A 50,195-nucleotide genomic window follows, 5' to 3' on the forward strand; every position below is an offset into this window, starting at 1 on the left:
TAACCATGGAACCGAACGATGCTCAGGCTCGGTTTTTTAACAATGGGAATATTGGCGCCAAATTAGCAGGAAGGTCTTGTTGCGCAATTTGAAACCTCCTGGGTCCGGGATCTCGGTTAAAGAGCCAATTTTCCTGGTTGAAACCTATGCCTTCAGCTAAATCACTGTGGGGCGAAGAAACCGCCATGGCCTGGGCATCTTATCATTTAGCCCCACCTTACGATCGCGTGATCAAATGCTCATGGCTCGTGCGTCTCCGTCTATGCTGCCTCACCATGTGGCTTGTGAGCCTGTTACGCCAGGGAGAGGGACCGATACAGCGCGGGTCTCCGATCATGAAGATAAGGATCGCCGTGCTCCGCCCCAGGCACCTTACTGCCGATGTCAGCGGTGAGCAGGGCTTCACCCTTCCCCGCGCGTGCCAGATCAGCTCCGTCTGAACCCACGATGCATGAACCCCCTTGATAGTCGAGACCATTCTCAGACCCGCAGAGACCTGCATAGATGACCATGACATGGTTTTCCAATGCTCGTGCAGGGATCATGAGGCGGGAGACGCGGTCGTTCGTGATGACTTTCGGCAACGCGGTTGGCACGATAAAGAGCTGTGCGCCCGTCAAGGCCAATGCCCTCGCCCACTCTGGAAATTCAACATCATAGCAAACCAGCATGCCCGCCTTCACCCCATCGATCTCGAATGTAGGCGATAGAGCTTCGCCCGCACGGAAACCGCGGATTTCATCGGGGCCGAACAGATGGCACTTCCGGTAGAAATGAAGTTGGCCGGACGGCAGCGCGCAAACCGCAGTATTGTAGATATCCTGGCCCGCGCGTTCCGGCATACCAGCGACGATAGCGATATTCAGCGCTCGTGCCATGGCAGTCAGGGATTGCGTCATAAAGCCATCGCGCGGCTCCGCCATCTGGCTGAGTTGGTCCCAGATTGCGTAGCCTGTTATGCTCATTTCCGGCGCAACAAGCAACCCGCTTCCAACCTGGCGTGCGGCCGCTGCCGCCTGCTTGATACGTTCGATATTCGCTTGCTTGTCACATGAAGCGGGCTGCATTTGCAGCGCGGAAAAACGCATCATCTCTATCCTAAATCAGAAACACCCCGCAGCCCGACTGACGAAACGGGCTGCGGGTATACGCCCTAGTATTCTTCGTCAGCGACGTAGCTACCAATACGCTGGACAAGATCAGGTTTCCGCCGTGCCAGGATAATACCGTATAGAATGGCGAGAAGCAGACCGATGGCCACCGCTGTCGGATAGATATTGAACGGCGCCGGCTGGCCCGGCTGTACAAGGCCCCACAACGGGAAGAGCGTCAGTAATACGCCGAATGCCGGAATAATCGCGTGTCGGATAATACTGAAATCTTCGCGATGAAATCGGATGATGTAAACCGGCAAGGCAAGAGTGGTGACAAGATACACCACGATGATCGGAATTGTACCCAAGGTTCCCGTATCACCGAAGATAGTGACAGGGTCGAGGTTCCAACAAAGTAGCGTAATCAATAGCGCAGTTGCTATGTAGGCCCACATGGCGACATGCGGTGTTTTGTGCTGCGGATGGATCTTGCCAAAGAAGCGCGGCAGCAGACCTTCGCGCCCTGCGCTGAACAGAATGCGCGCCTGCGAATTGGTGAGACCCAGGAGACAGGAGAAAATGCTCGTTACGCCCGCGAGGTAGGCAATGAACAGAAGCGCAGGCGCCGAATGCTTTATCGCGTCGATATAGGGCAACGCTGAATTGCCGATCGCTTTCGCATCATTATGGAACGCAATTTCAGTTGAATAACCCAGGAAGATGTAGACCAAACCGATGGCGATTGTCCCTGCCACTAGCGCTTTCGGGATATTTCTGCGTGGATCTGCAGTTTCCTCCGCCAAGGTCGCTGAATTCTCCCAACCTACAAAGGAATAGACTGCCAATGGAAAGCCAAGTCCAATGCCCGCCAGGCCGCCGGATAGATGGGAGGGCATGAAGGGTGCCAGGCTGAGCGAGCCCCAATTGACGATCAACATTGCAACCGCCCCAATCAGCAGAAGCGCCAATTCGAAATAGAAGAAAATCGCGGCCCAGGTGGTGGAGATCTTGACACCGCGGCTTACCAGAAATGCACAAATCCCGGTGGCGAGAATGCTCAGCACCTGCCAGGGGATATTAATGCCCAGAAACAGCTTGATCGTGTCATGCGCCCAGCCGCCCGAGATCGCGACAATCGCGGCCGCAGCAACTGCATAGCCAATAACGGTAAAGATGGAAGCGGCGGCACCAGCCGTTGGCCCCAAACCCATGCCGATAAAGGTGACGAACGAGCCTGTGCTCGGACGGTATTTTGAGAACTCGGCGAGCGTGTTGCCCAAAAACAGTATGGCAATCATCGCGACGATGATCGTGAGGGGGGCTGCCACACCCGCTCCTCCAACAATCAGGCCAAAGCCGAAATAGAAACTGACGGCCGGAGCGATATTTGCAAGCGTGCTTGCCACGATCTGCGGTAGCCCAAGCTGATTCCGACTCAGCCGGTCAGCGTTTCTGGGTAAACCTGTCAAGATAAGTTCCTCTCTGATCGCTGCTGGTCCGCGTGTTTCTTAGGCAGACCAAAAGACTAATGGCGCAACATTTTCTTATTATTGGTGTGCTAGCTTTGACCTCGAACGGTCATAAAAGCATATTCTACGGATCAAATTCGGCTCAAAGCAGGTGTGGTTAGAATAGTTTCCAAGACTAGTATGTTGGTGGTGTCACGGCACTTAAAATTTCAGCCGGCTCGTCACCTATATTGGTAAAGCGATGGGGTTGGCTGCTGTCGAAATAATAGCCATCACCTGCACGAAGAACGCTCGTTTGCCCCCCGACCGAGATTTCAAGACTGCCCTCGAGGATCATGCCAGCCTCTTGCGCAGAATGGTGAAAGGCGTTCCCCGTATGCGCACCCGGCGCATATGTTTCGTGCAACATCAATATCTGCCGATTGGGATGGTCAATCCCAATCATGCGATATGAGATCGAGTTGACGTTGCCAATCTCGACAAACTCTTCAGCTCTATAGAACGATTTGGATGGCATTTTTGACTGAAGATCGGAAAAAAACCCTGTCAATGTTGTACCCAGTGCATCCAGAATGGCACCCAATGTCTCTATCGACGGACTCATGCGATTGCGTTCGATCAGCGAAATCGAAGAGTGAGAAACGCCAGAGCGCGCGGCAAGCTCCCGCATACCGAGGTTCCGGCGGCCGCGCAGTTCCCTGAGCTTTTCTCCGATTTGAGGCATGGCATTTGATGGGCTTCCGTGAAGCCCCCTCCCGTCCTGATGGTGAGAATACTAGACTAGCGTCTTTTTCTGGATTGTGAAGCGCCCCGGCTTGGCTGATGACAGTGAGCGTCCTGCCCAAAGGGAGTTCTCAAATGACAAATCGTGTTGTGCAGCTGCCGCATGGTGTCCGCTATATCAAATCGCCCATCCGCAATACGATGGCGGACAATCAGGCCATCGAAGCCAAGGTTAAGGACATCATTGTATCTGTCCGCGCTGAAAAGGATGAAGCCATCCGGCGCCTCTCCCTGCAATTTGACGGATTGTCGCTGCAAGACACCGAAGTGAGCCTGGGCGAGCGGGAAGCGGCGGTCGCCAATCTCGATCCGCAAACGCGGCGGGATACGGAATTCGCCATTGGCAATGTCCGCCGCTTCGCGGAGGCGCAGTTGGGCACGATGACCGGTCTTGAGGTGGAAATCCTGCCGGGCGTTCATCTCGGCCATCGCGTCATTCCCATTCAAAGGGTCGGTGCCTATGTCCCAGGCGGCCGCTACCCTCTTCTCTCCGCGCCGGTGATGACGATTGTGCCTGCAAAGGTTGCGGGTTGCCGCGAAGTGATTGTGTGCCTGCCACCTACGGCCAACCCGGCGGTCATCGCGGCCTGCCACCTGGCCGGTGCCACGCGCATTTTTCGCGTGGGTGGGGCGCAGGCGATTGCCGCCCTTGCCTACGGAACCGAAACCGTTCCGGCGGTCGATAAAATAGTAGGCCCCGGCAATGCCTATGTGAATGAGGCAAAACGACAGGTCTTCGGCCCCGTCGGTATCGATCAATTGGCCGGCCCATCAGAGATTTTTGTGGTGGCAGACGCTACCGGCGATGCACGCATGATTGCCACAGACATGCTGGCGCAGGCTGAACATGACGTGCGGACAAGGGTGGGCCTGATCACCACGGATCACGCACTGGCTAAAGCCGTTGAGCAGGAAGTCACGGCGCAACTAGCGACACTTTCTACGGCAGACGTCGCGGGTCAGGCTTGGCAAGACTATGGCGAAATTACCCTATGCGATTCCGAAGAAGCCATGATCGGATATTCGGATAGTGTCGCCGCTGAACATCTGCAAGTCCACACGGCTGATCCCCACGCAACCGCCCAGAAGCTACAGAACTATGGTTCGCTTTTCGTCGGGCCGTTGGCGAGCGTGGTATATTCCGACAAATGCAGTGGCACGAACCACACGCTGCCCACCATGGGCGCAGGCCGATACACGGGCGGCCTGTGGGTTGGTTCCTTCGTCAAGACCTGCACGCATCAGTGGATGGAGGAAAAGGGCGTTGCGACCGTAGCGCCACCCGCGATGCGGCAGAGCGCATCTGAAGGGCTTGAAGGGCACCGGCGCGCCGCCGCAATTAGATTGTCATTGGAGCCACTAAGCTGATCGACTAGCGGCGGTCATTCAGCACCTCCGCGGGTTTTCCTTAATCTGTAGGCAGATGCAGTGGCAACATACGAGCCCGCAGGAAATCTGTGTTGGCGCGCCCATACAAAGAGCGCTTCACCGTCTTCAGTCGATTGATCTGGCCTTCGACTTGGCGATTGCACCATCTCTCAGAAATGGCGTTGCGAGCTGCGGCCATGTCATTGCGCAAAGTCAAAACGGAGTGGCGTATGGCCAAAAAATTCCCCGAATGATTTTGATTCATAAATGGCTTTTCATCAAAAGTGAGGAAGTCCTCATTTTCCTTGCATGTGAGAATGCGCTGAGGTCCGTTTTCACGTTGCGGGCAGCGAAATTTGAGAATGGCGAGGATTCTGAAAGTTCGTCCAACGCAACAGAGATGCCGCAGCTCGTGTCTGGCACTATATGACTAACATCCCTTTTATATCGGTGATTCGGCAACTATCTACTTTCTATGTCGAAAGCCAAGCAGCTTTAGACAACCTGACAACGCCGACCTGAGCCTTAGCTTGCAGCTTTCTAGGCTTACTTCTTAACAAAACTAAAGGAAAATTGCCCATCTCGGATATAGCGTTCAGCGGGCACGGCCAGGGTTGGCGCTGTAAGGTTTTATTTCAGTTATCTGAGGCATCTGTCCCGGCTTCTGCGCCGCCGCCTGAGCAAGAGATGACCGGTCAGGACGATGGTCCATAGGATGAGGGCGATTTCGGCTATTGGTAGAGTGAAAATCATCAACCAGAGGCCCATTCCCAGCGTGTAGAGGGTTGCCCCATAGTCATGCCCGTGAATCAAGCAGCTTCGGGGCTCGGCTTCATTCAGTGTGCAACCTACGCCGTTCGCTATGACGCTTCCAAGGATCACGGAGGCAAAAGGCGCAACCGCGAAAAGGATGATCAATACCAACGCGGTAATATAATATCGCTTCACCGGCCGTCACTGCGCCAAACCATGAAAAGGACATACCCCGACAGCGGAGACCCGAGCCGCAGGGACCACGTACCGGATCGGCTTGCGTGTATCACTTCGAAGATTCTGAATGTGGAAAATGCGGGTCCATGAGGCATGCTTTCAGCCAAGAAGGCTGATCATCGCTCATGGAATCCATCGCCTCAGCATCCAACTGAGGTAGCGACTGCGGGAAGGCTGTCCCGCTCGTAGCTTCGGGATGGAGGTTCCAGTTGGCCCCGGCACCGGTATCGTCGTCTCCGCAGTCATCGTCCGCGCAGGTCGCGACAAGCTTCGGCTTTCCCTCGATGACGTCGGCAACACTGCCGGAGGAATATGTGCGATACGTCGCCCAATCCAACCCCTGACTACAGACGCGATTATCATTCTGAACATGATGCGTGGCGTAGCATTGATACTCGCGACTATTGCCGGAACTGTCATCTGGGAAAAACTCACAGGACGTGTCATAGCCGGCAAAAGGACCGCCCGTGAACTGCGCGACAAACCGCTGTTGTCTCAACGCCATCTGGATCAGGACGGGTTGCATCGACGCATCTTTCGACTTTTGGGTGAGGACGCCAGTACGATCCTTGATCGCATCCATTATGAGCTTAGCCTGCACGACTTTTGAAAGGACTTCACCGGTTTGCCCATCAGTGGCTTTGTCCAAGTCGCCAAAAGTTTTATCTCGCGCGCTGATCCAGCGTTTCTGGCTGGCGACCAGCATGGCGTGGATCTCCGGGTCCGGCGCTGCCTTCAGGATCGCGATATAGGCCCGGTTCATCGCCGTATCGGCATGCAGGATCGCCTGGCTGCCACAGATCGTGTGTTCGATTGGGCTCGTGGCGTGAGCACAATTGATCGCGTGCGCGGCGGATGGGAGCGTCGCCACTGCCATCATGGTAACTGCAATCAAATGGCCTCTCATGGCATAATCTCCCTTGCGAATTGACCTGACACATCTACCCCATTCCCGCACGACGAGCCGACCCTCGCTTTAGTGATGTTCGTGCGCCCTTGCGCGAGGGTGATGGCGGTTATGAGACCGGGCGCCCCCGCTTGCCGCCACGATGCCGGGCATCCCATCATCGCGCACGATCTGGCCAGTGAAACGATCGCCAGTCCCTTAGCGGGCAAAGCAACTGACCATCACGGCCGAATTACTAAAGGGTCGCCCGGGGGAATTTGTTCGATACCCTGAAGATCGTAGCCGTCTTGTTGTGATCCGCTGAAGACTGGCCCCTGACATTTGAGGGTGAAGCGCTGCCAGTCGTAGCTTGTTACTATCTGATGAAACTGGGTGTCGATAGCGCGGTTTACATGTCCAATTTCAGCCTCGTAGACAGCCTGTTGGCCCGGTCCACGGTCAACGCCTTTTGTCGAAAGGATGGTTTGATGGGTGTCTCCCTGCCGAGTCACTATAGGTTTGGGCATAGCCATTGCCGCCTGTTCTTTATATGTCGCATCAAGATAGCCTAAACAGCCGGCGAAGTTTGGGAACGGCCCTGCTGTGAGCGGCATGGGCGGTAACGATCCGCTAGCGAACGCTACGCAGGCCGGGTGGAGCTCCAAAACCACGGCTAATAGCAACAGCAAAATCTTCAATCTACCTGCACGAGCGGCAGCACGTAAGGCATACACGTCACGTAAGGTGAGACAGTACCACCAGCATTGGTAATGCCTATGTTCTATCACAATGAGAGTTTCCCTTAGACTTAAACTGAAGATTTTGCGAAGTCTGCGACGGCTATAAACTTAGCTGTGGCGAGTGAGAAAATAAAAGCTAAGCCGTCATTTGTCCACTATTGTTGCTCTTGCTGATCCTGTTCCTGCTCTTGCTGCTGCTCTTCTTCCTGTTGCTGCTGTTCTTGTTGCTCTTGCTGCTGTTGGTAATACTCTTGTTGCTGTTGTTGTTCCTCTTGCTGTTGCTGCCGTTGCTCGTCTTCTTGCTGCCTTTGTTGCTGTTGTTGTTGCCATTGCTGCTGTTGCAGCTCTTCCTGCTGCTGCTGAGTTGCATCATCTTGCTGGTCTTGATCGGTTGACGGGGCCTGGACTTCCGCAGGACCGGTCAACGGAACCGAGGCAGCTGGCGTTGTCATTTTTTGCAGATTTTGCTCGGCATTCTGGTCGCCCTGTGCTGCTGAACTTTGGAAAAGCGCTGCTGCCTTGCTACTATTCTGGCGCACGCCTTGACCATTGAGATACAACACACCCAGGTTATTTTCAGATTGAGCATCCCCTTTTGCGACACCGCGTGCGAACAGAGCGGCTGCTTCGGCGTAGTTTTGTGGAACACCTCGGCCATCTTGATAGGCGATGCCCAGATTATAGGCAGCATCGATATCTCCGCCCTTCACTGCTTTGCGCCACCAAGACGTCGCGGCCGCATCATCCTGCGGGACACCCTGACCAGTCCAGTACGCTGTTCCGAGACTGAGTTGCGCCTTCGGATCACCAGCTTGCGCAGCAGCGGTCATGTGAGCGATCGTCTGGGCATCTGGCGGTGCCACGGGTGCAGGCATGGGAATTGCCGGGGCGCCAGCCATATTAATCGAAGGAGGGAGCGCGCATCCAACTAGTCCCATCAGTGAACTAGTCACGACTGCAGTCGATAGACAACGCAAGAACATTTAACACTCCATTATTGTTGTTATTCGAAATTTGTTATGTGAGAGAACGAACATATCAGCCTTACGAAGGCGTAGCGGATTATTGAATATTTGGGAATAGGGCGATCGTTCTACTTTTTCTGATGCGTGCCGCTATCAGTTCGATAGCGATTATTTGATCGGTAAACCTATCGATGATACGCCATAAAACCTTCTTCGGATTTCTTCTATAGCGGCTGAAATTGGGTTAGCCATCTTAAGCGACGAGTTCTCATGGCTGAGGGAAATTCCAACGACTTGGAAAGGTGTTGAAATCAGTTGCAACCCAGATGACATTGCCCTTGAGAGCAAAGACCGCATAATGCGGCAGGTCCGGCCAACCCCACCAATCACGCTCTCGGATAACCCATAATAGATCATCGTTTTTAGAAACCCATGCTGTTTGATCACCGAAGCGGCCTATAAGCGGGTGATTGTCAAAAAGGCGGCTTTCGTTGTCAGATGGTTTTACCCAGATGATGGACCGACGCCGATATCGACTGAAGCGGATCAGGAAACGGAGGTCCTGCCAAAGACTTTGACCAAGTCCGTCTTGATCAGACGAGGGTGATCGGCCGGAAGCGAATCTAAGGATAGTGGCGAGGGTTGCCCGCATCAGTTCTCTGCCTGCCAGTTTGAACGGCTTTTAGCTGGCCAGACGCGCTGGCTTTGTAATCAAAGCAAGGTTCATCCGCCACAGCACGAGCGCACAGCCAAGTAAAACCAAGCCGCCGATCAGCAGGCTGCCAGGTGTAGCGCCGACACACTCAAACCATTGCGTGTAAAAGTGGATGCCGCCGAACACCGCCACCAGATTTAAGACCCATCGGCGATTGGCGCGGCCTGCCCAAATGCCCATGCCAATCAACAGAATGGCCCAGACGACGGCAAACGCATGGGCAGACATGGCGACATGCGTGTTTCGCCCCAACCAGTCCAGGTCGTCCCCCCATAGCGACCCGACCCAAAAACCAAGATTGGCCAGGAACAAAGCCGTACGGGCAACGAAAACGGCCAATCGCTCCCATGGGGAGGCGAGGCTACGCGATAGGATGTGGGCAACCAATGCCAGTGCTCCGAACAAAACCACCGTCGCCAATGGTTCCGTCACCTGAAACCCGTAGGTGGCAGCGTCATAGTAGCTGCTTCCGCCAAGTGCGGCGAACAGCACTAGCACCGACAGACTTGCCAGCAAGCCGCTGCGCGCGAGCGCGGCACATCCCCCAAACAAGCCTGCCACCAGCACGAAGGCGATGCCTAGCGGCATCAGGCTATGAAGCTCGCTGCTATCGCCAAAGCTAGCCATTCCCTGGCTTAGCAGGACAAGGCCGGTGCCAAGCAGAAGGGCGGCGATGAGGATGCAGATGCTGGACAAAACCGACCAGCGGGATGGGCCGGCGATACTCAATATTAAACCGGCTAACATCAGCACCGCGCCGATCGCAGCGCCGACAAATGCGGAGGGCAGCAAGGCAAGCATGCCGATGCTGACCGCAATCACGCCAAAGCCGACCAATACGTTGACCAGAACGAGACTGGTATCCTGATAGCCAAGGCGCATCAGGCGTTCGTGTTCCGCAGCGGTTATGGCGCCTTCCTGCAGCAGCCGCGTCAAGTCGAGAGTAACCTTCATCTTTTTTATCCCCTGATCGATCTAAGCCCGCGTTGCATCAATTGAAAAGACCTTATATGAACGATGTTCATGATTATGGATAAACCAATTATGAACATCGTTCAAGATAAATATGAACAACGTTCGCAACGGCCGGCGACGCTGGCGCGCAAGACAGAACTGGCCGCCCGCCTAATCGATCTTGCTGACGCAGCGATAGATGCGGCTGGGGTGCAGGAATTGCGGGCGCGTGCTTTGGCTGAAGCGGCCGGATGTTCAGTCGGCGCGATCTACAGCGTGTTCCCTGATCTTGATGAGCTCATTCTGACTGTTAATGGCCGCACCCTCGATAGGATCGATGCTGCACTGGCAGCTGCGGTATTGGGCTGTACGACACCTATGCAGCAGATGGAGCGGCTTGCGTCAGCCTATCTGAATTATGCGGTTGATCATCGCGGCCATTGGAGCGCGCTGTTTCAACACCGTATGATCGGAGAGCGGCCCCTACCGGGTTGGTATGCCACCCGACTGGATCTAGCGTTCAGGCACATCGAAGGGCCACTGCAGGTGCTGCGACCTGATTTGGATGAGGCGTCTCGTGTGCAGCTGGCCCGGACGGTCTTCTCGGCAGTTCACGGCGTTGTTGAGCTAGGATTAAGCGGCAAGGCCTTGTCAGGCACTCCGGAGACGATCGGAGACCAGGTGCAAATTTTGGTGTCAGCAATTGCGCATGGTCTCGCATGGAAAAATAGGGAATTAAAATAGAAATATTTTCCTGAAGCCACATGACCACCCTAACTGTCGTATCATTACAGTTTGATTGAACAAGACACTTAAACAGTTCCTGTCTCAGGTCGCACTCGGGAAAACAGGCGCCCACAAGGAAAACAAGCGTTAATGTTGTACTGTAAAATTTAGTTAAAATAAAAATTCCAGAAATTTTTATGTGATAGCTATACAAACTACTTTGCCTGTGTATTTATCGACGCATTGGATCAAGGTCATCTACTTTCCTTTCGGGGATATTTTGGGTCGTAACCATCATCCTACGGTCGCCACCGTGGAACACGATCGCTTCCCTGGGTAAAGAGCTGGCTGTCCGGTCGATAGGTTAAGTCGATATGACAAGCATCACCCAGGCGCCTGACGCTGATTTCCGTATAACTCCGATCATCGGATCGCTCGCAGCTGAAGTTCGGGGGGTTGATAGCCGGGGCAGCGTGAGGCCAGCACAGATTTTAGCCGTAAAGGCCGCGCTCAAAGAACATCTTGTTCTTGTCTTCAAGGATCAACAGCCTGAGGATGATGACTTCCTGCGCTTTACGTCTTATTTCGGCGCTGTGTTCACCCCGCCACGGAACAGCCCGGTTTTGGGCGGCAATGCCTCTGGACAAGTGCCTGATATCGTCCTGGTCTCAAATGTCGACGAAGGGGTACTCGGAAATCGTGAGCTGACCGCGCATTCCGATCATCACTGGACGCCCGTGCCGTCATCCGGATCCCTGCTCTACGCGATCGAGGTGTCAAAAAACGGCGGCGATACCACCTTCCACAATCTCGCCGCTGCCTATGATGCGCTGGATGATGGAACAAAGCGCGAGATCGACCAGCTTCAGCTCATTACCTATAACCCTTTCCTCCGCGCCACGAAGAAGCTGCCAGGCAGCTCCGCGCTTTACCGCACGCCGGATATCGAGCAATTGACGCCGTTCGAAGTTCACCCCCTGGTCAGAACGCACCCTGAATCAGGACGGCGACTGATCTATCTCGGCGAGGCTACCGAGGTTGAGATTGTCAATTATGATCCCGCTGCCGGTGCCGCCCTCATTGCACGCCTGCGCGCCCATATTCTGGAGCCGCGCTTCCGCTACGCCCATCGCTGGACGCGAGGTGACATCGTCTATTGGGACAATCAGATCACACTGCACGGGCGCTCGGCCTTCGACCCGAACGAGCGTCGCGTCATGAAACGTATCAGCCTCGCCGGCAGTCGCCCGTTCTGATATCGCTATGTCGCGACGTCTTATTTTTCTCAGTGCGTTTGAGATGAATACCGTGGGCCATCTGGCCCACGGCCTGTGGCGGCATCCGCGGGACCAATCATCTCGCTACACGGATATCGACTACTGGATGGACCTCGCGCGTCTGCTGGAGCGCGGGCTATTTGACGCCGTTTTTCTGGCGGATGTAACCGGTACCTATGATGTCTATGGTGGCGGCCCGCACGCCGCCATCCGCCATGCGGTGCAGGTGCCGATCAACGACCCTATGCTTTTGGTTCCTGCCATGGCGAGCGTTACGCAGCATCTGGGTTTTGGCGTAACGGTCGGGACCGGAGGAGAAGCACCCTATTTGTTCGCGCGCCGTATGTCGACGCTCGATCACCTCACCCGTGGGCGCATCGGTTGGAACATCGTCACCGGTTTCCTGGACCGCGCGGCGCGGGGCCGAGGCGAAAGCGGCCAGCCTGACCATGATGAGCGTTATGATGCGGCCGACGAATTCATGAACGTTGTCTACGGCCTTTGGGAAAGCAGCTGGGCGGATGACGCCGTGGTGCGGGATCGTGCGAGCGGCCTTTATGCCCAGCCCGAGAAGGTTCGGCCCGTGCGTCACGCCGGGCCGCGTTTCCCGCTGAATGCTATTCATCTCTCTGAACCATCGCCGCAGCGCAGCCCACTACTGTTTCAGGCCGGAGCCTCCGCGCGCGGCCGGGTTTTCGCCGTCCGCCATGGCGAATGCATCTTCGTCCCCAATCTGGGCCCATCCCGGACCGCCGCCATCGTCCGGGATATCCGCGCGCAGGCCGTGCAGGCGGGGCGCAGCCCGGACAGCCTGCGCCTTTTGACGGGTCTGCAAGTCATCGTCGCCCGCACGGAACGCGAAGCGCAGGACAAATACGCCGAATACCGCCGCTATGCCCTGCCGGAGGCCGGTCTCACGCAATTGGCCAGCGCCACCGGCATCGATTTCTCACGCTTCGAAGCCGATGAGGTCATTCCCGATTTCCGCAGCAATTCCATCCAATCCTCGGCCGAGGCCCTCGCGGCCGACGGGCAATGGACGGTGCGCAAACTGCTGGCGGACATGCCGCTCGGTGGCCGCTATGCGCCAATTGTCGGGTCACCGGGCCAGATCGCGGATGCCATGGCGTCTTGGGTTGAGGAGACCGGCATTGACGGCTTCAACCTCGCGCGCAGCGTCTCTCCCGAAAGCTTCGCCGATTTTATCGACCTCGTGGTCCCGGAACTGCAGACGCGCGGTCTCTTCAAACACTCGTACGCACCCGGCACGCTGCGCGAAAAAATCTTCGGCTCTCCCAGACTGCCGCCGACCCATCCAGGTGCGGGGGATGCTCTCGCCAAGATGCCCTGGCCGACATGACACGGATCAACGCATTGTCTGAAGCCCCTCCTGAGCCGCGCGTCGACGTCATTCGCACCGATGCGGAGGCGCTCATTGCCGCCCGTGCTCTCGCAGCTGAATTCGCGGCTGGCGCTGCAGTGCGTGACCGCCAGCGCCTGCTACCCATCGCGGAGATCGACCGCTTTTCCCAAAGTGGCCTTTGGGGCGCGATCGTGCCCCGGGCCTGGGGCGGAGCTGGCATTGCCATCGAAACCCTGGCCGAGGTCACCGCCATCATCGCGGAAGCAGACCCCTCGCTGGGGCAGATTCCGCAAAATCACTGGTGTCTCGTGGATGCCCTGCGTCTGGCCGGGACCGAGGAGCAGAAGCGCATCTTTTTCGCCGAGGTTCTGGCTGGGCGCCGCTTCGGCAATGCCGTCTCCGAATTCGGCACGCGCACCTTTCGCGATATCGGATCGCGCCTGACTCAGGATGGCGGCCTGCGGCTCAACGCGCGCAAAGCCTATGCCACGGGCGCATTCTACGCGCATTGGATCCCAATCGCAGCGAAGGATGACCAGGGGCAGGCGGTCATGGTCTATGTGCCGAACGATGCGCCGGGGCTCACGATAGTGGATGATTGGGACGGTTTCGGCCAGCGCACGACGGCCAGCGGCACGGTCCTTGCCGAGAATATCGCCGTGGAGCCCTGGCAGGTTCTGGCGCGGCACCGGCTGTTCCAGCCGCAGACGATTCACGCCGCCTATGCCCAGCTTCTGCATGCGGCGATCGATCTCGGGATCGCGCGTGCGGCCTTGGCCGATCTGGAAATCTGGCTCACCCATCATGTGCGGACCGTGCCGGAGGCAGCACATCTCGAAGCGGGCGAGGACCCTTTGACCCTCCACCGTGCCGGTTCCCTCGTTCTGCGCCTGCACGCTGCCGAAGCGCTCCTAACCCGCGCGGCACGCGCCCTGGAACAGGCGGACGGGACCGGCGAAGCGTCGGACCATGCGCAGGCAACCGTCGCGGTGGCGGAAGCCAAGATCGCGACCACGGAACTGTCGCTTGATGCTAGCTCAACCCTGATCGAACTGGGTGGCACACAATCCACCCGCCTGATCTACGGGCTTGACCGGCATTGGCGCAATGCGCGCACCCATACGGTGCATGACCCCGTGCGCTGGAAATTTCATACGATCGGCCATTTCTGGCTGCATGACCGCCTGCCCGCCCCACAATCCGCGCAACCTGCGCCAGCCGCCGCGCGGCCTCAGGAGTAACTTATGCAACGACGCGATGTCCTGCTCGGCTCGGCGGCCGGAGCTGCCTCTGCTTTCCTGCCCCGCCTGCAAACCCGTGCGGAAGCGGCCTCACTCGATACCCTACGCGAACTGGCCGAGGCCGGCCCCAACAGCCGCGATCCGCATGGGGCGGGCGTTGCCTCGCCCTCGCTCGGCACCTTCACCAATATCTACGACCGGCTGATCAATTTCGGGCATACCGAGATCGCGCCCGGCATCTTCAAATACGACTATACGAAGTTCACCGGCGAACTTGCCGAAAGCTTCGAGGTGCTGGATGATGGCAAGCGCCTGCGCTTCCATCTGCGGCAGAGTGCGACGTTCCATGACGGCTCCCCAGTGACCGCCGCCGACGTCAAATGGTCCTTTGACCGTGGCGTCAGCCTGCCGGGCTCGAAATACCAACTCGCCACTGGATCGCTGACCGATCCGGCGCAGTTCGTCGTGGTCGACCCCGCGACATTCGAAATCCACCTGCCCAGGGGGGACCGGTATACGCTGCCGAACCTGGCGCTGACTTTCGCCTCGATCCTCAATTCCAAGCTGATCCAAAGCCACGCGACCGCCAGCGACCCCTGGGGCGCGGACTGGCTGCGGGACAATGAGGCGGGCGGCGGCGCCTATCGCATCACCAACTGGCAGGCGGGCCAGCGCGTCACCTATACGCGTTTCGACGACTGGAAGAGCGGCCCGGCCCCGGCGCTGCGCCAGATCTCCTTCGAAGTCGTGCCCACGGCAGAAAGCCGGGTGGCGGCGCTGGAGAAGGGCGATGCCGATATTGCGCTGCAACTTCCGCCACAGGACATCGCCCATATCGCGGCCGACCCGCATGTGCATGTGGTCTCAATACCTGTGACCAATACGTTCCGCTTCATCGCCTTTGATACCCAGACGGCCCCTTTCACGGATGCGCGGGTGCGTCAGGCCATCGCCTATGCCTTGCCCTTCGAGGATATCCTCCAGGCCGCCGTCTATGGCCACGGCACGCCGCTCTTCGGGGCGAAATCCGCCCAGCCGAAAAATGCGGCCTTCCCGCAACCCTACCCCTACAATACCGAAATTGCCCGCGCTCGGTCCCTTCTCGCGGCGGCAGGCCATGGCCGGGGCTTCTCAACCACGCTCAGCTATAATGTCGCCGACAACGACACCGCCGAGCCGATCGCCATTCTGGTGCAGCAGGCGCTTGCCCCGCTTAACATCAATGTCCAGATCGAGAAGATCTCGGCGGCTGACTGGGCCACGCGCCTGACCGCCAAGACCGTGCCGTTCTTCATCGAATCCTCTTCCGCCTGGTTCAACGACCCGGACTATTTCTTCCGGATCTTTTTCCAGGGAAACTGGCGCTGGAATTTCGGCTCCTTCAACAACCCCGATCTCGCCAAGCTGCTCACCGCCGCGCGGTGGGAAACCGACCCCGCGAAGTATGACGCGCTGATGGAGAAGGCCGTTGGCATTGTCTTCCAGCAACTCCCCATTCTGCCGCTGTGGCAACCGACCTTCGAAGCAGGCTTCAAGCCTGGGCTCACGAACTTCATCTACTACATTCATGGTCAGGTCGATTATCGACCCTTACGATGGGCATGAATGCATCCTTGATTTCATTCGTTCTCCGACGAGTTCTGACCGTTTTGCCGGTGCTGGTCGGCGCAACGGTCTTCACCTTCGTCGTCATGCGGCTATTGCCCGCCGACCCTGCGGCCTTTCTGGCCTCGGGGCCCGGGATGGGCGCCGCCGATATCGCGGCGCTGCGCGCCAAGCTTGGGCTGGACCGCAGCCTGCCGGTGCAGTTCGGCCTGTATGCCTGGCAGTTGCTGCACGGCGATTTCGGGCATTCTTTCGTCACCGGCAATCCGGTGGCGCTGGACCTGCTGCAAAGGCTACCCGCGTCGCTGGAGCTTGCCTGCGGCGGCCTGCTGATCGCGGCGGTGATCGGCATGCCGCTAGGCATTGCGGCGGCACTTCGGCCCGGTAGTCTGTTCGATACAGCCTGCCGCGCCCTCGCGGTACTGGGCGGCGCGCTGCCCGGCTTCGTCATCGGCGTTTTCCTTATCTATCTCTGCTATTTCAAGCTGAGCTGGGCGCCGGAACCCACCGGGCAGATTGATGCCGCCTTGTCCGCCCCGCGCATTGTCACCGGCTTCCTGGTGATCGACAGCCTGCTCGCTGGCAACATGACGGCCTTCGCCTCGGCTCTCGGCCGGATGGTCCTGCCCAGCCTGACCATGGCGCTGTTCGCGCTTGCCCCCGTAATGCGAATGACCCGCGCCGCCATGGTAACGGCCTTGGCGAGCGATTATATCCGCTCGTCTCGTGCGCTCGGCCTGCCAAACCGGCTTGTACTGCGCTACGCGCTCGAAAACGCGGGCGCGCCGCTGATCACGATGTTCGGGCTCATCTTCTCCTACATGCTGGGCGCCAATGTCGTGGTAGAGAAAGTTTTCGCCTGGCCCGGAATCGGCGCCTATGCGCTGGATGGATTGCAGGCCGCAGACTACTCCGCCGTCCAAGGCTTCATCCTGGTCGTGGCCGCCGTCTTCGCGGCCGTCAATTTGCTCGTCGATCTGCTCTGCGGATGGGCTGACCCGCGCATCCCCCGTGCCGCATGAAATACGGATCTTCCGCGCTTCTGCTGGCGCTCTTCCTCGCGCTGGCAATCGCTGGCCCCGCGGTCGCCCCCTATAATCCCCTTGCTTATGCGCTAGCGGACCGTTTGCAGCCGCCGTCCCTGCATCACTGGTTCGGCACCGATGCGCTCGGCCGAGACGTGTTCAGTCGCACGCTTGCCGCCGCACGAACCGATCTTCCGGCGGCGGCGGCCGCCGTCATCCTCTCGTCGCTGATTGGCGTTTCGGTGGGCGCCGCCTGCGGCTATCTCGGCGGCGCGATCGACCGTTGGGTCGGCCGCGTGGTGGATGTCATGATGGCCTTCCCGCTCTTCGTGGTGGCGGTGGCACTCGTCGCCGCCCTGGGCAATAGCCTTACGAATGTGGTCCTGGCCACGGCGGTGATCAATCTGCCCTTCTATATCCGGCTGGTGCGCGCCGAGATCGCGGCACGGCGACAGCTGGGCTATGTGATGGCGGCGCGGCTGGCCGGGTGCGGGCATGGTTATATCATCGGCCGGGTACTGATCCCCAATATCGCCCCCATTATCGCCGTGCAGATTTCGCTCAACCTAGGCTGGGCGGTGCTGAATACCTCGGGGCTTTCCTTCATCGGCCTGGGCGTGCGGCCGCCGACGCCAGAATGGGGGGCGCTTGTTTCCGACGGCGCACAATATCTGCTGACCGGCCAATGGTGGGTCGCCCTCGGCCCCAGCCTCGTCCTCGTCCTCGCGGTTTTCGCCTTCACCCTGATCGGCGATACCGCGCATGACCTTTTCAGCCCGCGATCGGCCCGCTGATGCCTGTCCTTGCCCCGCTGCTGACCGTCCGGCGGCTGTCGCTCGCCTTCGCCCTGCCGCAGGGCGGACGCGCCTCCGTGCTGGACGGGCTGTCCCTGGATATCGCGCCGCAGGAGGCACTCGCCCTCGTTGGTGAATCCGGCTCCGGTAAATCCGTTTTCGCGCTTGCGCTGCTGCGCCTGCTCGACCGCCATGCGGAGATCACGGATGGCGAAATCCGGATCGAGGGCGAGGATCTGCTGCATGCGAGCGACAAGCGCATGCAGGATCTGCGCGGAAAGACGCTCGCCATCATCTTTCAGAACCCCGCCTCCTCGCTCAACCCCATCCGGCGCATCGGGCGGCAGATCGCCGATGTGCTGCTTGCCCATGGGGAGAGATCGGCCGATGCGGCAAGGCGCCGCGCGGTGCAGATGTTGGCGCGTGTGGGCATCCAGGATGCCGCGCGGCGGGCGAACGCCTATCCGTTCGAGCTGTCCGGCGGCATGAAGCAGCGTGTCATGATCGCGCTGGCGCTCGCGGCCAGCCCACGTCTCCTCATCGCGGATGAAGCGACAACCGGCCTGGATGTAACGACCCAGGCCATGGTGATGGACCTGATCCACGAACAGGCCCGAGCAAATAATATGGCAACGCTGTTGATCACTCATGACCTGGCCCTCGCCGCCGAACGCTGTGACCGTATCGCGGTGATCCATGCGGGGCAGCTGGTGGAAAGCGCGCCGGCCGCGCGCCTGCTTACCGCAGCCCGGCATCCCTATACGCGCGCCCTGCTGACCGCGACGCCGCATGCCGGGTCAACCCTCGCGAACCTTCGCGCCATCCCGGGTCAGGCACCTGACACGGCAGCTGCCGATTTGCCCGCTTGCCGCTACTACGCCCGCTGCGACCGTCGTACTGAACTCTGCAAGAGCCTGCCACCTATGCAAACCGCCAGCTCAAACGGCGCGCATGTCGTCGCCTGCCACCACCCGCTATGACTGTGCTATTCCAGGCGCGCGGGCTGCGCAAAGCCTTCGGCAATGGCGAACATCGCCGTTATGCCGTGGACGGCGTGGATATCACCGTCGCTGAAGGTGAGGCTTTGGCCCTGGCCGGGGAAAGCGGCTCCGGCAAATCGACCATCGGGCTGATCATGGCTCGGCTGCTTGACCACGATGAAGGCGAAATACTCTTCGATGGGCAGGAGATTGGCAAATGCTCCGCCCGCAGGGCCGCACAACAGCCGTGGCGCGCTCAGATTCAGATGGTATTTCAGGACGCCGGCGGTGCCTTCGATCCACGATTGAGCATCAGCGACAGCGTCGCGCTGCCTCTGCGCCGCCTCTCACATTCGCGGGGCAATGCACTGACCCACGCCGTGGAAGATGCGCTGGACCGAGCCGGGCTGGCCGGTCATCTTTTTCGTCGAAAGCCACATGAACTCTCCGGCGGGCAACTCGCCCGCGCCGGCATTGCCCGCGCCATTGCCCTGCGGCCACGTTTGCTGATCCTCGACGAGCCGACAGCGGCCCTAGACGTCTCGGTCCAAGCTGGAATTCTTCACCTGCTCAACGAGCTTCGGCGTGACCTCAACATGGCAATGGTCTTTGTTTCGCATGATCTGAATGTACTCCGTGTTCTGTGTAGCCGAGTAATGGTCATGGAACATGGAAACATCGTTGAAGAGGGTCCTGTCGGCCGCGTTTTCGCATCGCCCGCACACCCGTTCACAACGCGCCTACTAGCGGCACTTCCGAAATGGCCACGCTCAGAAGGACTGCCGCATCAACTTCCAGGCTCTGCGTTGATCATTCACTCACAGTAGACGTGATGATACTGAAGACATTGCATCACGATTTTGGAAAGCTTTGCGGCGATCGCACTGCCCAAGCAGCCTATAGCCAACAAACAGCGCAAAACGCTTAAAGCGTTCAGAAAGAACGTGATTTGCGTGCCGCGCCCCGCTGTTGACTAAGCTGCTGCCCCTGAGACCGGTTTGTTCAATCACCCCAACTTATTTGGGCGCTGATACTCCGCGTTGGCGCTCACGAATTGAGGAAGAGCTTTTTTACAAAATATCAAAAACCAGACTACTAAATTAAGATTGGTCAGTTGTTGGCTCTTTCAAAAATTCGTAACGGAAGTCGCAATGGCTGGCGCCCTCCATGATCGTCTGCGTGCGTGTCAGCTTCAGGCGCGGATCGTAACCGATGCAAAATGCGGCGTCCCGATTGCAGGACAGAAGATGGCCAATCTCTCCAAGGCCCATGGCGCGGTAGCTTTCCGCGTAGCGGCAGCGCTGAACATTGAAATGCAGCGCGGCTTCGGTCTCGGCAATCACCTCAATGCGGAGCGCATCTTCCCGCGTCCAGAGTTCGAGCAGTTCACGGAAGGTTTGCAAGCTGGTGCCTCCAGGCGTTTTGGCCGCAAACCCTTGTCCGGCTTCTATCGCTGCCTGCCTTATGGCGCGGTCCAGAATATCCTGGGCGCGTGCCTCACCAATTTCGTCGCACATGGTGCGGTAAATCGGCGCGATAATCTCAGCCTCTATTTTCCGGCGCTGCAGGATACCCATCTCCCCGGCACCCGTGTCGGCAGCCTTGTCATCACCAATTCGGTCCATCGCGGCCTCCTGTAGAAAGGACTAAGGCTAAACCCAACCGAGCGCGGGCGCGACTTCGCGCCGGATGAGTTCCAGCGAACGCAGAAGCATCTCATGCGGCGGATCGGCTGAGTGAGCTTGCACCGCCACATGCGTCGCGACGGCCACGACCGGGTCGGCGCCCAGGGACCGGATGACATCGTCGGGTGTGCCGATATGCATGTCATAGGCCGCGACGATGGATTCCAGAGATCCTTCCGGCACAGCATTGCCGATGGAGCGTTGAAAGGCCATGGCACGGGACAGGCCCAATTCGGCTATCGCCCAGGCGTCGGGCCGCCGGTCCGTGACGAAAACCGAGCGTGAGGCGAGCACGCGGGGCGCAATGCCAGCCGAAAGAGCCTTATGATAGGCATCCACGATCGGCTGCTGAATGTCCCATAGCCGCGCCGCCTGCTGGCCCGGCGGACGCGGCTGCGTGCGAGACAGCATCAACCCATCCCCTGCCTTCCCGGCTCTCACTCCCCCACCCTCGCTGAAGGTCGCCTGCCAGACCCGCCGCGCAAGATCGGGGGTGGTAGGATAGAGCACGTTCTCCCCGGGGCCCAGCCCCCTTCCCGCCCAGGCGTCCAGCACCACACGCAGATAGCGCGTGAAGATGTCGTTCCGTCTTTCGCTATCTTGGCCGAAGGCCGCGAAGGAAGATGGCGTGCCGCCGGAACCGAAACCCACTTCCAGCCGCCCGCCGGACAATAGATCGAGCACGGCGGTATCCTCCGCCACGCGCACGGGATGTTCCATCGGCAGGGTGATGACGCCAGTGCCGAGACGGATGCGCTCGGTTCGCGCCGCGACCTGCGCCAAGAACACCAGCGGCGCAGGCAGCCCACCCTCGTCGGGGTGGAAATGATGCTGCGCGACCCAGGCAATATCAAAGCCGAGCCGCTCGGCTGCTACAATCTGCGCGGTCGCCAGTCCATACCGTTGCAAGGGAGGCACATCGTCCAACAGCCGCGTGAAGAAGCACAGGCTTTTTCGGCGGTCGCCCTGCGTGCTTTCAATTTTCATGCGGCAGTCTCCGTCCGGCCCAGATAGGCATCCTGAATGCGAGGGTCGGCGGCCATCGCCGCCCCTGTCGCCTGCAATACGATGCGCCCACTCTGCAAGACATAGGCATGATGCGCGATGCGCAGCGCCAGGCTCGCATTCTGCTCCACCATCAGCACGGCCACGCCTTCGGCATTGATCGTCTGGATCAGGGACAGAACCTGATCCACGAAAAGCGGTGACAGACCCATGGTCGGCTCGTCCATACAGATGAGCTTCGGCCTTGACATCAGCGCACGACCCATGGCGACCATCTGTTGCTCTCCGCCAGAGAGCACCCCTGCCCTTTGCCTGAGCCGCTGGGACAGACGCGGAAACAAGGTAAGGATGCGATCGAGATCCTCGGCGATGGCTTGCGTATCCTGCCGCGAATAGGCGCCAAGGAGTAGATTCTCCCGTACGGTCAGGCCCTGGAACAAGCGCCGGGATTCCGGCACCGAAGCGATGCCGCGCCGGATAATGGCGGCCGTTGGCCGGCCTGTAATGTCCGCCCCGTCAAACATCACCCGACCCTGGCGCGGCTTTACGATGCCAAGAACAGTCTTCATCAGCGTAGATTTTCCGCTAGCATTCCCGCCGAGCAGCGAGACGATCTGCCTCGGACGCACCTCCAGTGTCACATCGTGATGCACCTGCACCGGCCCATAAAAGGTGCGGATGGATTGTATGGACAGCAGGTTCACAGCGTCACCTCCGGCACCTGAGTGAACTCGCCCTTGGCCGCCGCACTGTCGCCCAGATAAGCGCGGATCACCGCCGGGTCACGCCTTACCTCAGCCGCTGTTCCGGCCGCGATGACGGCGCCGTCATCCATGACTATGACACGGTCGCAGAGTTGCATGACAAGATCGAGCTTATGCTCAATCAACAGCATGGTCTGCCCTTGAGTTTTAAGGTCCAGAAGCAAGTGTTGCAGTTCCAGAGTTTCGCTCTCGTTCATGCCGGCAGCGGGTTCGTCCAGCAGCAGCAGGCGTGGCCGAGCGGCCAGCGCGCGTGCGATCTCGACACGACGGCGATTGGCGTAAGAGAGGCTATGCGCCGGATGGTTGGCGCGAGGCGCCAGTCTTTCGCCGAAGCGGTGCAGCAGTGTCTGGGCCTCCGCTTGCAGCGCCGCCTCCTCCGCCCGCACGGCGGGCGGCTGGAGAAGTGCGCGTAGGAGTTCACCCAAGGGGCCGAGTAGCGACCAGTTGGGCCGCGCATAGCGCAGCCGTGCGCTGGCACCGATGAGCACATTGTCGAGCACGGAGAGATTGGCGAAAACGCGGCCATGCTGGAAGGTACGCGCCAGCCCTTGGCCGATCAGCCTTTCCGGCGCCCACCCGGTAATCTCCCGCCCGGCGAATGCCACGCGACCGCTATCTGGCCGTTCATGGCCGCTCAGCAGGTTGAAGAGTGTGGTCTTACCGGCACCGTTTGGGCCGATGACGCCGACGGTCTCACCCTCCGCTAGGGTGAAGCTCACGTCTCTCACCGCCTGAATGCCGCCGAAACTGCGTGACAGAGTCTCGACCGAAAGCAGGGTCATGCGGTTCCCAGCAGGCCCTGCGGCCGGAAGCGGATGAGCAGGATGAGGGCCAGGCCATAGACCAGCTCGCGATACTGCGCGACCTCGCGGAATAGTTCCGGCAGCGCCACCAGCAGCACGGCCCCGAGGAGCGCGCCCGCGATATTCCCAAGCCCGCCAAGGATGACGATGGTGAGCACAAGAATGGAGAGGTCGAGGCCGAAGGTATTGCTGTCGATATAGGAGAACAGATGCGCGCTGATGGCGCCCGCCAGCCCGGCACCGAAGCCGCCGAATAGAAAGGCGATCATCTTGTAGCGGCTGGGCGACAGGCCGAAGGATTTCGCCGCGATCGCGTCATCCCGCACGGCGCGGAGCGAACGGCCGAGATGGGAGCGCAGCAGCCGCGCCTGCAGGAGCGCCATGACGATCACCAGGCCCAGGCAGATGTAATAGGTTGACCGTGCATCGCTAAGGTCGATCGGCCCGATCGCCAGCGGCGGAATACCCGAAAGGCCCATGCTGCCGCCGGTCAGCCCCGTCCAGTTGAGGATGACGAGCGCCACGATCTCGGCGATCGCCATGGAGGCGATGGAAACGTAATGGCCGGACATGCGGAAGGCAGGATAGATCAACACAGTGCCCAGGGCAGCGGCCACCACGCCGCCCAAGGGAATGGTGAGCGCAACCGGCCAGCCGAGATTGGCCGCGAAAAGGGCGGAGGCATAGCCGCCGATCGCGAGTAGGGCAGCATGGCCGAGCGAGACCTGCCCCACCGTGCCGGCCACCAGGGTCAGGCTCATGGCGGCCAAGCCGTAAATCAGCGCGTTGATGCCGATCTGCGTGACATACGGCTGGCCCGCGAGCGGCAGTACGAGAACCACGAGCAGAATGGCGGCCTGAACCGGACGCGGCAGGCGCAGCGGGCGGCTCCAGGCGATGAAAGTGCCGGTCAGCGGCTCGGGCGCGCGGCCGGCGCGCTGGAACATCCCCTGCGGCCGGAAGACCAGAACCAGCAGAAGAATGACGAAGGCGAAGAGGTCGCGGTAGCTCGCGCCGAAAATACCGATGCCGTAGCTTTCAGTCAGCCCCAGCACGAGACCGCCGATAATCGCGCCCGGCAGGCTGCCCAAGCCCCCCACCATGGCCGCGACGATACCCTTCAGCGTGGCGTTGAATGACATGCTCGGGTCGATATTGTTGTAGTACATGCCGATCAGCAGACCGCCGACGCCACCAAGGGATGAGGCCAGGGCGAAGACCAGCATGTTCATGCGGTCGGTGAAAATACCCACCTGCCGCGCGGCCTCGCTGTCCTGCGCCGTTGCGCGAATGGCCCAGCCGATACGGCTGCGGCTGAGAAACAGCCACAGTGCCAGGCCGCTTGCGCTGCCCACGCCCGCGATCAGCAGGTCAAGCGTGCCGATGGTCGCGCCCGGCGCGATTGTAAAGCGCCGATCCGGCAATCCACTGGGCAAGGCACGCGGATCGGGTGAGAAGATGATCTGCAAAAGCTGGTCGATGATCAGGCCGATGCCGATCGTCACCAGCAGGGCCGCGATGCGCGACCGCCCTTGCAAAGGCCGCGTGCCGAACCGCTCGATCACGATGCCGAGCAGTGCCGAGGCCAAAATCACCACGAGGATCGTGACCGGCAGCGGCAGCTTCAGATAGGCGGCGCAAACCCAGCCGATATAGGCGCCGAAGGAGAAGACCGACCCGACCGCAAAATTGATGAGGTCGGCGACGCCGAAGATGAGCGCCAGACCCACGGCCAGCAGGGCGTAGATATTCCCGATGACCAGCCCGTTGACGGTATAGTCGATCCAGGGCGTGAGGGCGGACAGCATCAGCCCTTGGTCGCCGTCTGGCCCTTGAAGAGCGAAAAGGTGCCGTTCACCACTTCGATATCCGTCGTCTTGGCGCCCGCAACCCGGCGGGTTGCCGGATCAAATTTGATGGTGCCGAAAATCACGCTCGGCACGCCGCTGACCTTGGAGAGGCCGGCCTGAAACTCCTGCCGCGTGGTGCCGTATTGGCGCAGCACGGCGGCGGTCAGGATCAGCGCGTCATAGGCGAAGGCCGCGAAGGCGTCCGGCGCGCTTTGATACTTGTCCTGATAGGATTTCACGAAAGCCTGCACCTCCGGCCTTGGATCGGCGGGGAAGAATTCGCTCTCGGTATAGATGCCGTTGGCGGCGTTCCCCGCAAGCTCGATGAATTTCGGCGAGTAGATCGACCCTACCGCCGCGATCGGAAGGGTAATGCCCTGCTCGCGCGCCTGCCGCACGATGAGCGCGCCGTCGCTGTAATAGGATTCGAGAACGAGGCCATCCGGCTTCGCCTGCACGGCGCGCGTCAGCGTGGAGCGGAAATCCCGTTCGTCCGGCAGATAGCCTTCGGAATCCACGATCGTCGCGCCCCGCGCCTTGGCGGCCTGCGTGAAGAGATCGGTCGCCGTCTTGCCCCAATCCGTATTGAGATGAATGACGGCCGGGCGCTTGAAGCCGAGCTTGGTGATGGCAAGGTCGGCCAATTGCGGCTGCTCGTCCGCCTGGCTCAGGCTTGGGCTCCAGATGTAATCGCCGGTCGCGGTGAAGCGCGGATGGGAATTGGTGAAGCCGAGCTGCACCAGCTTGCCGCGCTGGTAGATGGGCGACGCCGCCATGGAGGTTGTGGAGGAGAAGTCCCCCAGCTCCACCAGAATAGCCGGATCAGCCACGAATTTCTGCGCGATCGCCACCGCCTGGCGCGGATCGTTCTGCGAATCCTCGAAATCATAGGAGAGTGGCCGGCCATGGATGCCGCCTTCCGCGCCATTGATCTGGATCAGGGCGAGGTCGAAGCCGCGCTTCCATTGCGCGCCGTACTGCGCCAGAGGGCCGGTCAGCGGCCCGCTGACGCCCACCTTCACCGGCGCCGCATCCGCGCGGGCAGCACGGCCCGCAACGGCATTGAAACCCAGGCCCAGCCCGGCGCAGAGCGCGGCACGGCGTGAAAGATGCGTCATTCTGCTCACCAAACTTCACATTATATTTTTTACAATAGTGAATTTAGTAATCATGCTAATATTTAACGCGCAATAAGCCAATGCATATTTTTAAAAACAAACCACCATGTCGCCAGCCTGCTCCCCAACAATGCTGAATCGGCTTCGCTGCATTTTCTGAACCCCGATGCCTTACTGCCAATCTCCAATAGACTTGGGCAGTAACAGCTACCTAAACGGCGAGTTTGCTGCAGACGGCACGCGACATCGCTATCCGAAGGACACCCAGATCAAGGTTCTGGCGCAACTATTGCCAGGAGAGCGATGGCGATCTGGATGCCGTCGTCAATACCGACCTAGCCATCAAGAGCGAAGCCTATCCGATGACCTTCGATCAGGGTCAGCTCAAATGCCGTGATCGCGACCAAACCGGTGTCACACTCATTTCTGCCCCTACCGCCTTCGCGGACCAATGCGCCTAAGATGCCGCGCCGCCACGGCAACACCTCGAACTAGGTGCAGTCATTTTCAATGACTAGCAGATCGGCCACCCGTAACTGCCAGTCACAGGCCGGTAAAAAGATGGGTGGAGAGATAGCGCTCGGCTGATGAGGCGGCGATCGCCACGATCCGCTTCCCTGCGCTGGCAGCTTCTTTGGCAACCAACAAGCTGCCGCAGAGCGCAGCGCCGGATGAGATGCCCACGGGAATCCCCTCCAGCTGGGCGCAAAGGCGCGCGGCCTTCATCGCATCGCGTTCGGATATCTGAAGCACCCGATCTATCACGCTCATATCCAGATTGGCCGGACAGAACCCAGGCCCGATGCCTTGAATTTCATGGTGGCCAGGATCGTCACCAGAAAGCACGGCACTTTCCATTGGCTCGACGGCAATGACCCGTAGCCCGGGCCGACGCGGTTTCAGCGCGCGAGCGATGCCTGTTAGGGTTCCCCCGGTGCCAGCCCCGGCGACGATGATATCGACCTCCCCTGCCGTATCGGCCCAGATTTCCTCGGCTGTCGTCGCCGCGTGGACGGCTGGATTGGCCGGATTGTCGAATTGGCGCGCCATCCAGGCGTCAGAGGAACGAGCAACTAGGTCCTCGGCCCGCGCTATCGCCCCGGCCATTCCCACGCTGGCCGGTGTCAACTCAACCTTGGCGCCCATGAAGCGCAGCATCTTCTGACGCTCGAGCGAGGCTGAATCCGGCATCACCACCGTCAGGCGATAGGCTTTGGCCGCCGCCACAAAAGCGAGTGCGATGCCGGTATTGCCGGAGGTCGGCTCCACGATATGGCTTACCCCGGGTATGAGCAGACCCGCCTGCTCCGCCGCTTCGACCATAGCAAGGCCGATACGGTCCTTTACAGAGCCGAGTGGATTCAAATACTCGAGCTTAAGCGTGAGGTCGGTGGACAGGCCTTCATGCTCAATGAAGCGGGCAAGCCGAACGAGCGGCGTGCCCCCTACCGCATCCAGAATACTGCCGAAGATGCGGCCCCGCGGCGCGGCCATTGGATGATGAATTTTGCTCCCGACAATATCCGTTTTTTGCATGAGTTCAGCCAAGGAAGGGTCATGCAGCATCGATGCGAGCTTCCACCTCGGACAGCCCCTTGACCGTGCTATGGCCCACACCAAGCTGCGTCAGGATCTCGTCACGCCGGGCAATGAAAAAGGGATCCGAGCGGTCTCTCGCATAGCTTTCCGATATCGGCACAATCTCCGCGATGCGGCCGGGATTAGGCTGCATGACGATGACACGATTGCCGAGATAGACCGCCTCCTCCACATCATGCGTAACCAGCACGGTCGTAATGCCTTCATCGGCGACGATCCTCTTCAACTCGTCTTGCAGACGCAAGCGCGTCAGGGCGTCGAGCGCGCCGAGCGGTTCGTCGAGCAGCAGCAGACGCGGGTCGCTGACCAAAGCACGGGCGATCGCCACGCGCTGTGCCATGCCACCCGACAACTGGGCAGGATAGGCTTGGGCCGCATGGTCCAAGCCTACTAGGTGCAGCAGCCCCGCGACCTTTTCGCGCCGCTCAGCCTTGCTCAGCGGGCTGCGGCGAAGAGCGACCGCAACATTTGCTTCCGCCGTCAACCAAGGCAACAGGCGATGTTCCTGAAAAACGATGGCACGATCTGCACCTGGCCGTAGAACCCGCTCGCCACCGACACGGATCTCCCCGTCATAGACCGTGTCGAGCCCAAGGATCAGCCGAAGTAATGTCGATTTACCGCAGCCGGAGGCGCCAACGATGCTCAGGAATTCTCCCGGCCGAACATCAAAGCCGATATCGGACAGCACCGTCACCGCGCGATCAGCGACGCCGAATTCCTTGCCGACGCGGGCGAGGCTCAGTTCATGCCCTTTTTTCCGGGCAATAGACAATTCCGCCATGACGTCATCCATTTGCGATACCGACCTGAAATAGCTCATGCTGCTCTCCATCGCGCCAAGCGCGTTTCCAGCCGGCCTGTCGCCAGAGTAAAAAGACCGCCGACGATGGCGAGAACGATGAGATAGAAAACCAGCAGATTCATTTCGAACAGATGCTGGCCTTCATCCATGCGGCCGCCAAGGCCGGGCGCCACATCCAGCAGCAGCTCCGCGCCAATTGTCGCCATCCAGGCATAGATCAAAGCAGCACGTAGACCCGCGAAGATTTCCGCAAGTGAGCCGGGCAAAGCAATGAGTGTCAGAAAGTCCAGCCCACGAAAGGCAAGCGCCATAGATAATTCCCGGTATTGCTGGGGAATATTGGCGACACCGCGCCAACTGTTAACGACTGTCGGCTGAAAGGCCGCCATGGCGATGAAGGCGATCTTGCCGACCTCCCCACCCCCAAACCAGGCTGAGAGAAGTGGAATCCAAGCAAATAGCGCGATTTGACGATGCACCACCAGCATCGGTCCGAGCAGGCGCTGCGTGGTCTTCGACAGGCCGATAACAACGCCGAGCACCGTTCCGATTGTGCTTCCGACGATGAAGCCCAGTATGTCTCGCGCGAGGCTGGCGCGGATCGCCGCGGCCAGGTCACCGCTTGCCCACTCGGCCCGGCCGGCGATCCAGACCTGTTCAAGTGGCGGCAAAAACCTTGGATCGACGAGACCCGAATGGCTAGCCGCTTCCCACAGGATAAGGAGAATGACCGGGGCGAGCGCCGCTTGCACGAATGAACGGCTCATCGCGGCGCCTGCCAATAAAGCAGGCGACGCTCCAGCAGGGCCAGAAGCATGTGCAATGCGAGGCCAATTACCCCAATGACGACGACAGCCGCCAGCACGACATCAAGCTGAAACAGCTGCCTGCCGTAGGCCATCATATAGCCAAGCCCTGAAAAAGAACCTATGAGTTCCACCGCGACCAGCGTCTGCCAGCCATTGGCAAGTCCTTCACGCAAACCCGTGAATATCTGCGGCACCGCCGCTGGCAGAATGATGGTAGACAGCATGGAGAACGGCCCCAGGGAAATGGCCCGGCCGAGTTCCAGAAATCCCGCCGGCACATCGCGTATGCCCTGGCGGGTATTGAGAACCACCGGAATGAAACAGGCCCAGGCAATTGCGATGATTTTCGGCGCATCGCCAAGCCCTGTGAACAGGATCAGGATCGGTAACCAACCGAGGACCGGAATTTGGGCCAAGGCCACGAACAGGGGCTCGACCAGTTTGCGGGCTCTTGGGAAGAGCCCAAAGGCCAGACCCGTCATCACCCCAAGCACGGCGCCCGCGGCAAAACCCTTAACCACGCGGCCAAGGCTGACGAGAATATCCTGCCGCAAGGATCCGTCCGACCAGCCGCCTCGCAAGGCAGCGATCACGGCCGCGGGCGGCGGCAAGATCTGCTGAGGCAGCCAATTGCACCACCCCGCCAGGCTCCAGGCAACCAGAAGTCCCAGTGGCACCGCAAACGCGATGCCGGCTCTGCCCAGGGCTGGAAGCCATGGCGAGGCGTATCGGGCTTTGCGGGCACGCCTTGGCCCCAGCACTGTGGTTGAAATGACATCGCCGCTCACAGGAAGATCCTAGTCTGCCGCCAGTTTCGCCTGTTCGACCGACCCGTCTGTCAGCTTCTTGCCGCTGGCGTCATAGGTCGGCCAGTAATGCTGCAGTTTGAGAGCGATCAGCGCTTCCTGCAGATATTTCGGCTGGAACCAAGTATCGACGTCCACGATCTGCGTGATCAGGTGATAGGCCTTCGCATGCGCGACCTGATCTTTATAGCGGGCGACAAGGTAAGGATCGATCACCGGCGAGTTGCGATGCGCCAGCTGCTCGTTGCGGAAATCATCGACGAAGCTCTGCACCGGCAGGCCCGACTTCGCCCAGATTTCAAAGACCTTGTTACGGTTCGCTTCATCCGAGCCAAATTTGGCTGCCAGCACGAAAGCCTGAACCACCTTTTCCGTCAGATCCGGATGCGCCTGTTCGAAGGATTTCGTGACCAGCAATCCGGCTTCCGCGCCCAGGGTCGGGTCGTCACCTTTGGTGGAATAGATGATCTTGACGACGCCACGCCGCGCGAGATCAAGATATTCGCTGCCGCCGAAGGATGCGTCGATGGCGCCGGAGACCAAGGCGGCGGTTGCCGAATTGGTATCAAGCCCGACGAAGCGCACGTCCTTCTCTGTCATGCCATGAACCTGAAGGACACGATCGGTCGCCATCTGCAGGTTGGTACCGCGAAACTCCGCGACCCGCCGCCCACGCAGATCATTGATGCTGTGAATGGTCGAGTTCGGCGGAACGGCGAGATAGAGCGGAGAATGCACGCCGCCGGAGGCAAGATATTCCGTCTGCAGCCCATGCGAGCGGCCGACGATCGATGGCAGATCACCGAGACCGGCCGCGAAATCCAATTGCCCGGCGGCCAGCGACTCATTCAGAGCTGGCCCTGCGCCCCGAAAGAAGGTCCATGTCACCTTCACATCCGGATCATTCTTGAATTCTGCTTCCACAAATTTTCCGATATTGGCAATGGAGGGATAATCGCCATAACCGACGGGGCGGTCATCCAGACCGACACCCGGATAGCCGATGCGGATCGTGATCGGCTGTCCGGCACTTGCCGCTGTGGGGGTTCCGATGCCGATAAGACTCGCGAAAAATCCAGCGGCGAGTGCGCCGCTCCAAATGGCTTTCACATCAATCTCCTGCGAAGGCTAAGCTGTTCGGATCAGGCTGCGGCGAAAGCCGGCTTGCGTACGATCTTGCTCCGGGTGGTGCTACGAAGTCCGTCGATGCTTACCGGTACGATGCCGTCTAATGTCGTGCGACGCACGATGCGTGTTTGCTCGCCATAGTCGTTCAGGGCGTAATGCTGGGTCGCGCGATTATCCCAGATCACAACATCGCCCTGGCGCCAGCGCCAGCGCACCGTATTTTCCAGCCGCAGCACATAGGCTTGAAGAAGATCGAAGAGCACGCGGGATTCACGGTTGGAATGGCCGACGAAGGATCGCACGAAATTGCCTAGGATCAGCGAAGGCTCGCCTGTCTCGGGATGCACATGCACCACCGGATGCTCGGTCTCATAGACGGTCGAGGTAAAAACCTCCTCATAATGCTGCCGTTCCGCTTCCGTCGCTTTAGGGCGCACCGTGGCGTAATCATAGAGATTGCTATGAACCGCCCATAATTGCTCGGCCAGCGACTTCAAGGCCGGCGGCAGATCGCTATAGGCTGCGGCTGTGTTAGACCAGACAGTATCTCCGCCCACAGGCGGAATGGTGACACCCCGCAGGATGGAGATCTTAGGATAGGCATCGACGAACGTGACGTCGGTGTGCCAGGTGTCAGCCCGTCCGCCCCCGCCCCGGGAATCGAGTTCCAGAATGGCATTGCTGCCCTCCCGTGGCTTCTGTGTCGGATGCGGTATGAGCGACCCGAAGCGCAGAGAAAACCGCTCTTGCTCTTCATCCGTCAGATGCGTTTGAGCGCGAAAGAAGACAACTTTATGCCGCAATAGTGCGGCGTTGATTGCCACGATACTGTGTTCCGGAAGATCCCCGGAAAGACGGACGTCCCGGATCTCTGCGCCGATACGCGGTGTGAGTTCCGCGATATCCAGCGACGCGGCCGCATTGAAGTCGATCTGATCTGGCATGCGCGATGTTCCTCTCTTTGTTTTCGAGATTTTTATGAGGTTGCTGCGTAGGTTGTCGCAGAGCGGCTATCGAATAATCCAAGATAGGTCTTGCCAATGATATCCTGAGCGGCATCGGCATTCGGCGGATGAAAGGCGCCGGCGCGCACGTCGCGATAAAGCCGCTCCAACTCACCGGACCGGGCGAGCGAGCTGGCGCCGGCGATTTTGAGCGACAGATCGACGACCCGTTTCGCGCCTTCCACCGCCTGCTGTTTGGCAGACAGGAATTTCGCAGGCCAGCGTGAACCGTGGTCCACGCCGTCCCACCATTCCTGCACGACACGGTCTAGAACCGCTTCCAATGCATCGAGTGCGATCGCGGCCTCAGCCACGCTCAGTTGCGTAGCGGGATGATGGGCGTAGCTTTGTCCGCCGAGAGCGGCTGAGCTTCGGCGGCGCGCGGCGTCGAGCGCCAGATCGAAGGCCCGGCGCGCGATCCCGTTATAGACGGCGCTGATGCCGGGAATGGCGGAAGCCAATATGCCGTCTATGAAGTTGTCGGAAGGCGGCCCCGCCGGCAGAACGCGAATCACACGAGCCGCATCTGCATAGGCACCATCCAAAACGGTGTCATCACTTCCAGTCGCACGCAGGCCGAGCGCATCCCAGGTCGGCACCACGGTTACGCCAGCGGCATCGCGGGCGATGAAAGCATGCACTATCTTGGGCGCAGTCGGGTCGGATTCGTCGATACCATGCACGCCCAGCCAGTCCCAGGCCGGCGACAGAGACGTCAATACCTTACGACCGCTGAAACGATAGCTGCCATCGGGCTGCGGCACCGCTTTGACAAAGGCATGAGCCAGTCCCAAATCATTGCCCGGCTCGCCATGTCCGGCGGCAAACAGTTTGCCGGCGGCGGCTTCCTCCAAAATCCATTGCCCCGACTTGTCGCCGTGATGCCAAAGATGCGCGGCCGCGCCCGTCCAATACAGATGCATATTGAGCGCGAGCGCGGTCGAAGGTGCATGATAGGCAAGCCGCCTGATCTCCGCGATCAGTTCCGGTCCGCTAAAACCAACGCCGCCAACGGCAACCGGCACACCAGCGCTGAGAAAGCCGGCATCCCGCAACTCCACCAAATCTTCGTGAAAAAACCGGTTCTCCCGGTCATAGCCGGCGGCGCGCGACGCGATACGCTGCAACAATGCATCGTCCAGAATACGCTTCGGGCCACTGACCGGGCGAAAATTAACGACAGACATGTGTTCTACCTCTCAGACCAGAAATACGTGCACTTGGTTCCGTCTGAGCTTGGACAGGGATGAACAGGCTTTCTTTGTCCTTCTTGTTCGGTCGCCGTCTTTTTCATTTTAGAAGCAAATGGCATTGTCATGTTTAGTCCTTCGCAGTGCCGCAGCGGGCGTCACTTTGCGCAATATGCCTATCAGCACCGTTTATTATATTTAACTACTAAATTATATTGTTGTTTATGGACGCACCAAACCCAGATGGTCCCGCAAGGTGTTGCCTTCATACGATTGCCGGAACAGACCGCGCCGCCGCAAGATCGGGATGACGTGATCAACGAAGGCTTCCAGCCCTGACGGTTGCACATCGGGCATGAGATTAAACCCGTCGACGGCATCGGCCTCGAACCACTCCGAAATGGCATCGGCCAATTGCTCGGGCGTGCCCACGATCAGGCGATGCCAAGTGATGACGCGATCAAGCAACTGCCGCACGGTCAGCCGCTCCCGCCGGGCGATATCCAGCACGATATCCCTCGCACCTTGAGAGACACGCGACAATTCCTGCGTGTCTAATAGCCAATCCGGCAAAGGCTCATCCCACCGCAGGGCGTCAGCGTCAACGCCCAACTGCCAGGCGAAATTGTGCAACCGCCTGTCTCCCGCAAGGTCGTTCAGATCCTGATGGCGCCTGTGCGCTTCCGCCTCCGTCCCGCCCAGCACGAAGGAAAGACCCGGCAAAATACGGATGGCATCTGCCGGGCGTCCTGCCGCCTCAGTCTGCGCCCGCAATTGCCGGCGAAACAGCAGCGCGCTCTCCAACGTCGCTTGCGCGGCGAAGACCATCTCCGCATGACGTGCCGCCAGCCCCAGACCCGCCGGCGACCCACCCGCCTGCACCAGGACCGGTCGCCCCTGCGGCGTCCGCGGCACATTGAGCGGCCCCTGCACCTGATAGTATGTGCCGCGGTGATTGATCGGCCTGACGGATCCCGCTGCGGTGAAACGGCCGGTGCTCTGCTCGCCGATCAGCGCGTCCTCGTCCCAGCTGTCCCACAGGGCTTTCACCACATCGACGAATTCGTCCGCCCGCGCATAGCGCTCGGCACGCGGCCGATGCGGTGCTGCGCCAAAATTCTGCGCGGCCGAGGCATCGGCGGTCGTGACCACATTCCAGGCCGCGCGCCCACGACTGAGATGGTCCAGTGACGCGAAACGGCGCGCGACGTTGTAGGGTTCCTCGAAGGAGGTTGAGACCGTGCCGACGAGACCGATATGGCTGGTCTGCGACGCGAGTACGGACAAGAGCACCAGCGGATCGAAGGATAGCGGTGGACCGCTCAATCCCCCGTCTCCCTTGGCGGTCAAAGACGGAATATCCGCCAGAAAAATGGCATCCAAGGCGCCACGTTCGGCCGTGCGCGCCAGATGAGTCCATTGCTCAGGCTTGATGAAACCAAGCGGATCGGCATAGGGGGCCTGCCAGGCGGCGGGATGCATGCCATCGGACAGCACGTTGAGGCCAAAATGTAGCTGACGTCTGCTCATCTCATCGATTCCAGCTATAGGCAGCGCCAGTGACTTGCAGCGCCGATTGTGTCGGACGTCGTCTATTTCAGACGACCGAGTAAAACATGCGTGTCGTCCATGGCGCGCAATCCGCGCGTGTCTCTGGTCCAGCCGATAGCCCGGCGGTAGCTGCCGCGCAGCGTTTCGACCGCATCCCAGGCGACCTCCGCCGCGTCCGGCTTCTCGGCATCCGGCCCGACGTAAAGCGCGTCGGCCGGGCAATAGACCTCACATAGAAAGCAGGTCTGGCAATCGTCCTGCCGTGCAATAACCGGCGTGCAGCCCGGCACAGCATCAAAGACACTCGTCGGGCAGACAGCCACGCAGATATCGCAGCTTGTGCAATGATCCGCCGAAATCAGTTCGATCATGCGGCAGCCTCCAACGGCTGACCGTCAGCGGGCACCCTGCCCGTCCAGACCTCATCCAAGCCACCGCTGGTGACATGGTGGCGTTGTGCCGGGTCCAACGCTGTCAGATCATAACGGCGGTGCATGCCACGACTTTCGGTACGCGCAAGCCCGCTGCGATACATCCAACGCGCCGTGGCCAGCATCGCAACGGCCTCGCGTGCCTTCAGCGCATCTTCGGGACGAGCGCCATCGGCCGCGCGCACTGTCCGCCAAAGGCTGTCTAGCCGCGTGAGCGACCGCGCAAGCCCGTCTCCGCTGCGGAAGTAGTTCGTATCAAAGGGGAAAACCTCCGCCTGCACGGCCTTAATCAGCGCAGCTGGATCAAAAGCGTGCCCTCGGCCGCCGGCCAGGGCTGGGCCGCGGGCAGGAGCCGCTGTACGGGCCAGGCCAGCCCGGCACTGGCGGGCGAAGGCTGCCGCTCCCTCTCCGGCCCAAGCGCCGGAGGACATGGCCCAGGCCGCGTTGTGGCTGCCGCCACCGGTAAAGCCGCCGCAGATCAGTTCGCGCGTTGCCGCATCACCCGCCGCATACAAGCCGGGCACCGTCGTCGCGGCGCTTTGATCGACGAGCCGAAGACCGCCTGTGCCCCGCACCGTGCCTTCCAGCCGCAGCGTGATCTCGAATGGCTGCGTGAAAGGGTCGATCCCGGCGCGATCGAAAGGCAGAAAGAAATTGGGCTGTGCGGCCCGCATCGCCGTCCGTACCTCCCCATCGGCGCGATCCAGCTGCGCAAACACCGCACCCTGCTGCAACGCCCTGGCGATAACCGAGCGCCCACCCTTCGACGCCGCGCCGGTAATTGCCGCGCCTGAGGCATCGGTGAAGCTTGCCCATTCGTAGAACAGTGTCTTGGTCACCGAAGAAAAGACCGGCGCAATGGCATAGGCGTTGGAAAACTCCATGCCGGACAATTCCGCCCCGGCTTCCGCCGCCATCAGGTATCCATCGCCGGTGAGGTTATTGGTGCCGAGCGCCCGGCTGAGAAAGGCGCAGCCGCCGGTCGCGATGACCACGGATTTGGCTTTGATCTGCCAGCCCGCATGGGTCCGCCGGTCGATGCCTCTCGCACCCGCCACGGCGCCATCTGCGTCGATCAGAAGCTCAAGCGCCGGGCTATGGTCCAGAATGCGGGCGCCAGCGCCTTTCACCAGCTTGCGCATCAGGCGCATATATTCCGGCCCTTGCAGCGAATTCTGACGCAGGCGCCCCTCGACATCGCGCGGAAACGGATAGCCGCGCTCACCCAGTTCATTGACCAGCGCGAAGGTCGTCTCCAGCACCGCATCCATCCAGTCATGATGCGCGAGAAAGCCACCCAGTTCCTCGCGCGTGGCTTTGGCCTTGCCGCGCGCCGCCACATCGGGCGGCACATACCAAACCGCCGTGCCGGACGGCGCGGTCGCGCCGGACGTGCCGCAAAACCCCTTGTCGGCCAAAATCACGCGCGCGCCACGGCGCGCAGCGGACACAGCCGCCCAGGTGCCGGCCGGACCACCACCGATGACTAGAACATCCGTTTCCATCACGCGGCCTCCCCCTGCGGGGCTCTGCTCACCTCATCATGAAGGAGCGTCCAGATCTTATGCCGCAGATGGGCGAATTCTGGACTCGATCGTGGATCGTCAGCGTCCTTCTGCTCACCGAGAGGAATCTCGACCACGCGCTTGATTTGCCCCGGCCGCGACGTCATCACCGCCACGCGCTGGCCGAGATAGATCGCCTCCTCGATGCCATGAGTGACGAAGACGATGGTCGTGCCCGATCGGCGCCAGATGGCAAGCAGCTCCTCCTGCAAAATTTCCCGCGTCTGCGCGTCGAGCGCCGCGAAGGGCTCATCCATCAGCAGAACCTCAGGATCATGGGCAAGGCTGCGGGCAATAGCGACCCGCTGCTTCATGCCGCCTGAAAGCTCATGCGGGTAGCGATCCTCGAAGGCGCTAAGGCCTACGAGATCCAGGAACGTGCGTGCCTTGTCGCGCCGCTGCCGCCGCTCCACGCCTGCGGCTTCCAGGCTCAATTCGATATTGCCAAGCGCCGTCCGCCACGGCAGCAACGCGTATTGCTGAAAGACCACGGCGCGGTCCAGCGCAGGCCCGGTCACCGGCACGCCGTCCAGCAATACCCGTCCGCCATCCGGCCGTGTCAATCCGGCGGTGAGGTCCAGCAGCGTGGACTTGCCGCAGCCGCTTGGCCCCACGACCGTCAGAAACTCCCCGCGTGCAATAGCGAGCGAGACGTCGGAAAGCGCGACGAACGTTTGCAGCGCCTGCGGTCCCTTGGCACCTGGCCGCGGCCGGACCGCGAATTCCTTGCGCACATGCTGAAACTCGATTTTTGGCAGCGCCCCTGCCGCCGGGAAGGCCAGGTCCTGTGTCGCGCTCGTCATCCGCGTATCTCCTCGCCTTTCCAGGCCGTCAGTCGGCGTTCCAGCCGCACCAGGCCGTAATTCGTCGCAATGCCGAGAAGTGCGAGAATAATCACGCCGACATAGAGAAGATGAATGCTCATCAGATATTGCGCATTCATGATCAGATAGCCGAGGCCGCTATTGGCACCCACCATTTCAGACACGACCAGCATGAGAAAGGAGTAGGTCGCGGCCAGGCGGATGCCGGTAATGATGGAAGGTATAGCGGAGGGCAAAATGATGCTGCGGAACAGCTTCCAGTCGCTCAGGCCAAGTGTGCGGGCATAACGCACCAAGGCCGGATCGACATATTTCACGCCCGACGTCGTGCTGAGCAGGATCGGCCATACGACCACCCAGTAGATAATCGCGACTTTGGTGATATAGCCAACGCCAAAAAGCAAAATAAATACCGGAAACAGGGAGACCGGATTGGTCTGACGCAGTAATTGCAGCAACGGATTGAGGTAGCGGTCGAGGCGGGCGAACCAGCCGAGTGCCAGCCCAAGCGGCACGGCGGTGACCACACCAAGTGCAAATCCCCCAGCCGCGCGCTCCACACTCACCAGCACATGCGGCCAAAGCTTGCCAGACGCCGCGAATTCGACGCCCTTGACGACGATATCGGAAAACGGGGGCAAAAAGGTCGCATCGATCAGGCCGAAGCGGGGCGCCAGTTCCCACAGCAATAGAAACAACACAATGGCCAACGTCTTCTGCAGCCAAGGCTCAACACGCGCCCACACCACTGACAGCCTGGAGGATACAGCAGGTTCCAGACTACGCCGGTCCAATGTTCGCGAGATCAAGTTCGATGACATACGAGTTCCTTTAACGAGTGCACCTCGAGGCCAACCTCAGCTGAACGACCGGGCATGCGCGACGCGCGGGATAATTTCCTCGGCGAAGCGCCGCATCTCCGATTCGAAAGGCTGGAACTGCAACATGAAAAGCTCGATACCGATGTCGTTGAACCCGCTAATACGGTCCGCGACCTGGGCATAGCTGCCGACAAGACCGGCTGAGGTTCCGCCGTTGGTGCCGACGACATTCGCGTGTTTCGCAAAGGTCTTGAACATGACGGCATCGGCGTCGGCGCCGTCGAGCACGGATTTATGGCCAGGCGCGTCTTTTTCGGCGAGCGATAACGCATAGTCCAAAGCCTCCCGCGCCTCCGCCTCTGTCTTGCGGGCGATCACAAATCCGGCGAGGCCGAAGCGCAGCGGCGCATCCAGGCGCGGCCGCCGTGCCAGATCATGGATAATCTCGCGCACATCATGGAGCGGTTGGCCATTGATGAAGAAGGCGTCGGCATGTTCTGCCGCGAGCGCGCGGGCCGCCTCTGATTCGCCACCAAGATAGATCGCGGGCCGGCTGCGAAAACGACTGGGTGGCGATAGAATGTAATCCTCCACCTGAAAATACCGGCCTCGAAAGGTCACGCGATCTCCGCTGAAAAGCCTGCGCACCACCGTGATCCATTCCCGACCATAGGCATAGCGCTCGTCATGATGCGCGAAGCGGATGCCAGCGCGTTCAAATTCAGGCTTGTACCAGGCATTGACGAGATTAAGTGCGGCCCGCCCTCCGCTGATCTCCTCGATCTGCAGCGCCATCTTGGCCAAAACCACTGGATGAAACAAATAGGGCTTTACGGCCGCGATGATCTCGATCATTCGCGTGGAGGCGGCAAAGGCCGCGGCCGATGTCCAGGTCTCCAGCTGATCACGCTCATTTCCGGTGGGGTTCATGATATGTTGCGCGATCAGCGTGGATGAAAACCCCAGTGCCTCGGCCTGCTGGACCAGAGACAGGTTACGCATCCAGGACGCATCGGATGGATCGTCCGGATGAAAATGCGATCCCCATGCGCCATAAACATTCGACCAGACACCGAAGCGAGGCTGTGAGACTGGCATGGCGACGATCCTCCTTCGCATGAGCTCAATCATATTAAACTATTTAACATCGTTTTATTAAATAATATTCCTCAATAAATACTATTGTGACTCGTTTGTCCAATTTATATAGTCATCTCATAACGATTTTTAGGCGGACATTTCGTCGGCCGCGCATGAGGACAACTCACCAGAATGACAACAAAACGCGTTAGATGGCGGAAGAAAATTCTCTTTTTAGCCGCGGGGCTCGGCATCTTTTCTTTTCAAAAACAGAGCCCCGCCCAGGCGGCCCCATTGCAGACGATCCACATGCTGGATCAGCCACTTCTCTGGGCCTGCATGGAATCGATTGTAGTCGCCGACAAAAAAGGCTTCTTCAAAGAGCACGGGCTGAATTTGGAATATGTTCCGCTTCCGCCTGAGCAGTACACGGTTTCTCTCGACAGCGGCGTTACGGATTTCGCCCCCTGTGCGGACTATGCCTATTTCATCAATGTCCGTGACAAAGGCCTGAAAGTGAAGGAGATCGTCTCCTCCCACCCGCTTATTGACCCTGTCGGCCCCGGCGACGGGCTATTCGTGCGTGCCGATAGCCCGATCAAATCGCCCAAGGATCTCAAGGGTAAAACCATCGGCATGCTCAACCTGAGTTTTTCCAGCGCTTGGTTCACGCTGGACTATCTTGGGCGCGCGGGCCTTACGCGCGACGACATCAATTATATCGCCATTCCATATGCACAGGAGGAGCAGGTACTTAAGGCCGGGCAAATCGACGCGCTCTACGCCTTTCAACCCTTGGCTGCGCAACTTCTCAAGCGCGGCGGCTATCGCGAACTCTTTCAGCTGTCAGACCTGCCTGGTCGCGTCATCACCCGTGGCGGCACCATGGCCAAGATCGATTTCATCAACAAACACCCCGACATCATCCGTGACTATGTCGCGGCCATCGCCGAAGCCGATGACTGGGGAAGCCAGCATCCTGACGAGGTTGTGAAAATCGGCATCGCCGCCGGGCGTCTGCCGGCCGATCTCGCACCCTGGACCTACAACAAGCAGGGCAAGGCGGATTATAGCTCGCTGCATTGGTCGCCGCACGGGTTACAGAATGATGCGGATGTGCAGTTCTGGATCGACCTGGATGTGAGGGAAGGCATCGTGCCCAAGGGAAAATGGCAGCCTTCCGACATCTACACCAATGACTTCAATCCCTATAGCCAGAAGCAAGCGAGCAGCCAGTGACTGAGCGAACGACAGCAACCATGTTCCCTCGCTTCAGTTTGACCCCTCGACAGATAGGAGATCGACTATGACAGCCATTCCTTTTCCGAATCGCGTCGGTGCAAAGTCACTTGCGCGGCCGGTATCCAGACTGTCGCCACCGCAACCCGAAACGTTGGAACCCGCCGCCCGTGCGCTCTACGAAGCCAATCATCGTGAAAACTGGATCGCGGCGCTATCGGTCAATACAAAAACGGCCGAACGATTTACGCGCTATTTCGGAAGCCTGTTCGCGCCCGATGACGGATTGCTGCCTCTCACTGAGCGAGAACTGATCGCTGTGGCCGTATCCACCACGAATGGATGCGGATTATGCGAAATTCACCACACCAATGCGCTGGCCGAAGCGCTGGGCGACAGCGAAAAGGCGCGGCGCGTCGCGCTTGACGCCCATCTTGCTCCGCTGACGGCGCGTGAACACGCTCTTTTTGACCTTGCGGTTAAAGTGACAACCGATCCGAAAAGCCTGGACGACAGCGACTTCGAGACCTTGCGCGGTCTTGGCCTCAGTGATCCTGACATTCTCGAAGCGGTTGAAGTTGCATCCTGGTTCAATCACACGAACCGGATTTTTATATCGCTCGGGGTTGTTCCCGACGCGAAGTATTTTCAACGCTGAAGCGACGAATCCTAGAGGTGATTGGACAATAGATGGCCCAAAGCAAAAGGCAGATAAAGCTGGGAGCCTTTCTTCATGAAACCGGCCACCACGTCGCCGCCTGGCGGCTTCCCGAAGCGCAGGCCGATGGCGGCGCTAACTTTGCCCATTACGTCGAACTTGCGCGTATCGCCGAGCGTGGCCGGTTCGACATGTTGTTCCTCGCTGACAGTGTCGGTATCTGGCACGGGCATGAGGAGGCCCTAAACCGCACCGCCCGCGTAGCGCATTTCGAGCCACTGACCCTGCTCTCAGCACTGGCTGCCGTCACCAGTCATATTGGCTTCGTGGCAACCGCCACAACGACCTATAACGAGCCTTATCATGTCGCGCGCAAATTTGCCTCCCTCGATCTCATAAGCGGCGGGCGCGCGGGTTGGAATCTTGTCACCTCCTCCAACGCTCAAGAGGCATTCAACTTCAGTCGCGACGCGCATCTCGCGCATGCCGATCGCTACGTGCGGGCCCGTGAATTCGCCCGCGTTGTGCAGGGCCTCTGGGACAGTTGGGATGATGATGCCTTTGTTCGGGATAAAGAGAGCGGCATTTTCTTCAAGTCTGAGGGGCTGCATGTCCTGAACCATGTTGGACCAGCCTTTCAAGTGCGCGGCCCGCTCAACGTACCGCGCTCACCCCAAGGGCAGCCGGTGCTGGTACAGGCTGGGTCTTCTGAGGCTGGCCGCGGTCTTGCCGCAGCTACCGCCGAGGCTATCTTCACTGCTCATCAAACCTTGGCCGAGGCGCAGGCCTTCTACAGCGACGTCAAAGCAAAGGCGGTTGCGAACGGCCGACATCCGGATGACGTTAAGATCATGCCGGGCATATTTCCAGTCATCGGGGAAACGAAGCTAGAGGCCGAGGAAAAATTTGAACGCCTTCAGGATCTGGTCCATCCCGATGTTGGCTTGTCTCTGCTATCCTCCATGATCGGCCTTGATTTGCGCGGCCAGGACGTTGATGGGCCGTTGCCGCCGATCCCAGAAAGCGAAACCGGCAAAAGCCGCGCGCGGCTGTTGTCGGACCTTGCCGAGCGCGAATCCCTGTCTATTCGTCAGCTTTACCAGCACATCGCGGGTGCTCGCGGCCACAAGCAGATTGTGGGAACACCGGCGGAAATCGCGGATCACCTCGAGGAATGGTTCATCCAGGGTGCAGCAGACGGGTTCAATGTTATGCCGCCCCATCTCCCGGGTGGGCTAGTAGAATTCGTTGATCTGGTCATTCCCGAATTGCAGCGGCGAGGTCTTTTTCGCCGCGAATATGAAGGTAAGACCTTGCGCGAAAATCTTGGTCTGAGCAGGCCTGAGAACCGCTTTGCTGATGGAACGCATACACGGGCAAGCGCCGCGGACTAAACCGTCTCTCCTTCACTTGACTGCACCGTGTCCGCATTCGCGATGCCGTCCGCCGCGCATTAGTCGCCCGGCGGACAGGTTGCAATCAAGGGCGACTGCGCCAGCCATCACTAGTGACATTAGGGTACTCGGGACACGCAGGGTCGGTCGGCCGGCCGCCGTCTATCCCTTGATCACCCCTTCCTCGATTCCTGTCGGAACACAGCGAAGCGGGCTCATTCAGCCGCGGTGGCGGAAGGCTCTGCCCAAGGACGCAATAGGCGGGCGGCATGACGGTCCGGCAGATGTGGGCCTTGGCGGAACAGCTTTTCGCGGAGCGTGCCGTCCGCATATTGCGTTTGCATGAGACCGCGCTTTTGCAGCACCGGCACCACGTGGTCCACGAATTCCCCCCACCAGCCGAGCGTTGTTACCGGCACGACATTGAAGCCAGCGACACCGGCTGCAGCCCAACGCTCAACCTCGTCGGCGATCTGCTCTGGCGTGCCGGCAAAGCGAGCTGAGACGGTTTTGCGAAGGACATCTGCAAAGGTGACTGCGCCATCTGGCGCCGCGTCGATAAAGGCGCGCACATTGCCACGGGTGCCGTTCTTTTCGCGCAGGTCTTGCAGGGGGTCTCCGGGTCGATTTTCGTCAGGTCCACCCCAATGCCGCCGCTCCAAAAAGCCGCCAGGGCGTCCAGGCTGAAAGCCTCCTGGATTTCACGGTGTCGCGCACGGGCTTCCGCTTCGGTACTCCCTATGACGGGCGAGAGCATAACGATCGCACGGATATCATTGGCGTACCGACCGAAAGCCGCTGTGCGCCGTCTGAGATCGGCAATATCAGCCTTTGCACTTTCCGGGGTCTGGGAAGGCAAAAAGGTCACCTCCGCATGGCGAGCAGCGAACTGCCGACCAGCCTCGGACGCGCCCGCTTGAAACAGAACCGGTGTTCGCTGCGGGGATGTCTGCACGATGTGTGGACCGTCGACTTGGTAACGGGCGCCGCGGTGGTTGATCGCATGGAGCCGCTCCGGGTCGACATAGATTCCGCGAACAGGATCCCGCACCAGCACCTCGTCTTCCCAGCTCGCTTCCCAGAGCTTGTAGACAACGTCGATATATTCCTCAGCCCAAACATAGCGGTCATCATGCTGGGGGAGGCTTTTCAGCCCATAGTTGCGAGCTGCATTATCCAAATAGGACGTGACAATATTCCAGGCAACGCGCCCGTCCGTCAGATGATCCAGGGTTGAGATTTTGCGCGCAAAACTGAACGGATGTTCCTGGATTACCGAACTTGTCACAGCGAAGCCGATGTTTTTCGTGGCCGCGGCCAAAGCTGAGACCAGCACGGCCGGGTCATGCGACGGAAACTGCATGCCGGTGCGCACGGCCTGCTGCCAAGCACCCGGTGAAGTCTCATAAATCCCGGCGACGTCGGCCAGGAAAACGACGTCGAAACACCCACGTTCTGCCGTTTGGGCAAGGTCAATCCATGGCTGGAGCTTATGAAAATTCGTCTGGTGCTGGCCGAGAGCGTGCCGCCACAGCCCATCGCTGTGGTGGTTCGGCGTAACATGGGCGAATGCGTTGTAGATCAGCGGCCGATTGATGCCACTCATTTGCCGGTCGCTTCCTTAATCTGCTCAGGCGTCCAAGCCGTGATCGGCGTTTTCTGCCAAGCGCTGAAGGGCGTGGGATTGTCGACGACTTCATGCCCATCCTGCACATGTCCGGCGAAGGCCCAGATATTTTCCTGGCGCGGCATCCCGGCAACAGGTGCGATGGCCGTGAAATTGATCGGGTGCAGCGCGTCAGTCTCGAAGTTCTGGTCCTTGCTGACATAGTCACTGAAAGAGGCGACCGTCACCTCTGGCAAGTTTCGAGCAATCTGGGCAAAAGTCCAAACAGCAAGCCAGTCTGTGGTTGTCGTGCCGTCGGTCGGACCTTTTACGTTGTGGTTCGGGTCGTATTTGGCAAGCTCACGCTCATACTCAGCCCAGGTTGGAAACTGTTTGGCATCTTCGCCCTTTTCCAATGCCAGCGAATTTGGGAAGGGTGCAGTGCTCAATGCAGCAATGGTCGCGTCTTCAATAACATTGTTGCTGCTGACAAAGGGAATCGTAATTCCTTGCTGGGCAGCAGCCTGCACAAGTAATGTCTGCTGCTCGGGGGGATATAGCATTCCGCCCCAGACATCAGGGTGATATTCCTTGATCTTGGCAATATACGGCGAAAAATCCGTCGTTGAGGGCGGCACTTCGACGATCTTCACATCCGTCACGCCAGCCTGCTTATAACCGAATAACGCTGTCGTTTGGTAGGTTACATTCCCAAGCATTGAGACATATACGGCACTTTTGGCATGAAAACGCAGTGCACCAAGATAAGTGCCTTGCGCTGCACCTGCGCCGTTCAGCGCCGTGATGAAGGACAGCGGATTGCGCACATCGGACGGATCGCTGCCCATCGGAAACCAAGCAGCAATGCCTTTCGCCTTCATTATCTTGGCGATGCCATTGGCGCTGCTACCGCCGATATAGGTGATAGCACCCTCATCGGCCAAACGGCGCGCGCAGGACAGGCTGGCTGCGGGCTGCCCTTTGGTGTCGCAGATTTCGACAACAAGCTTACGGCCGTGGATACCGCCCTGATCATTGATTGCATGAGCCGCGATTTCTGCCACCCGGCCGGGGTCAGTCACCGCGAAGGGGGAGCCGCTCTGTGCGATGATGAAGCCAAGCAGAATAGGCTTGGTATCGGCGGCCTCGGCCTTAACTGAGATGCCTACCAAAGTGCCACCGGCAACGGTACAGAAAAGAAGGAATGATCTCAACGTCATACTGTCATCCAAGAGGAAAAAGAGATGTCGGGTATATGCGGCAAAGCGGCTAAACATCGACCGGACGGCCGAGATAGATGGCCTCAATCTCATCGGAACGTTTGAGCATTTCGTCACGCCGCAAATGCAAGCGGACAGTTCCTTCGCCGATGATCGCGGCGTGGGTCGCGATCCGTTCGGCTATATGGATGTGCTGCTCGACGGCCAGGACCGCTATGCCGTCGGCCTTGGCCTGCGTTGTGACTGCATCGACGACGCGGCGTGACATGGCGGGGCTGAGGCCAAAAGTCAGTTCGTCGAGGAGAACAATTCTTGGCCGGCGAATCAGAGCCCGGGCGACTGCTACCATCTGCTGCTCGCCGCCGCTGAGCTGTCCAGCTTTAACGCTAAGCCTACGTTGCAGCTCGGGGAAAATCTCAAGCAGAGCTTCGGGCTTCAAACCGGCAAGGGTCATATTTTCCGCAACGGTCAAAGACGCAAACAGGCTTCGTCCTTTAATAACGAGACCAGTGCCCGCACGCGCACGCTGATGTGGCGTGCCGCGCAGCGGCTTACCATGCAAAAGGATCGTGCCGGTCGCGTCCGGGATGAAGCCGGCAATGGACAGCAAGGTGGTGGATTTGCCGGCGCCATTGCGCCCCAGTAGAGCCAAGACTTCGCCAGCCTGGACGTCAAGATTTACATCGTGCAGCACCTGGCGACGACCATATCCGGCCCGCAACCCGCGCACGGAAAGAGCTGCCCTGCTCACGCGTCGATCTCCTCAAGCGCATCGCCCGGCTCGCTTTCCAGCGGTTCGCCCAGATAGGCGCGCAGCACGTCCGGATTGCGCAGCACATCGGCAGGACGGCCACGGGCGATAATACGTCCGGCATCCATCACGATGGCAGCATCACAGGTTTCCAGAATGACATCGATATTATGTTCGATTAGGAGAACGGCGATGCCGAGCTCACACGCGGCACGGCGGATAACGGCGATGGCGTGCCGCCGCGCTTCAGGGCTCAATGCCGCAGCAGGCTCATCCAAGCAGAGCACAGCGGGCTTGGCGGCCAGAGCACGCGCCAATGTGACACGGGCGTGCCAGCCCAAGGAGAGCGTCTCGACAGTCGTTTCAAGCAGATCGGCGACTCCGGCAACTTCGGCCGCCGCCAGTACAGAAGGCTGGCGCCGCCGTCGTGCAAAGCCAAACGGGGCCAGCAGATAGGCTTTGAGATCCTTCGGCTCGGCCGCGGTCTCCAGATTTTCCCGGACGGTCAGATCTTCGAACAGAAGGTGGTCTTGAAAGGTGCGGGTCAGGCCTCGCGCGACGCGCTCATGAGGAGGCAAGGCGGTAACATTCTGCCCTCGCACGCGGACTTCGCCCTGGCGAACCGGAATGAAGCCAGTGATGGCATCAACAAGGCTGCTTTTGCCTGCGCCATTGGCCCCTAGGATGCCGAGAACCATGCCCGGTTCGAGTGTGAAGCTGACGTCATCAACGACCGTGGTATCGCCGTACTGAACGCGAAGATTGCTGACGACAAGGGCCGCCAGATCCGCGTCCGAATCCCCGTTCCCATGGGCGATGGCCTGCAGATCACCACTCTGTCGAGGAATCACGGCACACGGGTCCACGGATGGCCAATGTAAGATGGCAGCGGCCGACGCAAGCACACGCGCCGGAATCAGATTGGCGACGCGCAGTATTTGGGCAACAACGCCATCTGGCTCGCTGATAAGCACGAAAACCATGTTGAGCGAGAGAACAAGCGCCAGCCAGTCATTGAAGGTGCCCCCGAAGGATAGCAACTGCGCTAACGCGCCGCCGGGTGCAAAGATGCCGGTAAGGATGCCGCCAAAGATGAAGCCAGCGCCGGACAGCACCGTCATGCTGAGAATGGCAAGGCTGTCAGAGTAGGCAAACCCTTCACCGAAACGCTGGCCGCCCACCGTGCCACTTTGCAATGCCAGCAATGCGCCAGCTAGGCCGGCGAGCGCAGCCGATATGGCCAGCGCCGCGATCTTGGCCTGACGAACAGAGATCCCGCTCGCCGCCGCGGCGCGCTCGTTTGAACGGGTGGCCAGGATTCGCCGGCCGGCGCGGCTACGGCGAAGTGCAGCGACCGCGAGAGCCGCAGCAATTGCGACGATCCAGGTGAGCAAGGCGAAGCGGCGGGGATAAAGTGCATTGTCGAAGGACACGCCGACAACAGTCATGCTGCTGATGGTCCAGCCCTGCACGCCATTGATGAAGAAATCAGACGTGAAAACCCAGGTCTCGATGATCGCGGCGAGCGCCAGCGTAGCGATGGTGACGCCCAGACCTCGCAACCGGGCAGCCCCATGCCCGATGGCCAGCCCGGCGGCTCCGGCCAGCACCATGCTACCGAGCAGCGTAAGCAGCAGCGAAGCGCCATGCTGGCTGAGCCAAGCCGCGAAAAGGACGGAGGCACCGGCGAGGCCAAGCGGCAGCAGGCTGACTTGCCCGGCATAGCCGGCCGTAACGACGACGGAGAGGCCGACAACGGCAAAGATCGCGGTCAGCGCCAGCGTATCCGACCAGAAATCCGGGAGGCTATAGATGGCGATGGCGACAAGGGCCACGCCGAGAACGAGGCCCGCGAGGCTGACCCGACCGGAGCCAACGCGGAACAGGCGAGGTGCATCAATTGTGCCGCGGCCAGGAAGGTTGCGGCCACTGAGGATGAGTGCCAGAATCGTCACTATAAAAGGAATTGATTTTGCAAGTCCGCTTTCGACCGAGAGGCCGATGCCGACGGATTGCGCAATGCCGGCGGCGAGACCAATCAGCAGGGCAACCCAGAATCGCCGAAATCCAGCGATGAGGGCCGCACCCAAAGCTGGAATAACAAGGCTGTCGAGGCCGCCCGGACTCAGGGCGGTGATGGGCAAGAGAAGGATACCCGCAAGAGCCGCCAAAACGCCGCTTATGCCCCAAGCGGCAGCGCCCCAGGGATGGGGAGAAAAGCCGAGCGCTTGCGCACCCATAGGACTGTCTTGCAAGGCGGTGGTGACATGGCCAAACTTGGTGCGCTCAAACAGAAACGTCAGCGCAGCCGTGAGTATGGTCGCTACAGCTACCAGCAGCAGCGATAGATACTGAACGTGGGTGCCGAAAAGCACGGTCCCGCCTGGCACCAGAAAGCTCGGAACAAATTCCTGTTGGTTGGTCCAAATGATCCGTACGATCGCTTGTAGCATCAACAGAAAGCCAAGGGTCACAAGCGTTTTTGTGGTGACGCTCGCGCCGACAAGTCTGCGTCCAACGAAAGCGTAAAATGCAATGCTCAAGGCCAGGCCGGTGACGAGACCAAGAGCAATAGCTGGCCAAAGCCCAACGCCCGCATGGTCATGGAGCTTCCAAAACGCATAAGTCGAAGCCATGCCGATGGCCGCCTGCGCGAAATTGACGACGCCCGTCCCGCGATAGACGGCAACTAGACCAAGAGCGACCAGAGCGTAGGCGCCTCCGCTGCTCAGTCCCAGCAGCGTATATTCAAGAACTTGCTGCAACGGACGGCGCCCTTTCGACACGATGCCCCCATCGTTCGGGATCCTGGCATCAAACAAACTCGTGATGATCGTTTATTTTATAGAGCACCATCATTGATCGTGTAAACCTCACAAATGCACTTTCGGGCTGCAAATATTCTCTAATCACGCCAATTTGTGTCTTTAGGGATTGTGGCGTTGCCGTGCGGAATTTGCGAATGGCGCGACTTACTTGGAGCCTCTTAGCAATGGAGGCGAGTGCATAGCGTATTTTAGGATGGGGACACGGGTGTCTGCGCCCATCCGTAGGATGAAGGTGGGTAAGACGAAGCTCTGGGATCAAGCATAAGTTTCACCTACAGCAGTGGGCTAGCGACAGCTGCCCTAAGCGTCCCGGCTATAAAGCAACAACTTAAAATTCTTTTTGCTCAAGAATTCTATTGGATTTGCTCCTGTCTTGCCCTCAGCGATCTTTCTCCGGATATGTCCACAAGCATCAGCGTTCAGATACCGTGGTTGGCGGCCAGCAGGTGGAGCGCCGCAAGCGCCACCCTTGTGAAGAATGCTGCGGCAAGGGCGCCATGGGCCGAACCCCCACAACCTTGAGGTCGATCACCGGCAACAGGGCAATACGGGCCCAAAATTAGCCTGAACACCTGCCGAATCAGTCGCCGCTACGCCCTCGTGAAGGCGGCAGGCGGCAGGCGAAGACGGGGGTGGCAAAGTGGAGTTGCCCCCGTTAAACCGGACACGAGGCGGGTTGCGATTGG

General features: G+C 59.6%; 45 protein-coding genes. 13 read left to right on the plus strand and 32 right to left on the minus strand.

Annotation, left to right across the window (positions count from 1 at the left end; translation table 11 throughout):
* Positions 1–293: 293 nt before the first annotated feature.
* The 3 genes from ASILVAE211_RS22550 to ASILVAE211_RS22560 all read right to left on the minus strand — a co-directional run bounded on the left by ASILVAE211_RS22550 (position 294) and on the right by ASILVAE211_RS22560 (position 3,287).
* Positions 294–1,091, minus strand: a complete 798-nt coding sequence (locus ASILVAE211_RS22550) for a carbon-nitrogen hydrolase family protein (RefSeq protein WP_227323623.1) — start codon at positions 1,089–1,091, stop codon at positions 294–296.
* A gap of 62 nt (positions 1,092–1,153) precedes the next feature.
* Positions 1,154–2,563 carry an APC family permease gene (locus tag ASILVAE211_RS22555; protein ID WP_227323624.1) on the minus strand — a complete coding sequence of 470 codons (1,410 nt, stop codon included), beginning with the start codon at positions 2,561–2,563 and terminating at the stop codon, positions 1,154–1,156.
* A 175-nt stretch (positions 2,564–2,738) separates the two neighbouring features.
* Positions 2,739–3,287 carry a cupin domain-containing protein gene (locus ASILVAE211_RS22560; RefSeq protein ID WP_227323625.1) on the minus strand — a complete coding sequence of 183 codons (549 nt, stop codon included), beginning with the start codon at positions 3,285–3,287 and terminating at the stop codon, positions 2,739–2,741.
* A 104-nt stretch (positions 3,288–3,391) separates the two neighbouring features.
* On the opposite strand from ASILVAE211_RS22560, the gene hisD reads away from it, so the two are divergent.
* A complete protein-coding gene (gene hisD, locus ASILVAE211_RS22565; RefSeq protein WP_227323626.1) occupies positions 3,392–4,714 on the plus strand; it encodes a histidinol dehydrogenase in 1,323 nt (440 codons plus the stop codon).
* A 1,039-nt stretch (positions 4,715–5,753) separates the two neighbouring features.
* Here the strand turns inward: hisD and ASILVAE211_RS22570 are convergent.
* The 5 genes from ASILVAE211_RS22570 to ASILVAE211_RS22590 all read right to left on the minus strand — a co-directional run bounded on the left by ASILVAE211_RS22570 (position 5,754) and on the right by ASILVAE211_RS22590 (position 9,964).
* Positions 5,754–6,611, minus strand: coding sequence for a lysozyme inhibitor LprI family protein (locus ASILVAE211_RS22570; RefSeq protein WP_227323627.1), 858 nt, complete (start codon positions 6,609–6,611; stop codon positions 5,754–5,756).
* Between the two features lie 221 nt (positions 6,612–6,832).
* A complete protein-coding gene (locus tag ASILVAE211_RS22575; protein WP_227323628.1) occupies positions 6,833–7,204 on the minus strand; it encodes a hypothetical protein in 372 nt (123 codons plus the stop codon).
* A 281-nt stretch (positions 7,205–7,485) separates the two neighbouring features.
* On the minus strand, positions 7,486–8,160 hold the full coding sequence (locus ASILVAE211_RS22580; protein ID WP_227323629.1) for a tetratricopeptide repeat protein: 675 nt from the start codon (positions 8,158–8,160) through the stop codon (positions 7,486–7,488).
* Between the two features lie 403 nt (positions 8,161–8,563).
* Positions 8,564–8,947 carry a hypothetical protein gene (locus ASILVAE211_RS22585; protein WP_227323630.1) on the minus strand — a complete coding sequence of 128 codons (384 nt, stop codon included), beginning with the start codon at positions 8,945–8,947 and terminating at the stop codon, positions 8,564–8,566.
* 30 nt (positions 8,948–8,977) lie between these two features.
* On the minus strand, positions 8,978–9,964 hold the full coding sequence (locus tag ASILVAE211_RS22590) for a hypothetical protein (RefSeq protein ID WP_227323631.1): 987 nt from the start codon (positions 9,962–9,964) through the stop codon (positions 8,978–8,980).
* 63 nt (positions 9,965–10,027) lie between these two features.
* Here ASILVAE211_RS22590 and ASILVAE211_RS22595 point away from each other — a divergent pair, with 63 nt between their 5' ends.
* From ASILVAE211_RS22595 to ASILVAE211_RS22635, 9 genes are all read left to right on the plus strand, one after another.
* Entirely contained in the window at positions 10,028–10,708 is a 681-nt protein-coding gene (locus ASILVAE211_RS22595; RefSeq protein ID WP_227323632.1) for a TetR-like C-terminal domain-containing protein, read from the plus strand.
* Positions 10,709–11,064: 356 nt separating this feature from the next.
* A complete protein-coding gene (locus ASILVAE211_RS22600; protein ID WP_227323633.1) occupies positions 11,065–11,946 on the plus strand; it encodes a TauD/TfdA dioxygenase family protein in 882 nt (293 codons plus the stop codon).
* A gap of 7 nt (positions 11,947–11,953) precedes the next feature.
* Positions 11,954–13,327: an LLM class flavin-dependent oxidoreductase gene (locus tag ASILVAE211_RS22605; RefSeq protein ID WP_227323634.1), complete on the plus strand. Its 1,374-nt coding sequence runs from the start codon at positions 11,954–11,956 to the stop codon at positions 13,325–13,327.
* A gap of 14 nt (positions 13,328–13,341) precedes the next feature.
* The gene (locus tag ASILVAE211_RS22610) at positions 13,342–14,571 is read left to right on the plus strand and encodes an SfnB family sulfur acquisition oxidoreductase (protein ID WP_227323635.1); all 1,230 of its coding nucleotides are present in this window, start codon (positions 13,342–13,344) and stop codon (positions 14,569–14,571) included.
* 3 nt (positions 14,572–14,574) lie between these two features.
* Positions 14,575–16,176, plus strand: coding sequence for an ABC transporter substrate-binding protein (locus tag ASILVAE211_RS22615; RefSeq protein ID WP_227323636.1), 1,602 nt, complete (start codon positions 14,575–14,577; stop codon positions 16,174–16,176).
* An 8-nt stretch (positions 16,177–16,184) separates the two neighbouring features.
* Positions 16,185–17,198, plus strand: coding sequence for an ABC transporter permease (locus tag ASILVAE211_RS22620; protein WP_227323637.1), 1,014 nt, complete (start codon positions 16,185–16,187; stop codon positions 17,196–17,198).
* Complete coding sequence (locus ASILVAE211_RS22625; protein WP_227323638.1) at positions 17,195–17,995, plus strand: ABC transporter permease; 801 nt, start codon at positions 17,195–17,197, stop codon at positions 17,993–17,995. Before ASILVAE211_RS22620 ends, ASILVAE211_RS22625 begins: the two co-directional genes overlap by 4 nt.
* A complete protein-coding gene (locus ASILVAE211_RS22630) occupies positions 17,995–18,975 on the plus strand; it encodes an ABC transporter ATP-binding protein (RefSeq protein WP_227323639.1) in 981 nt (326 codons plus the stop codon). The genes ASILVAE211_RS22625 and ASILVAE211_RS22630 overlap by 1 nt, the downstream gene beginning before the upstream one ends.
* Positions 18,972–19,802, plus strand: a complete 831-nt coding sequence (locus ASILVAE211_RS22635) for an ABC transporter ATP-binding protein (protein ID WP_227323640.1) — start codon at positions 18,972–18,974, stop codon at positions 19,800–19,802. Before ASILVAE211_RS22630 ends, ASILVAE211_RS22635 begins: the two co-directional genes overlap by 4 nt.
* 273 nt (positions 19,803–20,075) lie before the next feature.
* Here ASILVAE211_RS22635 and ASILVAE211_RS22640 read toward each other — a convergent pair whose 3' ends face one another.
* From ASILVAE211_RS22640 to ASILVAE211_RS22730, 19 genes are all read right to left on the minus strand, one after another.
* Positions 20,076–20,600: an L-2-amino-thiazoline-4-carboxylic acid hydrolase gene (locus tag ASILVAE211_RS22640; RefSeq protein WP_227323641.1), complete on the minus strand. Its 525-nt coding sequence runs from the start codon at positions 20,598–20,600 to the stop codon at positions 20,076–20,078.
* Positions 20,601–20,627: 27 nt separating this feature from the next.
* Complete coding sequence (locus ASILVAE211_RS22645; RefSeq protein ID WP_227323642.1) at positions 20,628–21,647, minus strand: putative FMN-dependent luciferase-like monooxygenase; 1,020 nt, start codon at positions 21,645–21,647, stop codon at positions 20,628–20,630.
* The gene (locus tag ASILVAE211_RS22650) at positions 21,644–22,369 is read right to left on the minus strand and encodes an ABC transporter ATP-binding protein (protein WP_319799627.1); all 726 of its coding nucleotides are present in this window, start codon (positions 22,367–22,369) and stop codon (positions 21,644–21,646) included. The genes ASILVAE211_RS22645 and ASILVAE211_RS22650 overlap by 4 nt, the downstream gene beginning before the upstream one ends.
* Complete coding sequence (locus ASILVAE211_RS22655) at positions 22,366–23,211, minus strand: ABC transporter ATP-binding protein (RefSeq protein WP_227323643.1); 846 nt, start codon at positions 23,209–23,211, stop codon at positions 22,366–22,368. The genes ASILVAE211_RS22650 and ASILVAE211_RS22655 overlap by 4 nt, the downstream gene beginning before the upstream one ends.
* The gene (locus ASILVAE211_RS22660) at positions 23,208–25,040 is read right to left on the minus strand and encodes an ABC transporter permease (protein ID WP_227323644.1); all 1,833 of its coding nucleotides are present in this window, start codon (positions 25,038–25,040) and stop codon (positions 23,208–23,210) included. The genes ASILVAE211_RS22655 and ASILVAE211_RS22660 overlap by 4 nt, the downstream gene beginning before the upstream one ends.
* Positions 25,040–26,200 carry an ABC transporter substrate-binding protein gene (locus tag ASILVAE211_RS22665; RefSeq protein WP_227323645.1) on the minus strand — a complete coding sequence of 387 codons (1,161 nt, stop codon included), beginning with the start codon at positions 26,198–26,200 and terminating at the stop codon, positions 25,040–25,042. Before ASILVAE211_RS22665 ends, ASILVAE211_RS22660 begins: the two co-directional genes overlap by 1 nt.
* Before the next feature lie 543 nt (positions 26,201–26,743).
* Positions 26,744–27,736: a cysteine synthase A gene (cysK, locus tag ASILVAE211_RS22670; protein WP_406566092.1), complete on the minus strand. Its 993-nt coding sequence runs from the start codon at positions 27,734–27,736 to the stop codon at positions 26,744–26,746.
* Between the two features lie 19 nt (positions 27,737–27,755).
* Entirely contained in the window at positions 27,756–28,622 is an 867-nt protein-coding gene (locus tag ASILVAE211_RS22675) for an ABC transporter ATP-binding protein (protein ID WP_227323646.1), read from the minus strand.
* A complete protein-coding gene (locus ASILVAE211_RS22680; RefSeq protein WP_227323647.1) occupies positions 28,619–29,371 on the minus strand; it encodes an ABC transporter permease in 753 nt (250 codons plus the stop codon). The genes ASILVAE211_RS22675 and ASILVAE211_RS22680 overlap by 4 nt, the downstream gene beginning before the upstream one ends.
* A complete protein-coding gene (locus ASILVAE211_RS22685) occupies positions 29,368–30,201 on the minus strand; it encodes an ABC transporter permease (protein ID WP_319799628.1) in 834 nt (277 codons plus the stop codon). The genes ASILVAE211_RS22680 and ASILVAE211_RS22685 overlap by 4 nt, the downstream gene beginning before the upstream one ends.
* Positions 30,202–30,210: 9 nt before the next feature.
* On the minus strand, positions 30,211–31,329 hold the full coding sequence (locus ASILVAE211_RS22690) for an ABC transporter substrate-binding protein (RefSeq protein WP_227323648.1): 1,119 nt from the start codon (positions 31,327–31,329) through the stop codon (positions 30,211–30,213).
* Between the two features lie 32 nt (positions 31,330–31,361).
* Positions 31,362–32,291: a TauD/TfdA dioxygenase family protein gene (locus ASILVAE211_RS22695; RefSeq protein WP_227323649.1), complete on the minus strand. Its 930-nt coding sequence runs from the start codon at positions 32,289–32,291 to the stop codon at positions 31,362–31,364.
* Between the two features lie 32 nt (positions 32,292–32,323).
* Entirely contained in the window at positions 32,324–33,538 is a 1,215-nt protein-coding gene (locus ASILVAE211_RS22700) for an acyl-CoA dehydrogenase family protein (RefSeq protein ID WP_227323650.1), read from the minus strand.
* Positions 33,539–33,763: 225 nt separating this feature from the next.
* Positions 33,764–35,071 (minus strand): LLM class flavin-dependent oxidoreductase, encoded by a 1,308-nt coding sequence (locus ASILVAE211_RS22705; RefSeq protein ID WP_227323651.1) that lies wholly within the window; start codon positions 35,069–35,071, stop codon positions 33,764–33,766.
* A gap of 62 nt (positions 35,072–35,133) precedes the next feature.
* Positions 35,134–35,463: a 4Fe-4S dicluster domain-containing protein gene (locus tag ASILVAE211_RS22710; protein ID WP_227323652.1), complete on the minus strand. Its 330-nt coding sequence runs from the start codon at positions 35,461–35,463 to the stop codon at positions 35,134–35,136.
* Positions 35,460–37,028 carry an FAD-dependent oxidoreductase gene (locus ASILVAE211_RS22715; protein WP_227323667.1) on the minus strand — a complete coding sequence of 523 codons (1,569 nt, stop codon included), beginning with the start codon at positions 37,026–37,028 and terminating at the stop codon, positions 35,460–35,462. The genes ASILVAE211_RS22710 and ASILVAE211_RS22715 overlap by 4 nt, the downstream gene beginning before the upstream one ends.
* Entirely contained in the window at positions 37,028–37,891 is an 864-nt protein-coding gene (locus ASILVAE211_RS22720) for an ABC transporter ATP-binding protein (protein WP_227323653.1), read from the minus strand. Before ASILVAE211_RS22720 ends, ASILVAE211_RS22715 begins: the two co-directional genes overlap by 1 nt.
* Entirely contained in the window at positions 37,888–38,613 is a 726-nt protein-coding gene (locus ASILVAE211_RS22725; protein ID WP_227323654.1) for an ABC transporter permease, read from the minus strand. The genes ASILVAE211_RS22720 and ASILVAE211_RS22725 overlap by 4 nt, the downstream gene beginning before the upstream one ends.
* Positions 38,614–38,769: 156 nt before the next feature.
* Complete coding sequence (locus tag ASILVAE211_RS22730) at positions 38,770–39,831, minus strand: LLM class flavin-dependent oxidoreductase (protein WP_227323655.1); 1,062 nt, start codon at positions 39,829–39,831, stop codon at positions 38,770–38,772.
* 174 nt (positions 39,832–40,005) lie between these two features.
* Here ASILVAE211_RS22730 and ASILVAE211_RS22735 point away from each other — a divergent pair, with 174 nt between their 5' ends.
* The 3 genes from ASILVAE211_RS22735 to ASILVAE211_RS22745 all read left to right on the plus strand — a co-directional run bounded on the left by ASILVAE211_RS22735 (position 40,006) and on the right by ASILVAE211_RS22745 (position 43,104).
* Positions 40,006–41,052 carry an ABC transporter substrate-binding protein gene (locus tag ASILVAE211_RS22735; RefSeq protein WP_227323656.1) on the plus strand — a complete coding sequence of 349 codons (1,047 nt, stop codon included), beginning with the start codon at positions 40,006–40,008 and terminating at the stop codon, positions 41,050–41,052.
* 67 nt (positions 41,053–41,119) lie between these two features.
* The gene (locus tag ASILVAE211_RS22740) at positions 41,120–41,710 is read left to right on the plus strand and encodes a peroxidase-related enzyme (protein WP_227323657.1); all 591 of its coding nucleotides are present in this window, start codon (positions 41,120–41,122) and stop codon (positions 41,708–41,710) included.
* Positions 41,711–41,742: 32 nt separating this feature from the next.
* Positions 41,743–43,104 (plus strand): LLM class flavin-dependent oxidoreductase, encoded by a 1,362-nt coding sequence (locus ASILVAE211_RS22745; RefSeq protein WP_227323658.1) that lies wholly within the window; start codon positions 41,743–41,745, stop codon positions 43,102–43,104.
* A 215-nt stretch (positions 43,105–43,319) separates the two neighbouring features.
* Here ASILVAE211_RS22745 and ASILVAE211_RS22750 read toward each other — a convergent pair whose 3' ends face one another.
* Genes ASILVAE211_RS22750 through ASILVAE211_RS22770 form a run of 5 tightly spaced genes read right to left on the minus strand, consistent with a single transcriptional unit; the run spans position 43,320 to position 49,446 of the window.
* Entirely contained in the window at positions 43,320–43,523 is a 204-nt protein-coding gene (locus ASILVAE211_RS22750; protein ID WP_227323659.1) for a hypothetical protein, read from the minus strand.
* The gene (locus tag ASILVAE211_RS22755) at positions 43,514–44,710 is read right to left on the minus strand and encodes an NtaA/DmoA family FMN-dependent monooxygenase (RefSeq protein WP_227323660.1); all 1,197 of its coding nucleotides are present in this window, start codon (positions 44,708–44,710) and stop codon (positions 43,514–43,516) included. The genes ASILVAE211_RS22750 and ASILVAE211_RS22755 overlap by 10 nt, the downstream gene beginning before the upstream one ends.
* A complete protein-coding gene (locus ASILVAE211_RS22760) occupies positions 44,707–45,930 on the minus strand; it encodes an ABC transporter substrate-binding protein (protein ID WP_227323661.1) in 1,224 nt (407 codons plus the stop codon). Before ASILVAE211_RS22760 ends, ASILVAE211_RS22755 begins: the two co-directional genes overlap by 4 nt.
* Positions 45,931–45,979: 49 nt before the next feature.
* Complete coding sequence (locus ASILVAE211_RS22765; RefSeq protein ID WP_227323662.1) at positions 45,980–46,681, minus strand: ABC transporter ATP-binding protein; 702 nt, start codon at positions 46,679–46,681, stop codon at positions 45,980–45,982.
* Positions 46,678–49,446 carry an ABC transporter permease subunit gene (locus ASILVAE211_RS22770; protein WP_227323663.1) on the minus strand — a complete coding sequence of 923 codons (2,769 nt, stop codon included), beginning with the start codon at positions 49,444–49,446 and terminating at the stop codon, positions 46,678–46,680. Before ASILVAE211_RS22770 ends, ASILVAE211_RS22765 begins: the two co-directional genes overlap by 4 nt.
* Between the last annotated feature and the right edge of the window lie 749 nt (positions 49,447–50,195).

Origin of the sequence: Acidisoma silvae, assembly GCF_020618775.1 — a bacterium.
GTDB lineage: Bacteria > Pseudomonadota > Alphaproteobacteria > Acetobacterales > Acetobacteraceae > Acidisoma > Acidisoma silvae.

Coding starts and splice junctions, on each gene's coding strand:
- ASILVAE211_RS22550 (WP_227323623.1), bottom strand. CDS start 1,091: ATGATGCGTTTTTCCGCGCTGCAAATGCAGCCCGCTTCATGTGACAAG.
- ASILVAE211_RS22560 (WP_227323625.1), bottom strand. CDS start 3,287: ATGCCTCAAATCGGAGAAAAGCTCAGGGAACTGCGCGGCCGCCGGAAC.
- ASILVAE211_RS22570 (WP_227323627.1), bottom strand. CDS start 6,611: ATGAGAGGCCATTTGATTGCAGTTACCATGATGGCAGTGGCGACGCTC.
- ASILVAE211_RS22575 (WP_227323628.1), bottom strand. CDS start 7,204: ATGCCGCTCACAGCAGGGCCGTTCCCAAACTTCGCCGGCTGTTTAGGC.
- ASILVAE211_RS22580 (WP_227323629.1), bottom strand. CDS start 8,160: ATGACCGCTGCTGCGCAAGCTGGTGATCCGAAGGCGCAACTCAGTCTC.
- ASILVAE211_RS22585 (WP_227323630.1), bottom strand. CDS start 8,947: ATGCGGGCAACCCTCGCCACTATCCTTAGATTCGCTTCCGGCCGATCA.
- ASILVAE211_RS22590 (WP_227323631.1), bottom strand. CDS start 9,964: ATGAAGGTTACTCTCGACTTGACGCGGCTGCTGCAGGAAGGCGCCATA.
- ASILVAE211_RS22595 (WP_227323632.1), top strand. CDS start 10,028: ATGTTCATGATTATGGATAAACCAATTATGAACATCGTTCAAGATAAA.
- ASILVAE211_RS22600 (WP_227323633.1), top strand. CDS start 11,065: ATGACAAGCATCACCCAGGCGCCTGACGCTGATTTCCGTATAACTCCG.
- ASILVAE211_RS22605 (WP_227323634.1), top strand. CDS start 11,954: ATGTCGCGACGTCTTATTTTTCTCAGTGCGTTTGAGATGAATACCGTG.
- ASILVAE211_RS22615 (WP_227323636.1), top strand. CDS start 14,575: ATGCAACGACGCGATGTCCTGCTCGGCTCGGCGGCCGGAGCTGCCTCT.
- ASILVAE211_RS22625 (WP_227323638.1), top strand. CDS start 17,195: ATGAAATACGGATCTTCCGCGCTTCTGCTGGCGCTCTTCCTCGCGCTG.
- ASILVAE211_RS22630 (WP_227323639.1), top strand. CDS start 17,995: ATGCCTGTCCTTGCCCCGCTGCTGACCGTCCGGCGGCTGTCGCTCGCC.
- ASILVAE211_RS22635 (WP_227323640.1), top strand. CDS start 18,972: ATGACTGTGCTATTCCAGGCGCGCGGGCTGCGCAAAGCCTTCGGCAAT.
- ASILVAE211_RS22640 (WP_227323641.1), bottom strand. CDS start 20,600: ATGGACCGAATTGGTGATGACAAGGCTGCCGACACGGGTGCCGGGGAG.
- ASILVAE211_RS22645 (WP_227323642.1), bottom strand. CDS start 21,647: ATGAAAATTGAAAGCACGCAGGGCGACCGCCGAAAAAGCCTGTGCTTC.
- ASILVAE211_RS22655 (WP_227323643.1), bottom strand. CDS start 23,211: ATGACCCTGCTTTCGGTCGAGACTCTGTCACGCAGTTTCGGCGGCATT.
- ASILVAE211_RS22660 (WP_227323644.1), bottom strand. CDS start 25,040: ATGCTGTCCGCCCTCACGCCCTGGATCGACTATACCGTCAACGGGCTG.
- ASILVAE211_RS22665 (WP_227323645.1), bottom strand. CDS start 26,200: ATGACGCATCTTTCACGCCGTGCCGCGCTCTGCGCCGGGCTGGGCCTG.
- cysK (WP_406566092.1), bottom strand. CDS start 27,736: ATGCAAAAAACGGATATTGTCGGGAGCAAAATTCATCATCCAATGGCC.
- ASILVAE211_RS22675 (WP_227323646.1), bottom strand. CDS start 28,622: ATGAGCTATTTCAGGTCGGTATCGCAAATGGATGACGTCATGGCGGAA.
- ASILVAE211_RS22680 (WP_227323647.1), bottom strand. CDS start 29,371: ATGAGCCGTTCATTCGTGCAAGCGGCGCTCGCCCCGGTCATTCTCCTT.
- ASILVAE211_RS22695 (WP_227323649.1), bottom strand. CDS start 32,291: ATGCCAGATCAGATCGACTTCAATGCGGCCGCGTCGCTGGATATCGCG.
- ASILVAE211_RS22700 (WP_227323650.1), bottom strand. CDS start 33,538: ATGTCTGTCGTTAATTTTCGCCCGGTCAGTGGCCCGAAGCGTATTCTG.
- ASILVAE211_RS22705 (WP_227323651.1), bottom strand. CDS start 35,071: ATGAGCAGACGTCAGCTACATTTTGGCCTCAACGTGCTGTCCGATGGC.
- ASILVAE211_RS22710 (WP_227323652.1), bottom strand. CDS start 35,463: ATGATCGAACTGATTTCGGCGGATCATTGCACAAGCTGCGATATCTGC.
- ASILVAE211_RS22715 (WP_227323667.1), bottom strand. CDS start 37,028: ATGGAAACGGATGTTCTAGTCATCGGTGGTGGTCCGGCCGGCACCTGG.
- ASILVAE211_RS22720 (WP_227323653.1), bottom strand. CDS start 37,891: ATGACGAGCGCGACACAGGACCTGGCCTTCCCGGCGGCAGGGGCGCTG.
- ASILVAE211_RS22730 (WP_227323655.1), bottom strand. CDS start 39,831: ATGCCAGTCTCACAGCCTCGCTTCGGTGTCTGGTCGAATGTTTATGGC.
- ASILVAE211_RS22735 (WP_227323656.1), top strand. CDS start 40,006: ATGACAACAAAACGCGTTAGATGGCGGAAGAAAATTCTCTTTTTAGCC.
- ASILVAE211_RS22740 (WP_227323657.1), top strand. CDS start 41,120: ATGACAGCCATTCCTTTTCCGAATCGCGTCGGTGCAAAGTCACTTGCG.
- ASILVAE211_RS22745 (WP_227323658.1), top strand. CDS start 41,743: ATGGCCCAAAGCAAAAGGCAGATAAAGCTGGGAGCCTTTCTTCATGAA.
- ASILVAE211_RS22755 (WP_227323660.1), bottom strand. CDS start 44,710: ATGAGTGGCATCAATCGGCCGCTGATCTACAACGCATTCGCCCATGTT.
- ASILVAE211_RS22760 (WP_227323661.1), bottom strand. CDS start 45,930: ATGACGTTGAGATCATTCCTTCTTTTCTGTACCGTTGCCGGTGGCACT.